At 39.5% G+C, this 57671-nt stretch carries 51 protein-coding genes, 1 rRNA gene and 1 other annotated feature (1 of these 53 running past the window's edge); of the genes, 33 read left to right on the top strand and 19 right to left on the bottom strand.

Annotation, left to right across the window (positions count from 1 at the left end; genetic code table 11):
- Positions 1-62 (bottom strand): 16S ribosomal RNA (locus tag FFR60_RS06460); the annotation flags it as partial.
- A 606-nt stretch (positions 63-668) separates the two neighbouring features.
- On the opposite strand from FFR60_RS06460, the gene croR reads away from it, so the two are divergent.
- The 3 genes from croR to serS all read left to right on the top strand — a co-directional run bounded on the left by croR (position 669) and on the right by serS (position 4094).
- Positions 669-1358 (top strand): response regulator transcription factor CroR, encoded by a 690-nt coding sequence (gene croR, locus FFR60_RS06465; protein WP_010742532.1) that lies wholly within the window; start codon positions 669-671, stop codon positions 1356-1358.
- A complete protein-coding gene (locus FFR60_RS06470) occupies positions 1348-2529 on the top strand; it encodes a sensor histidine kinase (protein WP_088933977.1) in 1182 nt (393 codons plus the stop codon). The genes croR and FFR60_RS06470 overlap by 11 nt, the downstream gene beginning before the upstream one ends.
- A 30-nt stretch (positions 2530-2559) precedes the next feature.
- Positions 2560-2769, top strand: a binding site (T-box leader).
- A gap of 44 nt (positions 2770-2813) precedes the next feature.
- On the top strand, positions 2814-4094 hold the full coding sequence (serS, locus tag FFR60_RS06475) for a serine--tRNA ligase (RefSeq protein WP_137663515.1): 1281 nt from the start codon (positions 2814-2816) through the stop codon (positions 4092-4094).
- A gap of 56 nt (positions 4095-4150) precedes the next feature.
- Here serS and guaB read toward each other — a convergent pair whose 3' ends face one another.
- Both guaB and FFR60_RS06485 read right to left on the bottom strand, forming a co-directional pair.
- Positions 4151-5635, bottom strand: coding sequence for an IMP dehydrogenase (guaB, locus tag FFR60_RS06480; protein WP_088933978.1), 1485 nt, complete (start codon positions 5633-5635; stop codon positions 4151-4153).
- A 95-nt stretch (positions 5636-5730) separates the two neighbouring features.
- The gene (locus FFR60_RS06485; RefSeq protein ID WP_137663516.1) at positions 5731-6213 is read right to left on the bottom strand and encodes a MerR family transcriptional regulator; all 483 of its coding nucleotides are present in this window, start codon (positions 6211-6213) and stop codon (positions 5731-5733) included.
- Positions 6214-6358: 145 nt separating this feature from the next.
- On the opposite strand from FFR60_RS06485, the gene FFR60_RS06490 reads away from it, so the two are divergent.
- Positions 6359-7825, top strand: coding sequence for an MDR family MFS transporter (locus FFR60_RS06490; protein WP_137663517.1), 1467 nt, complete (start codon positions 6359-6361; stop codon positions 7823-7825).
- The gene (locus FFR60_RS06495; protein ID WP_137663518.1) at positions 7822-8529 is read left to right on the top strand and encodes a DUF4811 domain-containing protein; all 708 of its coding nucleotides are present in this window, start codon (positions 7822-7824) and stop codon (positions 8527-8529) included. The genes FFR60_RS06490 and FFR60_RS06495 overlap by 4 nt, the downstream gene beginning before the upstream one ends.
- 47 nt (positions 8530-8576) lie before the next feature.
- On the opposite strand, the gene FFR60_RS06500 is transcribed toward FFR60_RS06495, so the two are convergent.
- From FFR60_RS06500 to FFR60_RS06530, 7 genes are all read right to left on the bottom strand, one after another.
- Positions 8577-9281: a DUF1129 domain-containing protein gene (locus tag FFR60_RS06500; protein WP_137663519.1), complete on the bottom strand. Its 705-nt coding sequence runs from the start codon at positions 9279-9281 to the stop codon at positions 8577-8579.
- A gap of 14 nt (positions 9282-9295) precedes the next feature.
- Positions 9296-10396: a redox-regulated ATPase YchF gene (ychF, locus tag FFR60_RS06505; protein ID WP_088933984.1), complete on the bottom strand. Its 1101-nt coding sequence runs from the start codon at positions 10394-10396 to the stop codon at positions 9296-9298.
- Positions 10397-10426: 30 nt separating this feature from the next.
- Complete coding sequence (locus FFR60_RS06510; RefSeq protein ID WP_137663520.1) at positions 10427-10624, bottom strand: DUF951 domain-containing protein; 198 nt, start codon at positions 10622-10624, stop codon at positions 10427-10429.
- Between the two features lie 41 nt (positions 10625-10665).
- Complete coding sequence (locus FFR60_RS06515) at positions 10666-11556, bottom strand: ParB/RepB/Spo0J family partition protein (RefSeq protein WP_088933986.1); 891 nt, start codon at positions 11554-11556, stop codon at positions 10666-10668.
- Positions 11543-12310: a ParA family protein gene (locus tag FFR60_RS06520; protein ID WP_010747430.1), complete on the bottom strand. Its 768-nt coding sequence runs from the start codon at positions 12308-12310 to the stop codon at positions 11543-11545. The genes FFR60_RS06515 and FFR60_RS06520 overlap by 14 nt, the downstream gene beginning before the upstream one ends.
- Positions 12311-12380: 70 nt before the next feature.
- On the bottom strand, positions 12381-13094 hold the full coding sequence (gene rsmG / locus FFR60_RS06525; RefSeq protein WP_088933987.1) for a 16S rRNA (guanine(527)-N(7))-methyltransferase RsmG: 714 nt from the start codon (positions 13092-13094) through the stop codon (positions 12381-12383).
- A 119-nt stretch (positions 13095-13213) separates the two neighbouring features.
- Positions 13214-14104: a LysR family transcriptional regulator gene (locus FFR60_RS06530; RefSeq protein WP_137663521.1), complete on the bottom strand. Its 891-nt coding sequence runs from the start codon at positions 14102-14104 to the stop codon at positions 13214-13216.
- Positions 14105-14251: 147 nt separating this feature from the next.
- On the opposite strand from FFR60_RS06530, the gene FFR60_RS06535 reads away from it, so the two are divergent.
- The 3 genes from FFR60_RS06535 to aroD all read left to right on the top strand — a co-directional run bounded on the left by FFR60_RS06535 (position 14252) and on the right by aroD (position 17276).
- On the top strand, positions 14252-15460 hold the full coding sequence (locus FFR60_RS06535) for an MFS transporter (protein ID WP_137663522.1): 1209 nt from the start codon (positions 14252-14254) through the stop codon (positions 15458-15460).
- A 171-nt stretch (positions 15461-15631) separates the two neighbouring features.
- The gene (locus FFR60_RS06540) at positions 15632-16510 is read left to right on the top strand and encodes a shikimate dehydrogenase (protein ID WP_137663523.1); all 879 of its coding nucleotides are present in this window, start codon (positions 15632-15634) and stop codon (positions 16508-16510) included.
- Between the two features lie 10 nt (positions 16511-16520).
- Positions 16521-17276, top strand: coding sequence for a type I 3-dehydroquinate dehydratase (aroD, locus tag FFR60_RS06545; RefSeq protein ID WP_137663524.1), 756 nt, complete (start codon positions 16521-16523; stop codon positions 17274-17276).
- 159 nt (positions 17277-17435) lie between these two features.
- Here aroD and mnmG read toward each other — a convergent pair whose 3' ends face one another.
- The 6 genes from mnmG to rpmH all read right to left on the bottom strand — a co-directional run bounded on the left by mnmG (position 17436) and on the right by rpmH (position 23266).
- On the bottom strand, positions 17436-19337 hold the full coding sequence (gene mnmG / locus FFR60_RS06550) for a tRNA uridine-5-carboxymethylaminomethyl(34) synthesis enzyme MnmG (RefSeq protein WP_137663525.1): 1902 nt from the start codon (positions 19335-19337) through the stop codon (positions 17436-17438).
- A 15-nt stretch (positions 19338-19352) separates the two neighbouring features.
- The gene (gene mnmE / locus FFR60_RS06555; RefSeq protein ID WP_137663526.1) at positions 19353-20750 is read right to left on the bottom strand and encodes a tRNA uridine-5-carboxymethylaminomethyl(34) synthesis GTPase MnmE; all 1398 of its coding nucleotides are present in this window, start codon (positions 20748-20750) and stop codon (positions 19353-19355) included.
- 218 nt (positions 20751-20968) lie between these two features.
- Positions 20969-21721 (bottom strand): RNA-binding cell elongation regulator Jag/EloR, encoded by a 753-nt coding sequence (gene jag, locus FFR60_RS06560; protein ID WP_137663527.1) that lies wholly within the window; start codon positions 21719-21721, stop codon positions 20969-20971.
- A gap of 98 nt (positions 21722-21819) precedes the next feature.
- On the bottom strand, positions 21820-22641 hold the full coding sequence (locus FFR60_RS06565; RefSeq protein ID WP_088933995.1) for a YidC/Oxa1 family membrane protein insertase: 822 nt from the start codon (positions 22639-22641) through the stop codon (positions 21820-21822).
- A gap of 17 nt (positions 22642-22658) precedes the next feature.
- Complete coding sequence (gene rnpA, locus FFR60_RS06570; protein WP_137663528.1) at positions 22659-22994, bottom strand: ribonuclease P protein component; 336 nt, start codon at positions 22992-22994, stop codon at positions 22659-22661.
- A 137-nt stretch (positions 22995-23131) separates the two neighbouring features.
- A complete protein-coding gene (gene rpmH, locus FFR60_RS06575) occupies positions 23132-23266 on the bottom strand; it encodes a 50S ribosomal protein L34 (RefSeq protein ID WP_006703104.1) in 135 nt (44 codons plus the stop codon).
- 621 nt (positions 23267-23887) lie between these two features.
- Between rpmH and dnaA the strand changes: the two genes are divergently transcribed.
- From dnaA to FFR60_RS06645, 14 genes are all read left to right on the top strand, one after another.
- Positions 23888-25213, top strand: a complete 1326-nt coding sequence (gene dnaA / locus FFR60_RS06580) for a chromosomal replication initiator protein DnaA (protein WP_088933998.1) — start codon at positions 23888-23890, stop codon at positions 25211-25213.
- Between the two features lie 266 nt (positions 25214-25479).
- Positions 25480-26610: a DNA polymerase III subunit beta gene (gene dnaN, locus FFR60_RS06585; protein ID WP_088933999.1), complete on the top strand. Its 1131-nt coding sequence runs from the start codon at positions 25480-25482 to the stop codon at positions 26608-26610.
- A 234-nt stretch (positions 26611-26844) separates the two neighbouring features.
- On the top strand, positions 26845-27087 hold the full coding sequence (gene yaaA, locus FFR60_RS06590) for a S4 domain-containing protein YaaA (protein WP_010747417.1): 243 nt from the start codon (positions 26845-26847) through the stop codon (positions 27085-27087).
- Positions 27074-28192, top strand: a complete 1119-nt coding sequence (recF, locus tag FFR60_RS06595; RefSeq protein WP_088934000.1) for a DNA replication/repair protein RecF — start codon at positions 27074-27076, stop codon at positions 28190-28192. The genes yaaA and recF overlap by 14 nt, the downstream gene beginning before the upstream one ends.
- Positions 28193-30142, top strand: coding sequence for a DNA topoisomerase (ATP-hydrolyzing) subunit B (gyrB, locus tag FFR60_RS06600; protein ID WP_088934001.1), 1950 nt, complete (start codon positions 28193-28195; stop codon positions 30140-30142).
- 88 nt (positions 30143-30230) lie between these two features.
- Positions 30231-32759, top strand: coding sequence for a DNA gyrase subunit A (gene gyrA / locus FFR60_RS06605; protein ID WP_137663529.1), 2529 nt, complete (start codon positions 30231-30233; stop codon positions 32757-32759).
- Between the two features lie 180 nt (positions 32760-32939).
- On the top strand, positions 32940-33242 hold the full coding sequence (rpsF, locus tag FFR60_RS06610) for a 30S ribosomal protein S6 (protein ID WP_137663530.1): 303 nt from the start codon (positions 32940-32942) through the stop codon (positions 33240-33242).
- A gap of 44 nt (positions 33243-33286) precedes the next feature.
- On the top strand, positions 33287-33796 hold the full coding sequence (gene ssb / locus FFR60_RS06615; RefSeq protein ID WP_137663531.1) for a single-stranded DNA-binding protein: 510 nt from the start codon (positions 33287-33289) through the stop codon (positions 33794-33796).
- Between the two features lie 23 nt (positions 33797-33819).
- Positions 33820-34053: a 30S ribosomal protein S18 gene (gene rpsR, locus FFR60_RS06620; RefSeq protein WP_010742563.1), complete on the top strand. Its 234-nt coding sequence runs from the start codon at positions 33820-33822 to the stop codon at positions 34051-34053.
- Positions 34054-34239: 186 nt separating this feature from the next.
- Entirely contained in the window at positions 34240-36204 is a 1965-nt protein-coding gene (locus tag FFR60_RS06625; RefSeq protein WP_137663532.1) for a DHH family phosphoesterase, read from the top strand.
- Positions 36201-36653, top strand: coding sequence for a 50S ribosomal protein L9 (gene rplI, locus FFR60_RS06630; protein ID WP_088934005.1), 453 nt, complete (start codon positions 36201-36203; stop codon positions 36651-36653). Before FFR60_RS06625 ends, rplI begins: the two co-directional genes overlap by 4 nt.
- A 127-nt stretch (positions 36654-36780) precedes the next feature.
- Positions 36781-38142 carry a replicative DNA helicase gene (gene dnaB, locus FFR60_RS06635; protein ID WP_088934006.1) on the top strand — a complete coding sequence of 454 codons (1362 nt, stop codon included), beginning with the start codon at positions 36781-36783 and terminating at the stop codon, positions 38140-38142.
- A 175-nt stretch (positions 38143-38317) separates the two neighbouring features.
- Positions 38318-39610 carry an adenylosuccinate synthase gene (locus FFR60_RS06640; RefSeq protein ID WP_137663533.1) on the top strand — a complete coding sequence of 431 codons (1293 nt, stop codon included), beginning with the start codon at positions 38318-38320 and terminating at the stop codon, positions 39608-39610.
- 74 nt (positions 39611-39684) lie between these two features.
- Complete coding sequence (locus FFR60_RS06645) at positions 39685-40551, top strand: DegV family protein (RefSeq protein WP_137663534.1); 867 nt, start codon at positions 39685-39687, stop codon at positions 40549-40551.
- A gap of 36 nt (positions 40552-40587) precedes the next feature.
- Here FFR60_RS06645 and FFR60_RS06650 read toward each other — a convergent pair whose 3' ends face one another.
- Positions 40588-41481: a LysR family transcriptional regulator gene (locus tag FFR60_RS06650; RefSeq protein WP_088934009.1), complete on the bottom strand. Its 894-nt coding sequence runs from the start codon at positions 41479-41481 to the stop codon at positions 40588-40590.
- 122 nt (positions 41482-41603) lie between these two features.
- On the opposite strand from FFR60_RS06650, the gene FFR60_RS06655 reads away from it, so the two are divergent.
- Positions 41604-43244 carry a malolactic enzyme gene (locus tag FFR60_RS06655; RefSeq protein ID WP_371852972.1) on the top strand — a complete coding sequence of 547 codons (1641 nt, stop codon included), beginning with the start codon at positions 41604-41606 and terminating at the stop codon, positions 43242-43244.
- 17 nt (positions 43245-43261) lie between these two features.
- Complete coding sequence (locus FFR60_RS06660) at positions 43262-44227, top strand: AEC family transporter (protein ID WP_137663536.1); 966 nt, start codon at positions 43262-43264, stop codon at positions 44225-44227.
- 56 nt (positions 44228-44283) lie between these two features.
- Here FFR60_RS06660 and FFR60_RS06665 read toward each other — a convergent pair whose 3' ends face one another.
- The gene (locus FFR60_RS06665; RefSeq protein WP_088934012.1) at positions 44284-45903 is read right to left on the bottom strand and encodes an ABC-F family ATP-binding cassette domain-containing protein; all 1620 of its coding nucleotides are present in this window, start codon (positions 45901-45903) and stop codon (positions 44284-44286) included.
- A 139-nt stretch (positions 45904-46042) separates the two neighbouring features.
- Here FFR60_RS06665 and FFR60_RS06670 point away from each other — a divergent pair, with 139 nt between their 5' ends.
- Positions 46043-46420 (top strand): PTS sugar transporter subunit IIA, encoded by a 378-nt coding sequence (locus tag FFR60_RS06670; protein ID WP_242550872.1) that lies wholly within the window; start codon positions 46043-46045, stop codon positions 46418-46420.
- A gap of 41 nt (positions 46421-46461) precedes the next feature.
- Here the strand turns inward: FFR60_RS06670 and spxB are convergent, their stop codons facing one another.
- Positions 46462-48183, bottom strand: a complete 1722-nt coding sequence (gene spxB, locus FFR60_RS06675) for a pyruvate oxidase (protein WP_137663537.1) — start codon at positions 48181-48183, stop codon at positions 46462-46464.
- Positions 48184-48432: 249 nt separating this feature from the next.
- On the opposite strand from spxB, the gene FFR60_RS06680 reads away from it, so the two are divergent.
- The 8 genes from FFR60_RS06680 to FFR60_RS06715 form a co-directional block, all read left to right on the top strand.
- Positions 48433-49251 carry a ZIP family metal transporter gene (locus FFR60_RS06680; protein ID WP_137663538.1) on the top strand — a complete coding sequence of 273 codons (819 nt, stop codon included), beginning with the start codon at positions 48433-48435 and terminating at the stop codon, positions 49249-49251.
- Between the two features lie 251 nt (positions 49252-49502).
- The gene (locus FFR60_RS06685; RefSeq protein WP_137663539.1) at positions 49503-50543 is read left to right on the top strand and encodes a zinc-binding dehydrogenase; all 1041 of its coding nucleotides are present in this window, start codon (positions 49503-49505) and stop codon (positions 50541-50543) included.
- Positions 50544-50581: 38 nt separating this feature from the next.
- Positions 50582-51079: a PTS sugar transporter subunit IIA gene (locus FFR60_RS06690; RefSeq protein ID WP_137663540.1), complete on the top strand. Its 498-nt coding sequence runs from the start codon at positions 50582-50584 to the stop codon at positions 51077-51079.
- Positions 51080-51108: 29 nt separating this feature from the next.
- On the top strand, positions 51109-51405 hold the full coding sequence (locus FFR60_RS06695; protein ID WP_137663541.1) for a PTS sugar transporter subunit IIB: 297 nt from the start codon (positions 51109-51111) through the stop codon (positions 51403-51405).
- A 45-nt stretch (positions 51406-51450) separates the two neighbouring features.
- On the top strand, positions 51451-52722 hold the full coding sequence (locus FFR60_RS06700) for a PTS transporter subunit IIC (protein WP_137663542.1): 1272 nt from the start codon (positions 51451-51453) through the stop codon (positions 52720-52722).
- 117 nt (positions 52723-52839) lie between these two features.
- A complete protein-coding gene (locus tag FFR60_RS06705) occupies positions 52840-55728 on the top strand; it encodes a sigma 54-interacting transcriptional regulator (protein ID WP_137663543.1) in 2889 nt (962 codons plus the stop codon).
- A gap of 66 nt (positions 55729-55794) precedes the next feature.
- Entirely contained in the window at positions 55795-57027 is a 1233-nt protein-coding gene (locus tag FFR60_RS06710; RefSeq protein ID WP_137663544.1) for a RuBisCO large subunit C-terminal-like domain-containing protein, read from the top strand.
- A gap of 17 nt (positions 57028-57044) precedes the next feature.
- On the top strand, positions 57045-57671 hold the 5' portion of the coding sequence (locus tag FFR60_RS06715) for a thiamine pyrophosphate-dependent dehydrogenase E1 component subunit alpha (RefSeq protein WP_206920914.1). It continues 381 nt past the right edge of the window; the window shows 627 of its 1008 coding nt (coding positions 1-627); the start codon lies at positions 57045-57047; the stop codon falls past the right edge of the window.

Raw genomic sequence — 57671 nt, forward strand, 5'->3', positions numbered from 1 at the left:
ACTTGCATGTATTAGGCACGCCGCCAGCGTTCGTCCTGAGCCAGGATCAAACTCTCATATAAAGTGTTTGAAACAGTCGTTAAACTGTTAAGCTCAATTTGTTAATTGACTTGCTAGCATATTGCTTGCTATGTTGTTTGTTTCTATTAATATAGAAACGCCCTACACATTTGGTTTGTTTTATTCGTTCAGTTTTCAAAGGTCTACATGGTTTGCCGCTTTGTTTCAGCAACTTTTATATCTTAACAGGTTGCCGAGCAATTGTCAACAACTTTCTTGAAGTTTTTTTCAAAGAAGTTGCCGTCATCGCTTTATGCGACTTTGATAGAATAACTGAAAGTCAGTTATCTGTCAACAATATTTTTAGTGTTTCGAAAGATTTTTTATCGTTTCAGAACATAAAATAATATAGCAGTTTTATAAGGTTTGGTCAACGAAAAAAATGCTATTTTATCCACTTTTTTCAATTCCGATGAATAATTGGAAACAGAGAGGTTTTGTTCGTTTTTTTTCTTTTGAAAGCATTTTTTTCGGTTATTAAAAAAATAATTTTCGTCATTCTATTTTTGATTTTTTCTTAACTCATAATGCTGTCTTTCGCCTTCCGTTGATTTCTTTGGTAAAATAAGGGTGTGTTTATTTATATATATGAACGGAGGAACATTTAAATGAAAGTATTAGTTGCAGATGATGATAAAGAAATTGTAGAACTATTAAGTATTTATTTGCATAATGAAGGCTATGAAGTCGTAAAAGCATACGATGGCAAAGAAGCCTTGAGTAAACTTCGAACCACAAATGATATTGATTTACTCCTATTAGATATTATGATGCCTGTTATGGATGGTATGCAAGTCGTAAAAGAGTTAAGAAAAGAATCGCAAATTCCAATTATTATGTTGACGGCTAAGACAACAGATATGGATAAAATCAAGGGATTAGTTGCTGGTGCGGATGATTATGTAACAAAACCATTCAATCCTTTAGAAGTCATGGCTAGAGTAAAGTCTTTATTACGCCGGACGAAGATGCATGTTGCTGAAGATCAACCAGATATTCTTGAGATTCAATCACTGATCATTAACAAAGATTCTCATGAAGTCAAAACAGTAGATGGAAAAGAAATTCAATTAACTGCTTTAGAGTTTGGCATTCTATACTTATTAGCTAGTCATCCGAATCGTGTTTTCAGCGCCGATGAAATTTTCGAACGAGTGTGGAAACAAGAAAGTATCGTCTCAGCGAAAACGGTCATGGTTCATGTCAGTCACTTGCGTGATAAGATCGAAGAAGCGACTGATGGTGAAAAAGTGATCCAAACCGTATGGGGTGTGGGTTATAAAATAGATGCAAAATAAACTAGAAAAGAAAAAACGTGTCACCCTTACTTCAAAAGAAGTCAGTGAGTTAATCGCTGAAGGAATCGTTACCGTAATCTTATTGCTTCTATTAAATGTTGCAATTATGGTGCTTTTTACTCAGATGTTAAATAATTCACCGGATCTAACTGATGCAATCTATCGTTCAAAAGATATTTTCGCTAATAATCTTGGTAGTGACATCTTTTGGAGTGGACGCAATTTTGTTATTCCTCTTTTCATCATCATTGATGTGCTGATTGTCTTTTGGCGATTGATTAGACGTTATCGTCAAATGCAGTTACGACACATCATTAATGAGCTACATTACATCGCTAATGGGAATTATGATTACCGAATCCCCTTTGAATTACGTGGGGATCTTAGCAAAGTTGTCGACAGTATAAATGGTTTAGTAGATAGTACGGTTGCAGCTATAGAAGATGAACGAGAAATTGAAAAGTCGAAAGATGAACTAATTACAAATGTCAGCCATGACATTCGCACACCGTTAACTTCTATTATTGGTTATCTCGGTTTGATCGAAGACGGTCAATATCAAAATAATGATGAGATTCTTAAATACACAAGTATCGCATACAAAAAAGCCAAACAAATGAAATCTTTAGTTGAGGACTTGTTTGAATATTCAAAGGTTCGACAACCTTCTGTTCCTGTTAATACCGTCTCTTTTGATATGGTACAATTATTGGAACAATTGGCTGCTGACTTTGAATTAGAAGCAAAAAAGAAAAACATTCAAATTCAAGTTGAAACAAAAGAAAACCAACTGATAATGGATGGCGATACAGAAAAGCTCGTTCGCGTCTTTAACAATTTAATTACAAATGCGTTAAAATACGGGACTGAGGCCAACAAGATTGTTATCGAGATTGAAAAGGCGAAAAATGAAGCAGTCGTTACTGTCAAAAATAATGGGATACCGATTCCTAGAGAAGCTCTGGATCAATTATTTGATCGTTTCTATCGTGTTGATGGCTCTCGTTCTCAGGAAATCAGCGGAACTGGATTAGGTTTGGCTATTGCCCAAAATATTGTTAATCTTCATGGTGGTTATATCTATGCGCAATCAAATGATGATTGGACTTCTTTTATCATTCACTTGCCGCTTTATAAGAACCAAGTGAAGCCTATTTCAGATAATCATTGACTTTAAAATTTTGATTGCTTATACTAATCTCAATAAGATATGCAGGAAACCAAGTACATGGGTTTGTTTTTTTAGAGAGTTGATGGCTGGTGAAAATCAACAAAACAACTTATGGAAATCCAGTTTCACGATCTGTGTTTTTTGAAAGAAAAACCGTGTGACGTCGATATCCGTCTTTCAAGTGCAGCGTATGCTGAATTTGGGTGGTACCGCGAAATTCAACACCTTTTCGTCCCTATTAAAGGGAGGAAAAGGTGTTTTTTTATTTTAAAGGAGGAAAAATAATGCTAGACGTAAAAATGATTCGAAACAACTTTGCAGAAGTAAATGAAAAATTAGCAACTCGAGGCGTAAAAGAGGAAGTATTGAAACGTTTCTTAGATTTGGATGAACAACGTAGACAACTACTAGTAAAAACAGAAGAATTAAAAAAATATCGAAATGACGTTTCAAATGAAATCGCAAAATTGAAACGCGAAAAAAATGATGCGGCTGATAAAATTGCAGAAATGAAAGAAGTTGGTGTAAAAATCAAAGATTTCGATACTCAAGTAGACAAGATTGATACACAATTAACAGAAATAACAACAACTTTACCTAATCTACCGCATGACTCTGTACCAATCGGTGAAGATGAAGATGACAACATAGAAGTTCGTCGTTGGAGTGCCCCTCGTCAATTCTCTTTTGAACCAAAACCTCATTGGGAGGTCGCAGAAAATCTGGATATCTTAGATTTTGAACGCGGCGCAAAAGTGTCAGGTAGCCGTTTTGTTTATTACAAAGGTTTAGGGGCAAGATTAGAACGTGCGGTTTACAATTTTATGTTAGATGAACATGTTTATGAACAAGGTTATACGGAAATGATTACGCCTTACCTGGTAAATAGCAAGTCAATGTTTGGTACGGGGCAATTCCCCAAATTCAAAGAAGATGTTTTTCAAGTTGAAGATCGTGACTTGACGTTGATTCCAACAGCAGAGGTCCCTCTAACGAACTATTATGCTGATGAAATTTTAGATGGTAAAGAGTTGCCGATCTACTTCACAGCCTTGTCTCCTTCTTTCCGTTCTGAAGCAGGGAGTGCTGGACGCGACACTCGCGGTTTGATTCGTTTACACCAATTCCACAAAGTAGAAATGGTAAAATTCAGCGACAAAGAAACTTCTTACGATGAACTAGAAAAGATGACTCAAAATGCAGAAATTCTCTTGCAAAAATTAAACTTGCCTTATCGCGTCATCACATTATGTACAGGCGACATGGGCTTCTCAGCTGCTAAAACTTATGATTTGGAAGTATGGGTTCCTGCTCAAGATACTTATCGTGAAATTAGTTCATGTTCAAATTGCGAAGACTTCCAAGCACGTCGCGCAATGATACGTTATCGCGATGAAGATAGCAAGGTTCAATATGCTCATACACTGAACGGTTCTGGCTTGGCCGTTGGCCGGACTGTGACCGCCATCTTAGAAAACTATCAAAACGAAGATGGATCAGTTACCGTCCCAGAAGTCCTAGTACCATATATGGGAAATGTGAAAGTCATAAAGAAAGAAAAATAATTCATAAAAATGGCGTCTTCGCATATGCGAAGACGCCATTTTTAAGTAATTAATTTTTATTGTTCAACTGAATAGTTCGGTGCTTCTTTAGTAATTTGAACATCATGAGGGTGCGATTCTTTTAATCCATTGCCGCTCATTTGAACAAATTGTGCATTTTCACGTAAATGTGCTAGATCACCTGCACCAACGTAACCCATTCCTGCCTTCAAACCGCCAATCATTTGGAAAATAATATCTGCGGCTGATCCTTTATAAGCTACACGACCTTCGATACCTTCAGGAACTAATTTATTGGCTTCATTAACGCCGCTTTGGAAATAACGATCGCTTGAACCTTTTTCCATCGCACCTAAAGAACCCATTCCGCGATATGTTTTGAATCGACGACCTTGATAAATTTCAAATTCACCAGGAGACTCGTCTGTTCCGGCTAGCATTGAACCAAGCATAACTGCGTGTCCGCCTGCTGCTAATGCCTTTACAATATCACCAGAATATTTGATTCCGCCATCAGCAATAATTGCCTTTCCGTACTGACGTGCCACTGATGCTGCATCATAAATTGCTGTTAATTGAGGTACTCCCACACCAGCAACCACTCGTGTTGTACAGATTGAACCAGGTCCAATACCCACTTTTACAACGTCTACGCCAGCGTCATATAAAGCTTTTGCACCTTCAGCTGTTGCGATATTGCCTGCAATTAAAGTAGCTTCTGGGAACGTTTCACGGATTTCGCGAATTTTGCGTAAAACACCAGCGCTATGACCATGAGCAGTATCGATCACAATACCATCAGCGCCCGCTTTTAACAAAGCCTCAGCTCGTTCAAAAGTATCACTAGTTACACCGACAGCCGCAGCAACTAATAAACGACCATGCTCATCTTTAGCAGCATTCGGGAATTCAATAACTTTTTCGATATCTTTAATTGTAATCAAGCCGCTTAAGCGACCTTCTTCATCAACTATCGGTAATTTTTCGATTTTGTGCTTTTGTAGTGTTTTTTCGGCATCTTGTAATTTAGTACCAACAGGCGCTGTTACTAAACCATCCTTAGTCATAACTTCGTGAATAGGGATATCATAATTTGTTACAAAACGCATATCTCTATTCGTAATAATTCCGACTAACTTGCGATTTTCCAATGTTTCTACGATTGGCACACCACTAATACGATAACGACTCATTAAATCTTCAGCATCTTGTACTTTGTGCTCTGGTGTTAAGAAAAACGGATCAATAATTACACCGCTTTCTGAACGTTTTACTTTACGAACCTCATCTGCTTGGGCAGCAACACTCATATTTTTATGGATGACTCCCAGACCACCTTGGCGGGCCATAGCAATTGCCATTTTACTATCTGTCACAGTATCCATACTTGCGCTCATTAATGGAATGTTCAATTTGATGTTTTTCGCCAACTGTACACTCATATCCACATCATTTGGCAATACATGACTCTCCGCTGGAATCAACAAAACATCATCAAACGTCAGACCTTTTTTTGCAAACTTCGTTTCCCAATTAGACATTGTTCGTTACCACTCCCCAGAATTATTTTTAATAAAAAAACTAACAGAATGAGCGAGTGAAGTCAATAACTTGTGTCGAAATCCTCATCTAACCTTTATTTTTCTATAGGCTCAAACCATTTCTCAAGTAACTCAGCAGTTATTTCACTGTTTTCCTCAAGTATTTGATAGGTTGCTTGATTTGTATCGCTGTCACGAATCAAATAGAAACCCTCTTTATTCGAAAAATTATCCAAGTGAATTACTGTAAAACGTTCATCGACTTGTTGAACTCCTTTAAATATTTCACGTAACAGTGTTTTTGCTTGATGAATATTTTCTTGATGTTCTTGTGCCTTATCTACAGCTGCAGTTAACGTATACCCTTCATCTAAAAAATGCTTAATAATCTCTACTTTAATCACCATCGGCAACTTAAATTTCCGATTACCGTTTTTTTCCCCGGTAGATTTAATATATCCTTTTTGTTCCCAATATCGAATTTGACGTGGTGAGACGTCAGTTACTTTACTTAATTCACTGATACCTACTAATAAGTCATCACTTTCTAGGAGCTGTTTGACCGTATTATTCTTCACAACGCATCCCTCTCTTCACCTTATGATTATACTTTCGCTAACAAGCGTGTCAAGTAAGTTGACAAAGAATTTGAATAGCAGTAAAGTAACAAACGGACATTTATTGTTTCTGAAAATTTACAAAAAAGAGAGAAGGCGTTAGATCGTGAGTAATAATCAAACGGTCGATATTTACGGGAAACCCTACAATCGTTCTTTATTAGTCGTTGTACTACTAATAGGGACATTTTGTACGGTGTTAAACCAAACTTTGTTAACAACAGCTTTTCCAGCACTAATGAAAGCTTTCGACATATCTGCTTCTAGTGTTCAATGGCTAACAACTGGCTTCTTGTTAGTTAACGGGATTATGATCCCTATCAGCGCATGGCTGATTAATAAATTTAGTTCAAAAAAATTGTATTTAACTGCAATGACAATCTTTTTGATTGGTACGATTACTTGTTTCATCGCACCAAATTTTTCGACTTTATTAATTGGACGATTAATACAAGCTGCTGGTGTTGGGATTTCAATGCCATTACTACAAAATATTATGCTTTCAATCTTCCCGCCAGAAAAACGCGGCTCTGCAATGGGAATGGCTGGAATCGTTATCGGACTTGCCCCAGCATTAGGACCTACCCTTTCTGGTTGGATTATTGATCATTATACTTGGCGCGATCTTTTCGGCATGGTGATCCCTATTGTCATTTTAGTTTTAGTACTAGCTACCTTTTTAATGAAAAGTGTTATTCAATTGTCTAACCCTAGTATTGATATCTTATCTGCTTTATTATCAACAATTGGTTTTGGCAGCTTGTTATATGGTTTCTCTTCTGTTGGTAATGACGGTTGGGGCAGTGCTAAAGTTATTGGATTTTTAGTCGTTGGTGTTGCCGTTATCGGCTTATTCGTATGGCGGCAGTTACATCTAGAGCATCCATTTTTAGAACTACGGGTATTTAAGTCACCAATTTTTACAATTGCGGCAATTTTAAGTGGTGTGGTTAATATGGCGATGGTTGGTGCCGAAATGGTTCTTCCTTTATACATTCAAAATATTCGTGGGGAATCAGCTTTCCACTCTGGTTTAATGTTATTACCAGGTGCCTTAATTATGGGGTTAATGATGCCTATTACGGGAGCAATCTTTGATAAGCATGGGGCAAAACGTTTAGCAATTAGTGGGATGTTAATCTTAACAGCGGCTACTTTACCTTTCGCATTTTTAACTTCTGAAACACCAATTGCTATGATCGTAATCTTATACGCAATGCGGATGTTCGGCATTTCAATGGTCATGATGCCTGTCACTACTTCAGGTATGAACGCCTTACCAATGAATTTGATCAGTCATGGTACGGCTGTAAACAACACCTTCCGTCAAGTTGCAAGCTCCATCGGAACAGCCATATTGATTAGCGTGCTTACTAATGTTACGAAAGATAATTTACCGGCAGCACATTTGCTAAAAACTTTACCACTATCATATAAGAATCAAGCAATCAGTGCTACATTGTCTGGTTATCATGCAGCCTTCTATGTTGCAGTAATATTTGGTGTCGTTGGCTTTATCATTACATTTTTCTTAAAAGCCAATCAAAAAGCTGAAGGAGGTATAGCAAAATGATTTTCGCTATCACAATTATCAGTGTATTAGCTTTTGCACTAACTAATATTTTTGCAAAAAAAACTTGGCAAACATTTCTTTCAGTAATTTTTGCAGCTATCTTCTTAATCAGCTTAGGTTTCATTACCGCTAATGATCACTATCACTACGGTATGAAAAAAGTTACCGAGACCACAACTCAGACACTGACTTCTACGACTGATAATAAAAACATGAATATGTTGCTCTATCAACCTCTTGGTGATGGCACAGAAAAGATTTACCTATACAAAACGAATGAATCACAGAAAAAACCAAAAACAACCGGAACAGATCATGTCACCAACACTGTAAAAAAAGATCAAACAAAAACACAGTTACGTACGGATAAAACATATTGGGTCTATAAAAATGATACTGCCAAATTCTGGTTTGGACTTTCTAGTAAAAATCATCAACTAATCAATGAAAAAAATACTTTCAATATTCAAAAAGATTGGCTCGTTTTAAGTACGGATCAAGCAAAAAAATTAGCTAAATTAGCAACTGAAAACAAAGCTACTATGGAAAGCGAAGCTAAAAACTTTGTTCAAGAAAAAGTTAAAGCTGCTATAATACAAAATCCATCAATGGATCAAACAACACAGCAAAAAATAATTCAACAGGCTACAAAAGAATATCAACAACAAGCAATGACAAAATTGATTGCTAAAGCAACAAAATAGCTAAAAAAAGGGAGACAAAGTTCAAATGAACCTTGTCTCCCTTTTTTCTATCTACGCGGTGCAGTTGCTAAGCTGCTGATAATTCCAAAACGTTTTTTCAAGTAATATCGTAACGCTAATGCAAGAGCTGATAAAACAACCATAAGCATCGGGTCAAGAACAGGATTCAATGCCGGCGGTAATAATGCTGCTCCATTGAATACTAAAAACCACACAATTGTAACTGAGACTAACATAAGAATCGTCTTCCAAGTTTTTGGTTTTTTCGATCTATCTGCCCCAGGTTGTTCAAACTGGTAGACAAATAGGTACATCATGTAAAACACTAGTCCACCCACAGCAGAGGCTACGAGTAATGTTGTTAGACCATAAGTAACAGTTGGTGTTCCACGTGAAACAAACAATCCCATAATCCCAGCAACAATTCCTAATAGACCAAATAACAATAAGCAGTTGTCTAACCACATCAATGAAGCAGTAGTTGATTTTTTCTGTTCAGCCGGCTTATTAACAATTGCATCCAACCGCTCTGAAACAGTACCAAATAATTGTCTTGCTGTTTTTCCGGATTTCTGTTCTTCAACTAAAATTGGCAGCATCTCATTTAAGGCTACGATGGTTTGTTCATCCGTCAAGTTCGCTGCTTTTAAAGATTTTTTCAAGTCAAAAATGTATTGCTCGTTACGCTTAGTCAGCTTCTCTTCAAGTTGAACATTTTCTGCTTGCAACGTTTGTAACTTTTCTGGTTCCATTGTTTCTTTCCTCCCTAAACGTTGAAACGGAACAACATTACATCGCCGTCTTGTACGACATAATCTTTTCCTTCTAATCTGACACGGCCAGCCTCTTTTGCTGCGTGCATACTGCCATATTTATTTAAATCTTCAAAAGATACTGTCTCAGCTCGAATAAATCCACGTTCAAAGTCTGTATGGATGATTCCAGCCGCTTGAGGTGCTTTCGTCCCCTTTCGGAACGTCCAAGCACGAACTTCTTGTTCGCCTGCAGTAAAGTAAGTCGCTAAACCTAACAAGTCATATGCTGTGCGAATTAACTGATCTAGCCCAGATTCTTCTATTCCCATAGCTTCTAGAAATTCTGCTTTGTCTTCATCTTCCAGTTCAGCAATTTCTTCTTCCGCTTCAGCACAAACAACGATTACTTCAGAATGTTCACTAGCTGCAAAATTACGCACAGTTTGCACGTATTCATTGTCATCTGGACTAGCAACTGTATCCTCATCGACATTTGCCACGTAAAGAACAGGTTTACTTGTTAGTAAGAACAATCCTCTTACGATTTTTTGTTCTTCTTCTGTAAATTCAATTGTTCTAGCGGATTGCCCTTCCTCTAAAACAGGTTTTAGTTTATCCAATACGGCTAATTCTGCAACTGCATTCTTTTCTTTCGTTTTCGCTACCTTTGCTACACGAGCATAGCGTTTATTAATCGAATCTAAGTCAGCTAAAACTAACTCTAAGTTAATCGTTTCTATGTCTTCTAATGGATCAACTCGGCCCTCAACATGCGTAATATTTTCATTATCAAAACACCGCACCACATGACAAATTGCATCAACTTGACGGATATGGCTCAAGAATTGGTTTCCTAATCCTTCTCCTTTGCTAGCACCTTTCACAATGCCCGCAATATCGGTAAATTCAAAGGTTGTTGGAACTGTCTTTTTAGGGTGGACCAACTCAGTTAGACGTTCTAAACGCCAATCAGGTACTTCTACCATTCCAACATTGGGATCAATTGTCGCGAAAGGATAGTTAGCAGCCTCTGCACCTGCTTTAGTAATTGCATTAAATAATGTAGATTTACCAACATTGGGCAATCCTACGATTCCGGCTGTTAAGGCCATGGTTTACTTCACTCTTTCTCTACTAAGGAATTATTCTTGAGTCGAATCTTTTTTCTTCTCAAGGATTTTTTTCATTTTCTTTTCAAAATCGCGGCGTGTCATCATAACGATATGTCCGCAATTTACACATTTGATTTTGATATCCGCACCCATACGAATGATCTCCCAGCGATTTGTCTGGCAGGCATGCGGTTTCTTCATCTCAACGATATCACCTAAATCATACATCTGGCAAACCCCCACATTCATTCTTTTTAGATACTATTCATCTATGATTCATCAAAATGTATATTCAAAATATCTAAGATACGAGTAAGGTCAGATGGAGAGAGGTATTCAATCGAAATTTTTCCTTTTCCGTCTTTTTCAACAATCTCAACACCTGTTCCGAATTTATCCATCAGACGATCTTCACTTTCCCGTAAATAATAAGGTTTTTCCTTGGTTAAACGAGGACCGTTTTTCTTGTCCTTTGCTTTACCTTCATTATATTCGTTAACAATCTGTTCTAATTGACGAACCGTCAAGCTTTCTTTTACCGCACGATTTGCTAATTTCAAGATTTGATCTTTTTTCTTCAATCCTAACAACGTACGAGCTTGTCCCATTGACAAACGCTCATCTTGCACCATTTCTTTAACTAATTTAGGCAAGGTCAATAGGCGTAAATAATTAGCGATGTATGGGCGGCTTTTTCCTAAACGATTGGCCACATCAGCTTGGGTTAGTTTTAGATTTTTCATTAACATCTCATAGGCTTCAGCTTCTTCCAACGGATTCAGATCTTCCCGTTGTAAGTTTTCCAATACTGCAATCTGCATCATCGCTTCCTCATCAAACTCACGAATGATGGCAGGAATTGTTTCTTTCCCTGCCAGTTTAGAAGCCCGGAAACGGCGTTCACCAGCTATTAACTCATACCCTTTAACCGCTGACTTTCTTACAATGATTGGTTGAAAAACTCCGGATTGTTCAATTGAATTAGCCAATTCTTGCAAAGTGGTTTCATCAAATGATTTCCGTGGTTGATAGGGATTGGGACGTAGATCACTTAAAGGAATCTCGACCACTTGATCCTTCTTCATATCCACTTCTTCTATCTCAGAAAGATCTTGAAATAGAGCATCGATACCGCGACCTAATCCTTTATTTTTGCTCACGAACTAACACTTCCTTTGCTAGAGCTTGATAGACTTCAGCACCTTTTGAGCGTGGATCATAATCAATGATTGGCTTCCCGTGACTAGGTGCTTCAGATAAACGGACATTTCTCGGAATAATCGTATCGTAAACTTTTTCTTGGAAATAGCGGCGGACTTCTTCTACAACTTCCGCACCCAAATTTGTGCGAGCGTCGTACATAGTTAACAGTACACCTTCGATTTCTAAGCCTGGATTGAAATGTTTTTGTACCAAACGAACAGTATTCAAAAGCTGACTCAATCCTTCCAATGCATAATACTCACATTGAACTGGAATCAAGATCGCATCGCTGGCAGTAAAAGCATTAATCGTTAAGTGGCCTAATGATGGCGGACAATCCACCAAAATAAAGTCATACTCATCACTGACTTCTGCTAAGGCACTCTTTAAACGTGATTCTCGTGCCATCATAGAAGTTAATTCGATTTCTGCACCAGCTAATTGCAAAGTAGCTGGGACAATTGATAAGTTTTCCCGTGAGGTTTTAATAATTGTCTCTTTAATTGGAACTTCATTGACTAAAACGTCGTAAATATCTTGTTTCACATCAGGCTTGCGTACACCTAAGCCGCTTGTAGCATTTCCCTGGGCATCGCTATCGATCAACAAGACTTTCTTACCATCATACGCTAAGCACGCACCCAAATTGACAGTCGTCGTCGTTTTACCAACACCGCCTTTTTGGTTTGCAACAGATATGATCCGTGCCATCTAATTTCCTCCTAGTTCCTACTAAAAAATTTATTTCCCTAAAGGAAAATAATTTATAATATCCATTTAATTATTTTAAAGGTTGCTTATTCGGCAGACCAGCTTTACGTGGATATTTTTTTGGTGTTTCTTTCTTCTTTTGCACTGTAATGATATGACGTGTATCTCCATTTGGCAATGAAACATCTTCGGCATTAATCAGCTTGCCGCCTAATAGTGCGATCGCTTGTTTTGCTTCAGCTAATTCTTCTTCACTTTTTGCTGCTTTTAGGGCAAAGAAATACCCTTCCTTTTCAACTAAAGGCAAACAAAGTTCCGTCAAAACATTCAATCGAGCTACTGCCCGAGCAGTCACAAAATTAAATGCTTGCCGAAATTCAGGGTTTTGTCCAAATGTTTCTGCTCTATCATGATAAAGATGCACACCATCTAGTTGCAATTCATTTACCAGTGTTGTTAAAAAAGTAATTCGTTTATTCAAAGAATCGACGATTGTAACCTCTAATTCTGGAAAAACGATTTTTAACGGCAAACTAGGAAAACCGGCACCTGATCCTACATCACACAGATTTCCTTCTGGTTTGAAGGTATCCGAGAAAGCTAATGTAATCGAATCATAAAAATGTTTCAAATAAACTTCCTTATGTTCTGTAATTGCAGTGAGATTCATCTTTTGGTTCCATTCAACCAATAAATGAAAGTACGTCGCAAATTGATCCATCTGTCTGGTTGACAGTTCAATCCCTTGCTTACCTAATTCCACTTGAAATTCTTCTGGTGTCATAAAAAATCCTTTCATTTTCGTGAAACAGCAAAATGTTTCACAGACTATCCTATACTTTAACGTATTATTGCCTTACATGCAATGGTTTACGTATGTTTCACACAGAGATTAAGAAAGGTTTAATCCCATTTTTTATTCGTGTTTTCCAGACAAAAATCATAGAACTTTTTCAAAACTGGAATTTCTAAATTATTTTTTTTCACAGCTAAATAAATATTTCGATCATCCAAGTCATCGGTAATAGTCAATTTCTTTACAGGAAAAGAACTGATTGATGGGATATTGGGCATGATCGCTATCCCATAATTTTGTCCGACAAAACCTAAAACACTATGATCTTCTTCTAGTTCACAGACAATCTCTAACTCTAGTTTCAGACTTTTTATTTGTTGATCTAAATAAGGACGCAGTCCACTTTGTTTACTATAGCAAACGTATGGATAGTTAGTCGTTTCTTGCAAAGAAATACTGTCATATTTTGCCAAGGGATGCGCCAATGGGACTACCACCACCATCTCTTCCTGTGTTAAAATTTGATAAATCAATTCAGAATCGTTACTCACTTTTGAGCAAATCCCAATATCTATTCGATCATCAAGCAACATTTGAATTATTTGGTTGGAGTTGCCTTGTTGAAATTCAAAATTAATTTTTTGATGACCTTTCTGATGGAAAGATTGTGTCAATTTTGGCGCTAGATTAGCTCCCATCGTAAAAATAAAACCAAATTGAATTTCACCAGAATCAGGATCAACCATCTCCTGTAATTTACGTTGGCCTTTTTCGATTTCAGCCAAAGCCGGAGAAACATATTCATAAAAAATCCGTCCGTGGCGAGTCAATTGAATATTTCGTCCTTTTTTTTCAAACAGCGTTACTCCAATTTCTTGTTCCAACATCGTCATTGCATGACTGATATTAGGCTGAGATGTATTGGATTCTTTCGCTGCTTGTGTCATATGTTCTGTTTGAGCTAATGTCACAAAAAATTCTAATTGTCGCAAATTCACTTTTTCACCCCATCACTAAAAAGTATCCATTTATTTGATAAATAGAGTTTATCAATTTTATTGATATAAATCATTAGTTTTCATAATAAATTTGCGTTATTATGTGGGTGACTTCAAGTGAAATAGATCACATGAAAGGAGTCTCTTATGAAGAAAGAAAACTATCGCCTTTTAATTTCTAGTTTATATTTTAATTATATTTTTCAAGGAATGGCTGCTATTATTTTATCTCAAAATATGGCAAATTTAAAAATACACTGGCAAGCCTCCACCGCTCAAGTCACGTTAGTCATGAGTGCTATCGGACTGGGAAGGATTTTAAGTTTATATTTTTCTGGTTACATTTCAGATAAATTCGGACGAAAAAAAACAGTCTTAATTGCTATCGCTTCTTATATGATTTTCTTTTGCGGCATGCTTCTTGGTCCTAACTATAAATTAGCGTTTTTTTTAGCTATGTTTGGTGGTGTCAGCAATGCCTTTCTTGATACTAGTACCTATCCGACATTAGTTGAAGCTTATCCTGATGAACGGGTAAATAGTTCTTTAAGTGTTTTAAACAAAGCTTTTATCTCTCTTGGCCAATTTCTATTACCCTTTATTACACGTTATTTACTGCAACATGATCTATTTTTTGGGTGGCCGTTTATCCTATGTGCATTGTGTTTATTCGCTAATATGTTTTACTTGCTTTTTGCTCGCTTCCCGAAGTCAGCAACGCTCATAAAAAAGGATGCGGATATTACAACAGCTCCTACGCCTAAAAATCGCGGAAAATTTAAAATAGACGGAATTGCATTATTGATTTTTTCTTTTGTTTCCGTCTCATTATTTAATATTTTTATTTTATGGATTCCTCAATATGCTGAAAGTATGCAGATAGTTTCTCATGAAAATAGTCTAATTTTCGTCAGCCTTTACAGCACGGGATCATTTATCTCGGTATTCTTTACTTCGGGCATAGTAAAAAAAGGGATCAATATTCCTAAGTTTATCAGTTTCTGTCTTTTGATCTCAGGGATATCGCTGCTCTTGATGCTAATTTATCCAAGTTTCGCTACAGTCATTGCAGCAGCTATCTGTATTGGAATTTTTGCTGCTGGCGGTATTTGGCAGTTGGGGTTAGCCTTGATGCTGGAACTGTTTCCTAAAAAGAAAGGCAAATGCACTAGTTATTATTCACTAGCGACTTCTGTCTCTATTATGGTTACACCCTACATTACAGGCATACTTAGTGAACAAGGTATCGCTTATGTTTTTTGGTTCGTTATTCTTTTAAACGTGATTGGGTTGATTGCTTCACTCGTTATCGTTCATCGTTACAATAAATTAGTAAAACGATTAGTCTTAAGCTAATCGTTTTATTTATTCGCTTTATTGATTTTATCAATATAAAGCATTAGTTTTTCATCGAATTAAATTCTAAAATGGGTATAATCAATTGTGATTTAATTCATAAGAAGAAAAAATAGAAAACGCTTTGATTGAGAATTGTTGAACAAATAAATTGAAAAGAGGAATTTACAAATGACTGAAAGACTTACTGGACACACTTTATTAATCAGCTTGATTGCAACACCCATCCGCCACAGCATGTCTCCTACAATGCATAACGAAGCTTTTGCTAAGTTAGGACTTGATTATGCCTATTTAGCATTTGAAGTTGGTAATAACGAGTTGAAAGATACGGTTCAAGGGATTCGTGCCTTGGGTATCCGTGGTTCAAATGTTTCAATGCCTAATAAACAGGCTATTATTCCTTATCTAGACGAAGTTTCTCCCGAAGCCTCTTTAATTGGTGCAGTTAATACTGTTACAAATATTGATGGCAAAGGACAATTGGTAGGGTACAATACAGATGGAATAGGTGCAATGGAGGCGCTAAAGGATGAGGGCGTCGAAGTGAAAGACCAAATCATTACCTTAACAGGTGCCGGCGGAGCTGGTACAGCTATCGCTATCCAAGCTGCTTTTGATGGCGCTAAAGAATTACGAATTTTCAATATTAATGACGCTGTTTTTGAAAACGCTAAAGACACGGCACGTAAAATCAACGAAAATACAGACTGTCGGGCAACTGTAACTGATCTAGCCGACCAAGAAAGTTTCAAAAAATCTATCGCAGAGAGTAGTATTTATATTGACGCGACTGGTGTCGGCATGAAACCATTGGAAGATATGAGCCTAATTACTGATCCATCTATGATTCGGTCAGACTTAGTTGTTTTTGATGTTGTTTACTCTCCTCGTGAAACAAAATTATTGAAATTCGCTAAAGAGCATGGTGCAAAAAAAGCGATCAATGGACTAGGTATGATGCTTTATCAAGGTGCTGCTGCGTTTAAACTATTTACTGGAGAAGATATGCCCGTCAACTATATTAAGGATCTTCTATTTAAAGACTAGGAGGAATAGAATGAAAACAGTAACTGTTGACCACGTTAAAATCGGGGAAGGTCTCCCAAAAATCATCGTACCAATAGTAGGTAAAACTACAGAGGACCTGTTATCAGAAGCAGAAACAGTCCATGCATTAGATTGTGACTTAGTAGAGTGGCGGATAGACTTTTTTGAACTCGTTCACGAGCCGCAAGCCGTCGCTAAACTTTCACATAATCTAAAAGCAATTTTAGAAAAACCGCTGCTGATTACTTTCCGTACGAAAAAAGAGGGCGGCGTTTGTGAGCTTTCAGATGATGATTATTTTAACCTTTACAAAGTAATTATTTTGGAAGGTGATTTAGATTTATTAGATGTGGAGTTGTTCATGCCAGAAAAAAAAGTTGCTGAAACAATCGATTTAGCACATCAAAATGGAATTAAAATTATCATGTGCAACCACGATTTTGATAAAACTCCAGAAAAAAATGAGATAATCACTCGCTTACGTTCTATGCAAGAAAAAGGAGCAGATATCTGTAAGATTGCAGTAATGCCGCAATCTTCTGCTGATGTATTAACCTTGTTAGACGCTACACGCGAAATGTATGAAGAGTATGCCAATGTCCCATTAATTACGATGTCAATGGGGGCACTAGGTATGGTAAGTCGCATTTCTGGTCAAGTTTTCGGTTCTGCCGCTACTTTCGGTTCTGCCGGAACAGCTTCTGCACCAGGACAGGTTCCGGTTGTTGAATTACGTAAAATGTTAACGACGCTGAAGTTAAGCTAAATGATTTTTCTATACAAAAAAACAGACACGAATGTAGGAACCTTCAGAAGTTAGATTTTGTATCTAGCTTCTGGGGGCGTACAAGCTGTCTGTTTTTTAGTATTACGGTTTTATCAAATAAAAAATTTTTATATGGCATTGAAATAGATCAATCTGATCTTATGCTGTTTCGCTACTTACCTTCGCTATTTTTCCTTGCTCTACATAAACCATTAGTATACTGATATCTGCGGGATTCACACCACTGATACGGCTGGCTTGAGCAATCGTTTCTGGTTGGATTTTTTGTAATTTTTGTTTTGCTTCTGTGGCTAGACCGTTAATAGCTTCGTAGTCAATTCGTTCAGGGATACGTTTTGTTTCCATTCGTTTTAATTTTTCTACTTTTTCCATCGCTTTTTTGATATAGCCTTCATATTTAACTTGGATCTCTACTTGTTCTACTTCTTTTTCTGACAGTTCATCATTCGTAGGAATAAATTGCAGCAATTCTTGATAAGAAATCTCTGGGCGTTTCAAAAAGTCGCTCGCTAAAACACCGTCCTTCAATTCTGCGCTATTTTTAGTTCGCAGGAAGCTTTGAACTTCCGCATTAGGTTTTATGCGAATAGACTGCAAACGAGCCATCTCCGCTTCAATATGCGCCTTCTTGATCAAATATGCTTGATAGTTCTCTTCTCCCACTAAGCCAATCTCATGTCCTATTTCTGTCAAACGTAAATCTGCATTATCGTGACGTAATATCAAGCGATATTCTGCTCTTGATGTCAATAGTCGATAAGGTTCATTGGTTCCTTTTGTAACCAAGTCATCAATCATAACCCCGATATATCCATCGCTGCGTTTCATAATAAAAGGTTCTTTGTCTTGAATCTTTAACGCTGCATTGATTCCCGCCATCAAACCTTGACCTGCAGCCTCTTCGTAGCCACTAGTTCCGTTCGTTTGGCCAGCTGTATAAAGATTTTCAATTACTTTTGTTTCAAGTGTTAGGCGTAATTGATGAGGAGCTACCATATCGTATTCGATTGCATAACCTGTTCGCATCATTTCCGCATTTTCCAAACCTTCAATTGAATGTAAAACCTCATTTTGTACATCTTCTGGTAATGACGTTGATAAACCTTGAACATAGACTTCTTCTGTGTGTCGTCCCTCTGGTTCTAAGAAGAGTTGATGCCGTTCTTTGTCAGCGAATCGGACAATCTTGTCTTCGATAGAAGGACAATAACGGGCCCCTACTCCATCAACAATACCAGTAAACATCGGCGCACGATGTAGATTATTTTGAATAATCTCATGACTTTTTGGATTCGTGTAGGTCAGCCAACAAGGAATTTGTTCTTGCAAGTATTGACTATCTGGTGTTTGATAACTAAAATGATTTGGTTTTTCATCACCAGGCTGAATTTCAGTTTTGCTATAGTCAATTGAGCCTGACTTCACTCGCGGCGGCGTTCCAGTTTTAAAACGGTGGATTTCCAAACCTAACTCTTGTAAATGATCCGCTAATTTAATCGATGGTTGTGAATTATTAGGTCCTGATGAATATTTTAATTCCCCGATTATGATTTCGCCGCGCAATGCTGTGCCCGCAGTAATAATTACTGCTTTTGCTGAATAAACGGCTCCAGTCGAAGTGACAACTCCCTTGCAGACACCGTCTTCAACAACTAAACGGTCAACGACTCCTTGTTTTAACGTAAGTTTTTCCTCTTTTTCGATTGTATGCTTCATTTCTTCTGCATAAGCATGTTTATCTGCTTGCGCTCTTAACGCTCTTACGGCAGGACCTTTACCTGTATTTAGCATCCGCATTTGTATATATGTTTTATCAATATTGCGTCCCATCTCACCGCCCAGTGCATCGATCTCTCGTACGACAACACCTTTAGCTGGACCGCCAATAGACGGGTTACATGGCATGAACGCCACCATATCTAAATTGATTGTGATTAATAATGTCTTTTGACCCATACGAGCTGTTGCTAGGGCTGCTTCAGAACCAGCATGTCCTGCACCAACAACGATTACATCATAATTTCCTGCTTGATATTCCATGTAGCAACTCCTTCTTTATTTTCCTAAACAAAATTGGCTGAATAATTGTGTAATCAGTTCATCTTGTACACTATCGCCAACAATTTCACCTAAATAGTCCCAGCAACGAGTCATATCTATCTGAACTAGATCCACTGGCATGCCTGCCATAATTCCATTGCGAACTTCATTCAATGATTGTCCTGCTTTTTCGAGCAATGCAATATGTCGAGTGTTTGATACATACGTTGCATCTTTTTCGCCTGTTTGACCTCCAAAGAAAAGTTTAGCAATTGCTTCTTCTAACTGATCCATGCCGGCTTTTTCTAAAACGGAAATTGCAAAAACTTCATCTTCATTTAGATACGTTGCGAGATTTTCACGCGACAATTGACTTGGCAAATCTGTTTTATTTAATAAAATAATCCGCTTTAATCCTTGCGTTGCTTCCAACAACTCTTTGTCTTCTGAAGTAAGAGGCTCACTTTGGTTCAATACCAATAAAATCAAATCAGCTTCACCTAAAGCTTTGCGACTGCGCTCCACACCAATTCGCTCCACTACATCATCTGTTTCTCGAATTCCTGCAGTGTCGATTAATTTTAATGGTACCCCACGGACATTCACATATTCTTCAATTACATCACGTGTTGTTCCAGCAATTTCTGTCACGATCGCTTTTTCTTCATGCAGCAAGTAATTCAATAAGCTTGATTTTCCAACATTAGGACGACCAATAATAGCCGTACTTAAACCTTCACGTAAGATTTTTCCTTGTTTGGCATTCAATAGCAATGCATCAATTTGCTGCCCCACTTGTTGCGCTTTTTCTAATAGTAATTGTGTGGTTAACTCTTCCACATCATCGTATTCCGGATAATCGATATTTACTTCCACTTGCGCTAATGTTTCTAAAATTTCTTGACGCAACTGCCGAATCAAATGAGATAAGTTCCCATCTAGTTGGTTAATGGCAATATTCATTGCGCGATCCGTTTTCGCTCGAATCAAATCCATGACAGCTTCTGCTTGAGATAAATCTACTCGGCCGTTTAAAAAAGCTCTTTTAGTAAATTCTCCCGGCTCAGCTAAACGTGCTCCTGAACGTAAAATAAGCTGTAATAATTGATTAACAACTACAATCCCGCCATGACAGTTTATTTCAACGATATCTTCGCGTGTAAATGTCTTCGGTGCCCGCATCACACTGACCATCACTTCATCGACCACTTGCTGATCAGCCGGGTCAATAATATGGCCATAATGAATCGTGTGTGTCGGTACATCTAACAAACACTTTTTCCCGCTGCTAAACACACTATCTGCTATTGTTACAGCCTGGTCGCCACTTAAGCGCACAATACTGATTGCTCCTTCACCTGGTGGGGTCGAAATTGCCGCAATCGTATCAAATTCTAAGGTGATCTCTGCCACTTTTTTTCCTCCTATTAATTAAGAACATAAAAAAAGTGCCTACTCCACCCCTTGTTAAAGGAGTAGATTGAGCACTTTGACTGCTTTTTCTACAAAATTCTGGTGTAAGATTAGCACATTTTTTTTGACAATTCAAGCATACGTGCTGAAATAGCGTCACTTTCTCAAATTTTGATAAAGAAAAAGCTGCACCGAATTATTCGGCACAACTCTCTAGTTTAAAAATATTTTTTCGCTGGTTCCACAACCAGATAGCGATAAGGGTCTTCACCTTCAGAATGAGTTTTAATATACTCATCTTTGCTTAACGCTGAATGAATCATTTTTCGTTCGAAAGCTGGCATTGGTTCCAAAAAGACTGGTCGCCCTGTTTCTTTTACTTTCTCTGCAGTTCGCTGAGCTAAACGCGTTAAGACTTCTTCGCGTTTTTGACGATAATTACCAACATTCACCACTACTGACAGTTTTTCTTTTGCTACACGATGCAGAAAAACTTGTGCTAAATATTGTAGAGCATTCAATATCTTACCATGTTTACCAATCAGCATCCCTTGTTTGCTAGTTTCTAAATTCATGATAATTAGGCCGCTAGCTTCATGTTGAATCTTAACTAACGCTGGCACGCCCATATCATTAGTAACATTTGTCAGGTAGATTGCCAATTCTTTAGTTGCTTCTTCTTCATCCAATTCGTTCAATTGATTAGTTGAAGAAGCTTCTTTTAGTACCATTTCTTCTGTTTCTGCTTCACTTGAGGAATTTTGCTCTTTTGTTGTTACATCAGGAGTAACCACGGGTTCTTCAACCTTGATCGCTTCAATTGAAACACGAGCATCCTTTTTCCCCATTCCTAAGAAACCCTTTTTTGCATCTGCTAAAATTTCAATATCAACGGCTTCTTTCTTCACCCCTAAAGCTTGCAATCCTTTTGAAATTGCTTCATCGATTGTTGGTCCTTCATAAACAGGCATTTTCTAAACCTCCTTATTTGTAATTAATGTAAATTATTTAACTTATAGCAATGAAACTAATTAAATCCACTTAAAAAGTAGCTAACATCTAAATAGCTTTATTTTTTACGTTTCTTCTTCGGATGCTTAGCCTTCTCCAGAGCTCGTTCTCTTGCTCGAAGCTGACGAGCGGCTTCTTCTCGTTCTCGACGGATTTTAAATGGGTTATTGATTAATAATGTTTGAACTACTTGGAATGCATTGGAGATAACCCAGTACAAGGATAATCCACTTGCTAAGTTCAAAGCCATAACAAAAATCATAACTGGCATTGCAAAGTTCATAATTTTTAGTGAAGCATTGGACTCAAGTTGACTCATACTTGATAAATAGCTACTTGCAAAAGTAAAGACTGCCGCAAGAATCGGTAAAATAAAGTAAGGATCAGATTGACTCAAGTTTAACCATAGAAAATGACCGGATCGTAACTCTGGAATTCGTAAAATAGCTTGATACAAAGCCATCATTACAGGCATTTGCACTAGAAGCGGCAAGCAGCCTGCGTAAGGGCTCACATTATTTTCTGCATATAACTTTTTGGTTTCCTCTTGCAGCTTTTGTTGTGTTTCTTGATCACGAGAACTATATTTTTCTTGCAACGCCTTGATTTTCGGTTGCAATTCTTGTGTTTTACGCATGCTTTTGGTCTGGAAATGCATTAATGGCATCAAAATGATTCGGATAATAATCGTAAATAAGATGATACCTATCCCAACATTGCCAAAAGCTAAGCCCTTAATAGCTTGACCGAAGTAATAAACCACATAGCGATCCCATACACCAGTACTGTGTGCACTGACTTCTCCTGTTCCACAGGCTGATAATAAGAAGACGAGGCTCAGCAATCCCGTCATCAATAATATTTTTTTATATTTCTTCACCTAAATCTGTTTCCTTCCTAACTTAATATTTTGGCTAATTTTAAAACATGTATAAGATTCGAACGCATTTCATCATGAGCTAAGTCTTTTGTGGTCGGACGTGCAATCACAATAAAATCTATTGCCGGCAACTCCAATTTTAACTCTTGCAAGATAGCACGGATCTGCCGTTTCACTCGATTTCGCGTTACAGCATTTCCAACTTTTTTACCGACTGACAAACCTACTCGAAAATGTTTTTGACCAGAAGGTTCTAGACGATATACTACGAATTTTCGATTCGCAAAAGAAACACCTTCTTGAAACACTTTTTGAAATTCTCGTTCTTTTTTGACCCGATATTTTTTCTTCATCTAGTTTCCTTCGTTTCTTTTAAATCTATACCTGACAATAATACCATACTTCAAAATAAGGATTCATCCTTATTTGTCAGAAAAATTCCTTAAGAATATCATTTTAGATACAAAAAAAACCACTGACCGGCAGTGGCTTAAGCAGCAAGTACTTTTCTTCCTTTACGACGACGGCTTGCTAATACGCGACGGCCGTTTTTAGTGCTCATGCGTTTACGGAATCCATGAACTTTTTGACGTTTACGTTTATTTGGTTGATAAGTTCTTTTCATTAAAATACACCTCCATAGCTAACATTACATAGACATACCCGAATATTATAACGACTCTCCCCCTACTTTGTCAATCATGAAATGAAAAAGACCATGCAAGATCATCAGTTTTTCGAATACAAATTGATCAAATGTTAAACGTCTTATTATCGAATCCACAACTTTTTCAAAAAGAAGAGCACCAAAATAGGACGATTTTCTCAAAATATGGAAGAAATTTTTTATCCACAAAAATTGGGGATAAATCTCTTTTTTCTGTGCAAAACATTTTAGCGAAAAAAAGTTGGATAGATTTTCCAAAAGTTTTTCCCACAAAAATTTAGCACTTGGAAAACTTGTCCACATGGTGGATAAGTTTTGTGCATAACTATCTTCCGTATTTATCTGTCAAGGTGCTTTTTTACTTAGTTTTGTGAATTTGTTAGTGGAAAAAGCAAGCTTTCCACAATTTTTCTACAAGCTGTGAATATATTTTTACGTCTATCTGAATATCTTTTTGTATTTTTATACATTTTGTGGAAAACCAAGAATTTAACTATATTTATTTCTGGTTGTGGAAAACTTTTATAAAAAATGATAAAGTAAGTCTATCTGAATTTTATTAATTAGGAGGCGACTTATTTGACCTCATTGGACAATTTCTGGCAGGAATTGAAGGACAGCTATAAAAATGACCTCAATCCTGCCAGTTATGATGCTTGGGTAGGGACAGCAAAACCCTTAACTTTATCAAATAATCAATTAACTATAGAAGTTACAAGTGATTTACATAAACGTTATTGGGAGAAACATTTAGCCGCAAAAATCGTAGAAATCGGTTTTAAAGTAACCGGAGACGAGATAATGCCATTATTTGTGACTCCAGATGAAGCACCACCTGTCAGCATCGTGGAAAAAGAGGAAACACCAAAATTAGATACAACGAAACGTGCGATGCTCAATCCTAAATACACATTTGATACCTTTGTAATTGGTAAAGGGAACCAGATGGCGCACGCTGCTGCATTAGTTGTTGCTGAAGAACCCGGATCAATTTACAACCCACTTTTTTTCTACGGTGGTGTTGGTCTAGGGAAAACGCACTTGATGCATGCTATTGGCCACCAAATGTTAGCGATCAATCCTAAAGCAAAAGTAAAATATGTTTCGAGCGAGACTTTTGCTAATGATTTCATCAATTCGATTAAAAACAAAACATCGGAAGAATTCAGACAAGAATATCGGAAAGTGGATTTGCTATTAGTTGACGATATTCAATTTTTTGCAGACAAAGAAGCAACTCAAGAGGAATTTTTCCATACTTTTGAAAACTTGTATAACGATAATAAACAGATCGTATTAACTAGTGACCGTCTTCCTAATGAAATTCCTAAACTACAAGAACGCTTAGTTTCCCGTTTTGCTTGGGGGCTGTCAGTTGATATCACTCCACCAGATTTAGAAACTCGAACAGCTATTTTACGGAAAAAGGCGCAAGCGGAAAATCTTGAGATTCCGGATGATACGTTAAGTTATATTGCGGGACAAATTGATTCAAATATCCGTGAACTTGAAGGTGCTTTGGTACGTGTTCAAGCATTCGCTACAATGAATAGTGCCGATATTACTACCAGTATCGCCGCAGATGCTTTAAAGAGTTTAAAAGGAACTAGCAATGCGCAACTTTCTATCAGTAAGATTCAAGATGAAGTCGCAAAATTCTATCATATTCAAGTAAAAGATTTAAAAGGGAAGAAACGTGTTAAAGCAATAGTCGTTCCACGCCAAATTGCTATGTACCTATCCCGTGAGATGACGGAAAGCTCCTTACCAAAAATTGGGGCTGAGTTTGGTGGGAAAGATCATACAACTGTTATTCACGCACACGAAAAAATTAGCCAATTAATGAAAAATGATAGCAGTATTCAACAAGAAATTGCAGAAATCAAAAACTTGTTACTTGGATAGCCTGTGGAAATAATGAAAAGAAAAGGTTTATTTATCCACACCTTTTCCACAAGCAATAAGATGATGGCATCAGTCTTTTGTTTCAGTTTTCCACATGATTAACAAGACCTACTACTTTTATTACTTAATTATCTTAAATAAATAAAAGAAATACCTGCGGCTTTCAATGCAACCAAAAAACAAAGCTCATAATCACTGTGATAAGTATCTATTTAAATTAATACGTGACTTGAAAATAATTAAATTAATTGAAAAGGAGTTCCATCATGAAATTTACAATTAATCGTTCTCGCTTCATTCAAGAATTACAAACTGTTCAACGTGCTATTTCAACTAAAACAACTATTCCAATCTTAACTGGGGTAAAAATCGAGTTAAGCAATGAAGGGCTGAACTTGACAGGAAGCAATGCAGATATCTCAATTGAAACTTTTTTAGCCGCTGACGATGAAAAAGCGGAATTACAAATCACAGATTTAGGTACAATTGTTTTGCAGGCGCGTTTTTTTAGTGAAATCATTCGCCGCTTACCAGAAACAACCTTTACATTGGAAGTGCAAGAAAATTACCAAGTGTTGATTACATCTGGTGCAGCTCATTTTACGGTCAATGGATTAGATGCAGACAATTATCCACATCTACCTGTCGTAGAAGAACAAAATCAATTAAAATTACCTGTCCACATGTTGACAAAATTAATTGGAGAAACTGTTTTTTCTGTCTCACAACACGAAAGTCGTCCAATTTTAACAGGGGTTCACTTAACAATGTCGGGCAGCCAGTTATTAGCTGTTGCTACTGACTCTCATCGATTGAGTCAACGAATTGTACCTGTGGAAAATGCAAATAAAGATTTTGATATCGTTATTCCAGGTAAAAGTTTAGTTGAACTTTCTCGTTCATTAACAGATGAAGAAGCAGAAGTTGAAATAAGCATTATGGAAAACCAAGTTCTATTCAAAACACCATCTATGTATTTCTATTCTCGTTTACTTGAAGGAAATTATCCTGATACTAACCGTTTAATTCCAACAAGCTTCAATACAGAGATCACTTTTTCTGTACCAACATTCTTAGCAGCGATCGAACGTGCTTCCTTACTTTCTCATGAAGGCCGTAATAATATTGTTCGTTTAGCTATTGCAGATAATTCAGTTATTCTTTACGGAAACTCACCTGAAATAGGTAAAGTTGAAGAAGAATTAGCTTATGAAAAAGTCAGCGGTGATCCGCTGGAAATTTCATTTAATCCTGATTATATGAAAGATGCTTTGCGCGCTTTTGGTGACATGAGTATCAAGATCCAATTTATTTCAGCGATTCGTCCGTTTACTCTAGAACCAAGTGAAGGGGAAGTATCCTTTATTCAATTGATTACACCAGTGCGGACAAACTAAAGAAATCAGTCGAGTTTCACAAGTTTTTTGAAAAATATGAAAAAAATGTGTAAAAACCGCAATTCCGGTAAAAGGTCTTAAAATCGATTTTAAGACCTTTTACTTTTTTTTGAGTGAAATAATTAAAACAGCTTAAAACTGCTTAAAACGAAAAATACAACGAATCAATTTGTTTTATCGATTAAAAAAGGGTATAATAAAATGGTGTTTCTAGCATGAAAATGAGGGATGAATGTGAAACAAAAAATTTTTTTAGAAACAGAGTTCATGACACTTGGTCAGTTATTGAAAGAGATCAATTTGATCTCTAGCGGAGGACAAGCTAAGTGGTTTCTAGCAGAAGAAACAGTATTTGTAGATGGCGAGTTGGAAAATCGCCGCGGCCGAAAGCTCTATCCGGGAATGATGATCGAGATTCCTGAGGTAGGAACTTTTTTTATGGTCAAAAATAAGGAAGAACAAGATGCGGCTGAATAAGCTTGAGTTAAGAAATTACAGAAACTATCAAGAACTTGTCTTGGAATTTCCTAACCGTCTGAATATTTTTCTAGGAGAGAATGCTCAAGGAAAAACCAATCTTTTAGAAAGTATTTACGTTTTAGCTTTAACTCGCAGTCACCGGACCAGCAGCGAACAAGAGTTAATTGGCTGGCAGGATGATTTTGCTCAAATTAAAGGGCGGATTGACCGGGGGACTAGTGAGTTGGAATTAGAGCTTTTGCTAACCAAAAAAGGTCGTAAATCTAAAGTTAATCATATCGAGCAGAAAAAATTGAGCAGTTATATAGGTCAATTAAATGTCATTTTATTTGCACCAGAAGATCTTTCGTTAGTGAAAGGTAGTCCGCAGATCAGACGACGATTCATTGATATGGAATTAGGTCAGATTAATCCAGTCTATCTTTATGATTTAGCTCAGTATCAGCAAACTCTAAAGCAGCGGAATCTTTATTTGAAGCAATTATCTGAAAAGAAGCAGACAGATGAAATATATCTGGATATTCTGACAGAACAGCTAGTAGATTTTGGCAGCAAAGTTTTAGCGAACCGTCTGCAATTTGTTAAAAAATTAGAATATTGGTCGAATGACCTTCATGGCAAGATTACGAACCAAAAAGAAGAATTGGCGATCGAATATGAAGCTAGTATTTCGTTAAAAAGTGAAAATGTCGAAGAAATACGTACGGGTTTTCTAAATGAGCTGCAGAAAAACCGCAAACGGGAGATTTTCAAAGGAAATACTTTTTTAGGACCTCATCGAGATGACTTGATATTTAAGGTTAATCAACAAAATGTGCAGACTTATGGATCACAAGGACAACAGCGCACTACAGCATTAAGTGTCAAATTAGCTGAAATCGATTTGATGAAAGAAGAAACAGGAGAATATCCGATTTTACTATTAGATGACGTCATGAGCGAGCTTGATGACAATCGCCAGATTCATTTATTGGAGACTATCGAAAACAAAGTACAGACGTTTTTGACAACGACGACATTGAATCATGTTAAAGGGAAAATGACGGTTCATCCGGATATTTTTTATGTCCATCAAGGACAGATAGAAAGGAAAGAAACGTAAATGACAGAAGAGGAAAAGAGTTTACTAGAACGTGCTCAAGAGTACGATGCCAGTCAGATCCAGGTGTTAGAGGGGTTAGAAGCCGTTCGGAAACGCCCAGGAATGTACATCGGTTCAACAAGCACGGAAGGATTACATCACCTTGTATGGGAAATTGTGGATAATTCTATTGACGAAGCGTTAGCAGGATTTGCATCACATATTCACGTGGTGATTGAAGAAGATAACAGCATTACTGTCAGTGATGACGGTCGTGGTATTCCAGTAGATATTCAAGCTAAAACTGGACGTCCAGCGGTTGAAACAGTTTATACTATTCTACACGCGGGCGGAAAATTTGGCGGCGGCGGATACAAAGTATCTGGTGGTCTTCACGGTGTGGGGGCTTCCGTTGTTAATGCCTTGTCAAAGACCTTAGATGTTCGTGTTTTCAAAAATGGTAAAATCTATTTCCAAGAATACCGTCGCGGCGCGGTCGTAGACGACTTAAAAGTGATTGGTGAAACAGAAAAACATGGGACAACTGTCCATTTTGTACCAGACACGGAGATTTTTACGGAATCAACGGTTTTCAATTTTGATAAGTTAGCGACTCGTGTACGAGAATTAGCCTTCTTAAACCGAGGCTTAAAAATTTCGATTGAAGATAAACGTGAAGAAAATCCTGTTTTACGTGAGTATCATTACGAAGGCGGGATCAAAAGTTATGTTGAACACTTAAATCATAGTAAAGCGGTCATCTTTGACGAACCTGTTTATGTAGAAGGCGAGCAGCAAGATATTACGGTTGAAGTTGCTATGCAGTATACAGATGGTTATCATACCAATATTTTAAGTTTTGCGAATAATATCCATACTTATGAAGGTGGTACCCATGAATTTGGGTTCAAAACTGCTTTGACGCGGGTAATTAATGATTATGCTCGTAAGCAAAAAATCATGAAAGATAATGATGAAAATCTTTCTGGTGAGGATGTACGTGAAGGTTTAACCGCAGTTATTTCGATCAAACATCCGGAACCACAGTTTGAAGGACAAACAAAAACAAAACTTGGAAATTCTGAAGTTCGAACTGTTACAGACCGGTTGTTTTCAGAGAATTTCTTGAAGTTCTTGATGGAAAACCCATCAGTTGGGCGTCGGATCGTTGAAAAAGGATTGCTGGCTGCTAAAGCACGATTAGCTGCTAAACGTGCTCGTGAAGTAACGCGTCGTAAAGGTGCATTAGAGATCAGTAATTTACCTGGTAAATTAGCCGATTGCTCAAGTAATGATCCAGAAAAATGCGAACTGTTTATCGTCGAAGGAGATTCTGCCGGCGGTTCAGCAAAACAAGGGCGCAGTCGAGAGTTCCAAGCAATTTTGCCGATCCGCGGGAAAATTTTGAACGTCGAAAAAGCATCTATGGATAAAATTTTAGCTAACGAAGAAATCCGTTCATTGTTTACAGCAATGGGAACTGGTTTTGGTGCAGATTTTGATGTGTCAAAAGCTCGTTATCATAAATTAGTTATTATGACGGATGCCGATGTCGATGGCGCTCATATTCGAACATTGCTACTAACTTTATTCTATCGTTATATGCGTCCAATTGTGGAAGCTGGATATGTTTATATCGCGCAACCGCCATTGTACGGGATAAAACAAGGAAAGAACATTACTTATATCCAACCAGGTAAGAACGCTGAAGAAGAATTGGCACAAAAAATGTCTGAATTACCTGCGACACCAAAACCAAATGTTCAACGTTACAAAGGTTTAGGTGAAATGGATGATCATCAATTGTGGGAAACTACGATGGATCCAGACAATCGTTTGATGTTAAGAGTCAGTGTCGATGACGCGATCGAAGCCGATCAAGTTTTTGAAATGCTGATGGGTGATCGAGTAGAACCACGCCGCGCATTTATTGAAGAAAATGCGCACTATGTTAAAAACTTGGATATTTAGTGAGGATGTCAGTTTCTCTTACTCGTTTACGTTTTTAGAGAAATGATATACGTGGCGAGAAACAGACTCATTTTTCGGTTTTTGAAAAATGAATACATTAATACGAGATAGGAGGATCAATTTGGAAGATCGAAGAGAGAATATACATGACGTCAATCTAACCAGTGAAATGCGAGAATCCTTCATTGATTATGCAATGAGCGTTATTGTGGCACGTGCTTTACCAGATGTACGAGACGGATTGAAGCCTGTTCACCGTCGAATTTTATATGGAATGAATGAATTAGGAGTTACTCCAGATAAACCACATAAAAAATCAGCACGTATCGTTGGGGATGTAATGGGTAAGTATCACCCCCACGGTGACAGCGCAATTTATGAATCAATGGTGCGGATGGCTCAATCATTTAGCTATCGCAACATGTTAGTAGATGGTCACGGGAACTTTGGTTCTGTCGATGGCGATGGAGCTGCGGCGATGCGTTATACCGAGGCTCGCTTAAGTAAGATCGCTATGGAAATGTTACGGGATATCAATAAAGATACCGTTGATTTTCAAGGAAACTATGATGACAGTGAATCAGAACCAGTAGTATTGCCAGCACGCTTTCCGAATTTATTAGTTAATGGGGCAACGGGTATCGCAGTTGGGATGGCCACTAATATCCCGCCTCATAACTTAAGAGAAGTGACAGCTGGGATTGAACTGTTAATGGAAAATCCTGAGGCGACAACTCAAGATTTAATGGAGTGCATCCCAGGTCCAGATTTCCCAACGGGCGGTTTAGTCATGGGGAAATCAGGTATCCGTCGGGCATATGAGACAGGTAAAGGTTCAATCACTGTTCGTGCGAAAATCGAAATTGAAGAGCAAAAGAACGGTAAAGAACGTATCCTCGTCAGTGAATTGCCATACATGGTCAACAAAGCAAAATTGATCGAACGTATTTCTGAATTGCATAGAGATAAAAGAATCGAGGGTATCACGGATCTGCGAGATGAATCTTCTCGTGAAGGTATGCGAATTGTTATAGAAGTTCGCCGCGATGTCAGTGCCTCAGTCATATTGAACAATTTATACAAAATGACATCCTTGCAAACTTCGTTTAGTTTCAATATGCTGGCGATTGAAAATGGTGTTCCTAAAATTTTAAACTTGAAGCAAATACTGGAAAACTATATTGAGCACCAGAAAATAGTTATTACTCGTCGAACAGTCTTTGATAAGAAAAAAGCTGAAGCACGTGCGCATATCTTAGAAGGTTTACGTATTGCTTTGGATCATATTGATGAGATTATTGCAACGATCCGAAATTCGGCTTCTGATGATATCGCAAAAGCTACATTGATCGAACGATTTGAATTATCTGATCGTCAAGCGCAAGCAATCTTAGATATGCGTCTGCGCCGTTTAACAGGCTTAGAGCGTGAGAAAATCGAGAATGAATACCAAGAGCTGTTGAAGACGATCAGTGACTTAGAAGATATTCTAGCGCGTCCTGAGCGTGTAGAAGAAATCATTCGGACTGAGTTAGCAGAAGTTGCCGGAAAATTCGGTGATGATCGCCGAACAGAATTGTTAATCGGTGAAGTATTAAGTCTTGAAGATGAGGACTTGATTGAAGAAGAAGATATCGTTATTACTCTAACAAATAATGGTTATATTAAACGAGTTGCCTCAACCGAATTCCGCGCACAACGTCGTGGCGGCCGCGGTGTTCAAGGTATGGGTATTCACGATGATGATTTCGTGAAAAACTTAATCTCTTGTTCGACTCATGATACACTGCTGTTCTTTACTAACAGCGGCCGAGTTTATCGAGCAAAAGGTTACGAAGTACCGGAATATGGTCGGACAGCCAAAGGGATTCCAATTATTAACTTGCTGGGGATTGACTCAAATGAAACAATCCAAGCTGTAATTTCAGTTAATGGACAGGCAGAAGATGGACATTTCCTATTCTTCGTTACGAAAAAAGGGACGGTCAAACGAACGACTGTTACAGCCTTTTCAAATATTCGTGCTAATGGTTTGATTGCAATCGGACTTCGCGAAGGCGATGAATTAGTTAACGTCATGTCAACGGAAGGCGACGAAACGATTATTATCGGTACTCACAATGGCTATTCGGTAACGTTTAAAGAAGAAGCTGTTCGTGATATGGGTCGTACAGCAAGCGGTGTTCGCGGAATTCGCTTGCGCGAAGAAGATTACGTTATCGGATCAGCCGTATTAAAAGAAGATCAAGAAGTTTTAGTCATTACCGAAAAAGGTTACGGTAAACGTACAAGAGCCACTGAGTACCCAATCAAAGGTCGGGGTGGTAAAGGTATCAAGACGGCTAATATCAAAGATAAGAACGGACCGTTAGCTGGTTTGACTACTGTTGACGGCGACGAAGACATTCTATTGATTACAAACAAAGGTGTTATTATCCGTTTCAATGTTGGTGGAGTTTCACAAACAGGACGCGCTACCTTAGGTGTTCGACTAATGAAAATGGAAGAAAACACAAAAGTCGTGACAATGGCGATTGTTGATAAAGAAGTCGAAGTTGCTGAAACAATTGAGACTGATGAAGTCGCTGAAGAAAAACCAAATGATACTGAAGAATAAAAAGTTTTGAAGGCTGGGAGCAATCCCAGTCTTTTTTCGTAACTTAGAGTAAAGAAACATTTGATTTTTGTAGGACGATTATGTATAATGAATATTTGTGAGTAGTCTATATTTTTTTAGATCGCTCTCCTTGCTCTTAAAAAATTAAGAGCCTTATAGTCCATAGGGAGGTGAAAATCAATGAGTCAAAACACGAAGTATGAAATCACATACATCATTCGTCCGAACATTGATGAAGAAGCAAAAACTGCTTTAGTAGAACGTTTCGATACAATCTTGAAAGATAATGGAGCAGAAATTATCGATACAAAAGATTGGGAAAAACGCCGTTTCGCTTACGAAATGAACGGATTCCGTGAAGGCATCTACCATATCGTCAATGCAACTGCGCCAACAACAGCTAGCGCAGTTAACGAATTCGATCGTCTTGCAAAAATCAACGACGATATTATTCGTCACATGATTGTTAAGATTGAAGAATAATTGTTTCACGTGAAACAATTGACGAGAAGGGAGCTGGCTTTACTTTGATTAATAATGTTGTACTAGTTGGTCGTTTAACAAAAGATCCTGATTTACGTTACACCGCAAATGGTACTGGGGTTGCAACGTTTACCTTGGCTGTGAATCGTAATTTTACGAATCAAAGCGGAAATCGCGAAGCAGACTTTATCAACTGTGTGATTTGGCGGAAATCAGCTGAGTCTTTAGCTAATTATGCACGTAAGGGAACTCTTTTAGGTGTGACTGGCCGTATCCAAACAAGAAATTATGAAAATCAGCAAGGACAACGTGTCTATGTGACAGAAGTTGTTGCTGAAAACTTCCAATTATTGGAATCTCGCACTGCAAGTGAGCAACGTCAACAGAACCCAGGTTCTACTGATAGCTTCCAAGGTAGCGGGGCAAATAATTTTAACAACAGTAATAATCAGTCCTCTCAGTCAGCAAAGAACACTATGCCTGACTTCGATCGAGATTCAGATCCATTTAGTGGGTCCTCAATCGACATTTCAGATGATGATTTACCATTCTAACAATTGAATAGGAGGGAAACGGAATGGCACAACAAAGAAGAGGTCGCAAACGTCGTAAAGTAGACTATATTGCTGCTAATCATATCGAATACATCGATTATAAAGATATCGAATTATTGAAACGTTTCATCAGCGAACGTGGTAAAATTTTACCTCGTCGTGTAACTGGAACAAGCGCTAAAAACCAACGTAAATTAACGATCGCTATCAAACGCGCACGTATTATGGGCTTATTAGCATTCGTTTCTGAAGAATAGAATGTAATTTTAAAAGAGACTTCATTTTTGAAGTCTCTTTTTTTGTTTCACGTGAAACATTCAAGAAAGTCGCTTGTAAAGACAGTGTGTGATAAAATTACACTGTTAGTCTATCTGATCTGTATGCTGAAATTAAAGTATATTTACTATAGAAAGGATAAGTAAAAAAGAATTAGGAGGTTATAAATGAAAAAGAATCTTCGGATTAAAGGGTCTTTTTTCTTTTTCTGTTTACTACTGATTCAATTAGCCGCAATATTCTTGTTGCCTTTCACCGCCGTAACAGCAGGAATTGTTATCTTAATCGACCTTTCATTATGGATGTATATGATTGTTTTGCGTAATCGTATTGAGATTAGTAATCAGCAAAAAATTCAATATGCTTCTCATCGTGCTCAAGAAGCCTTAGATTATGTATCCGTTGAAATGCCGGTGGGTATTATCACTTGGGATGATAAAAATACATTTACTTGGACTAATCCAGCAATAACAGAGAGCGTTCAACAATTGACGAAAGATGATCAACAAGACATGATCAATGAATTGCTGCAGCGAGCCGAAAAAGGTAAAAACATTTATAAAATAAACAACATTCTTTATCACTTTGATTTAAATCTTGAAAAACGGGTTGTTTATCTGATTGACGTTACTAAAGAATACACACTGGAAAATAAGGAAAAGCAGCAACAAGCAGTTGTCGGGATACTCTCCGTTGATAATTACGATGACGTAATTGATCGTCGAGACGATAAAGAAGTATCCAATCTAAATTCTTTTATTACTACGATCATCTCTGACTGGATGGATTCGTATCGGATATTTTATAAACGTGTGAATGCAGAGCGATTCTTTCTATTTGGCCGCTATGATGATTTGGAAAAAATGATTGAAAATAATTTTGATTTACTAGAACATATTCGAGTATCAGCTGAGAAGCAAGATATGCTAATCACTATAAGTATGGGAATTAGTTATGGTAGTGAATCCTTAGAAGTGATCGGAGATGAGGCGCAAAATAACTTAGATATTGCGCTGGTTCGCGGTGGAGATCAAGTCGTTGTAAAGAATGCAGCAGAGGGAAAGAAGCCGGTCTTCTATGGTGGTAATTCTGCGAGCGCTGCAAAGCGGACGAGAGTACGCTCGCGAGCGATGTCAACAGCTTTGAAAAATGTCTTTAATCAAACTGGTAATGTGTTTGTGATGGGGCATCGTTTTCCTGATATGGATGCGATTGGTTCGGCCTTTGGTGTTGCCTGTTTAGCCCGATACCATGATAAAAAAGTTCGAATTGTCATCAATGAAGAAGAGACTATTCCCGATGTGGAACGTTGTTTGGAAGAGATTCATCAAAATGGTGAGCTGGAAAATCTTTTGATTTCTCCTGAAGCGGCTAAGAAACAACGTAAAGCGGGAGATTTGTTAGTTATGGTTGATTACCATCGACCATCGTTATCGATTGACCAGGAATTATATGAGCAATTTGAAAATATTGTAATTATTGATCATCATCGAAGAGGGGATGAATTTCCGGATAATTCATTATTGACCTATATCGAGTCTTCCGCATCTTCAGCTTCGGAATTAGTAACTGAACTGATTCAATTTGAAAGCAACGAGCAACAAAAAATGAGTAAGATGGAAGCAACGCTGCTGTTAGCAGGAATTACTGTCGACACCAAGAATTTTGCAGTTCGGACGACTGCTCGAACATTCGATGTAGCTAGTTATTTAAAGACTTGTGGAGCAGATGCATCTTTAGTACAATACTTATTGAGTACCGATATTCAGTCTTATTTGGAAATCAGTAAATTAGTAGGCGAGAGTGATTATGTCAGAGACGATATCGTTATGGCTACTGGGACTGAGGATCAAAAGTATGACAGTGTAACAGCGGCTAAGACGGCCGATACATTGTTATCAATGGTGGATATCAATGCTGCTTTTGTAATCATAAAGCGAACTGATGGAGTAATAGCTATTAGTGCACGCAGTTCTGGGACTATTAATGTCCAACGGGTGATGGAAGTATTAGGCGGTGGCGGTCACTTTACGAATGCTGCGACCCAATTGGAGAATAGTACGATTGCTGAAGCAAAGCAACGGTTATTAGAGGCCATTAATAAACAGTTAACGGAGGGGACAGAAGAATGAAAGTAATTTTTTTACAAGATGTTAAAGGTAAAGGAAAAAAGGGCGATATCAAAGAAGTCCCAACAGGTTATGCACAAAATTATTTATTAAAGAACCATTTGGCGAAGGAAGCGACGAAAAGCAGTATCTCGGAATTGAGCGGACAAAAGAAAGCTCAAGATAAAAAGGCTGCTGAAGTTTTAGCGGAAGCCAAAAAATTAGCAGATTTCTTAGCAAAAGAAGAAACAGTTGTAGAAATCAAAGCCAAAGGCGGCGAAGATGGACGGTTGTTTGGTTCAATCCCATCTAAGCAAATTGCTGAAGGTTTGAAAAAACAGTATGATCTAAAAATCGATAAACGCAAAATTGAATTAGAAAATCCAATTCGCACACTTGGTTATACCAAGGTTCCCGTAAAACTTCATACAGAAGTTGAAGGAATCATTAAAGTGCACGTGGTGGAAGAATAATTTATTTAAGCGAATAATTACAAGAGAGTATGAGAGTTCTTGAAATTAAGAGAATTCCTCATACTCTTTGTTGTATTTAACAGGCAGATTTTGTAAAATAGATGGACGAAGAGGAGCGTAAAAAGACATGAGCGAAATGTTACAAGATCGTGTGCCACCCCAAAGTATTGAAGCCGAACAAGCGACCTTAGGCTCTATTTTTTTGGAGACTGATGCTTTGATTACGGCCATGGAGTACATAGTTCCAGAAGACTTTTATCGTCGTGGTCATCAACTGATTTTCCGTGGAATGATCCAATTAAATGATCGTAATGAAGCGATCGACGTAGTGACGGTTAAAGAGTTGCTGGAACAGCAAAATCAGCTGGAAGATGCTGGTGGTTTAAGCTATTTATCTGAGCTTGCTTTGAGCGTTCCGACAGCAGCTAATGTAGGTTATTATGCCAAAATCGTAGAAGAGAAATCGTTATTGCGAAATTTGATCCAAACGGCTACGAATATCGTAACCCAAGGTTTTGAGCAAGGAGACGACGTACAGACGATTTTAGATGCTGCCGAGCGGAATATCATGGAAGTATCAGAACGTCGCAATAAGAGCGGTTTTTTGACCATTAGTGAGGTATTAAATACCGCAATAGAAAATATTGACCAACTAGCAAGAAATGATGAAGAGATCACGGGCTTGCCGACAGGCTATGCGGCATTAGATAAAATGACTGCTGGGTTACAATCGGAGGAATTAATCATTTTAGCGGCTCGTCCGGCGGTAGGGAAAACAGCCTTTGCTTTGAATATTGCCCAAAACGTTGGAACGAAGACAGATAAAGCTGTCGCTATTTTCAGTTTGGAAATGGGTGCCGAATCATTGGTTAATCGGATGCTGTGTGCAGAAGGATCAATTGAAGCGAGTCATCTGCGAACAGGTCAGCTGTCTGAAGAAGAATGGCAAAACTTGATCGTAGCAATGGGGAGCTTATCGCGAGCAAATATTTATATTGACGACACGCCAGGGATCAAGGTGTCTGAGATTCGGGCAAAATGTCACAAGCTGGCAAAAGAAAAAGGCAATCTTGGGCTGATCCTGATCGACTATTTGCAATTGATTGAAGGAACCGGTCGAGAAAACCGCCAACAAGAAGTATCTGAAATTTCACGTCAATTGAAGAAATTAGCGAAGGAATTAAAAGTACCAATTATTGCATTGTCACAGCTTTCTCGTGGGGTTGAACAACGCCAGGACAAGCGTCCAGTTTTAAGTGATATTCGTGAATCGGGTTCCATCGAGCAAGATGCCGACATCGTAGCCTTTTTATATCGTGATGATTATTATGACCGTGAAGGCGAAGAAGAGGAAGAATCGATCGCAAACCGAAACATCATTGAAGTCATTATTGAGAAGAACCGGAGCGGGGCACGAGGCACGGTGGAGCTGCTCTTTATTAAGGAATACAATAAATTCTCTTCTTTATCACCCAGAGAGGATTTTTAGCGCAAGTCTTGAACTTGCGTCTTTTTTTGCAATTTTTTATCATTATAAAAAATAATGTTCGTGATTTACCCCGTTTTTATAATCTTTATATTTTAATATTCGAATTTTCATTGAAGTATAGCGTTATTCTTGATACAATGGTTCAGGATTAAATAAAAATAAATGAGGTGTTCAGATGTCATCTGTAGTAGTTGTAGGGACGCAGTGGGGCGATGAAGGTAAAGGAAAAATCACGGATTTTTTGAGTGAGAATGCAGAAGTCATTGCTCGTTACCAAGGTGGAGACAATGCAGGTCATACAATCAAATTTGACAATGAAACATATAAATTGCACTTGATTCCTTCTGGGATTTTCTACAAAGAAAAAACCAGTGTCATTGGAAACGGTGTCGTGGTCAATCCGAAATCATTAGTAACGGAATTAGCCTATTTACATGAACGCGGGATCACAACAGAGAACTTACGTATTTCTGATCGTGCGCATGTCATCTTGCCTTACCATATCAAATTGGATCAATTGCAAGAAGATGCAAAGGGCGAAAACAAAATCGGGACAACCATTAAAGGGATTGGACCAGCTTATATGGATAAAGCAGCTCGTGTCGGTATCCGGGTAGCTGATTTATTAGACAAAGAAATTTTTGAAGAACGCCTGAAGGTCAATCTAGAAGATAAAAATCGTCAATTCGTCAAAATGTTTGATGATGAAGCGATGGACTTTGATGATATTTTTGAAGAGTATTATGAGTACGGACAACAAATCAAACAATACGTGACGGATACTTCTGTTATCTTGAACGATGCGTTAGATCAAGGCAAACGTGTGCTGTTTGAAGGTGCTCAAGGGGTTATGCTGGATATCGACCAAGGAACGTATCCATTTGTTACCTCGTCTAACCCAGTTGCCGGCGGTGTTACTATCGGTAGTGGTGTAGGACCAGCGAAAATCGATAAAGTCGTGGGTGTATGTAAAGCTTATACATCACGTGTCGGCGATGGACCTTTCCCAACCGAACTATTTGATGAAGTAGGCGGTCAAATCCGTGAAGTGGGTCGTGAATATGGAACCACAACGGGACGTCCGCGTCGTGTGGGTTGGTTTGACTCTGTGGTAATGCGTCATTCAAAACGAGTATCGGGGATTACCAATCTTTCTCTAAATTCGATTGATGTTTTGAGCGGGTTAGAAACGGTCAAAATCTGTACTGCTTATGAATTAGATGGAGAATTGATCTATCATTACCCAGCAAGCTTGAAAGAATTGAATCGCTGCAAGCCTGTTTATGAAGAATTGCCTGGCTGGAGCGAAGATATTACGGGATGTCGTGATTTAGCAGATCTACCGGAAAATGCGCGGAATTATGTCCGTCGTGTTTCTGAGCTTGTAGGGGTGCGCATCTCAACCTTCTCCGTTGGACCAGATCGAACGCAAACTAACATTTTGGAAAGTGTTTGGGCGCAAATCTAACATATTATGGGACAAGCAACCAATTATCTAGTAAAATAGATTTACTATTAAGCGGGTATTTGGAGGATTTTAAAATGTATCAGATTCTGACAGATTCATGTTGCGATGTGCCTTATGAATTATTAGCTGAAAACAACGTTGATTTTATTTCGATGTACGTAACAGTAGATGGAACGGAATTCGCCGATGACTTGGGGCGCAGCTTTAAGATCGATGATTTTTATAAACAAATTAAAGAGGGCGCGATGCCAACAACATCACAGGTCAATGTTGGCCGATATGTGGAATTTTTCCGCAGCTATACCGAAAAGAATATTCCGATTTTGTATATTTGCTTCTCTTCTGGAATGAGCGGTTCTTATCAAAGTGCCCTGCAAGCAGTTGAGCTTTTGAAAGAGGACTTACCTGAGGCGGAAGTCTATGTGGTGGACTCTTTGGCTGCCAGCGGCGGTGAAGGGCTGATGGTCTATGAAGCAGCTCAGAAGCAGCAAGCAGGCATGTCCTTGACCGATCTTTATCAATGGCTAGAAGAAAACAAACTAACGTATCATCACTGGGTAACCGTTGATGATCTGAACCATCTGCAACGAGGCGGACGTATCTCTAAAACGAGTGCAGCGATTGGCGGCTTGATGAACATCAAACCAATCATTACTGTCGATGTTGAAGGGAAGCTGCAAAATGTTGAAAAAGTCCGCGGACGCAAAAAAGCGTTGCAGCTCGTCGCTGACAAAATCAGTGAAGCGACAACCGATCCGACAAATCAAACGATTTTTATCACAACGAGTGCCGATCAAGAAGGTGCTGAAGAAGTGAAGCGCCATTTAGAAGAGAGCATCCAACCAAAAGAGATTCGGATTTTTCCATTGGGAACAACGATCTCGAGCCATACTGGTTTAGGGTGTATCGCAGTCTTTACTCGCGGTGAAAAACGAGATTAATAAAAAACGAGGAAATCAATTTGATTTCCTCGTTTTTTATTGCTCTTTTTGCTGACTAAAGCCGCGAATCAACTCGATCAATTGACCGCGAAGCGTTGAATCTAGAACTTGTTCACGTTGAACCAGTGAAATCATAAAAGTAGGCTGCGGCTGATCCGTAATCGGGATCATGACCAAATTATCTTCTGGCGAGATCGCAAGCTCTGTTAAAAAACCGATGCCGATCTGCTCGCGAATCATCCCTTTTAAAATATTCAAATTACTATTTTGATAAATAATTTGCGGTTCGAAATGGGCTTGCTGCGCCATTTTTTTAAAGGCGGTCGGGTGAACGTAGTGTTCATTCAATAAGACGAAGGGTTCGTCTTTTAATTCGGAAAAGGAGATCTCTTTGCGTTTGGCCAACGGATGATTGGGACTAACGACGATCATAAATCTTTTTTCGATCAAAATTTCACTAGTCAAATCATCATCGCGAATAGGCTGCGTCGAACCAAGCAAGGCAAGATCTATTTTCCCACGGCGCAAAAGTCCGTAAAGGTCCCTTGATCCGCCATCTACTAAGTGAATATGGCTCATCAAATCATTTTTAAAAAGATAGGAAGAAAGTTTGGGAAAGTAAAAGTTTCCAATAATAGGCGGCAATCCGAAGTCTAACGTGTCTTCTTTTAAGCGATCGATCTCAGTGACCGCAATCGTTACCTCTTTCAAAATATTCGAGATGTGGCGGGAAAGAACGATCCCGGCTTGTGTAATAATCAATTGTTTGTGTGATTGATCGCGATAAACGAGTTCTGCTCCCAGTTCGTCCTCTAGTCGTTTTACTGCGTAGGTGATCGTGGGCTGGCTGACGTGAAAGGCATTTGCTACCTTGGTAAAACTCTTTTCGCGCACCAAACGTTGGAAGTATTCTAAGTCTTTAAAGTTCATAATCGTCTCCTCATGTGAAAACAGATTATCATATAAATAAAATTTATCCTAAGCTTTTGTTTTGACTATAGTTTGCGAAAGCGCGTATTCTCCTAGTTGTACTCAATAAGGAGGAGAACATTATGAAAGGAATCGAAATTTTAAATAATCCATTTTTAAATAAAGGAACCGCATTTACAAAAGAAGAACGGAAGCACTATGGTTTGACCGGTATGCTGCCAGCTAAAGTTCAAACCTTGGAAGAGCAGGCTGAACAAACGTATGGACAATATCAAAGTAAAACCAGCAATTTGGAAAAGCGTTTATTCTTAATGGAAATCTTTAACACGAATCGCACCTTGTTTTATAAATTAATGGGTCAGCACGTCGTAGAATTTATGCCGATCGTTTATGATCCAACGGTAGCAGATTCAATTGAACAATATAATGAATTATTCGTTGAACCGCAGGATGCCGCATTTATTTCAATCGATGATCCGGAAAGTATCAAGGAAAGCTTGCAGAATGCTGCTGCTGGGCGTGACATCCGATTGATCGTTGTGACGGATGCAGAAGGTATCTTAGGGATCGGCGACTGGGGTGTCAACGGAGTCGATATCGCGATCGGTAAATTGATGGTCTACACTGCAGCTGCAGGTATCAACCCAGCTCAAGTTTTGCCAGTGTCGATCGATGCCGGTACAAACAATCAAGAATTATTGAGTGATCCATTATATTTAGGAAACAAACATGAACGTATCTACGGCGATAAGTATTACGAAGTGATCGATCAATTTGTGGAAGCTGTAGAAGAATTATTCCCTGAAGTATTGCTGCACTGGGAAGACTTCGGCCGTTCCAACGCAGCGAATATCTTAGAAAAATATCAAGACAAGATCACAACTTTTAATGATGACATCCAAGGAACTGGGATCGTTGTTTTAGCAGGGGTCTTAGGTGCCTTGAACATCTCACAAGAAGACTTGACGAAACAAACAGTGATGACCTTTGGTGCCGGAACTGCAGGCGTTGGGATCGCCAACCAATTGTTAGATGAAATGAAACGCCAAGGGCTATCTGAAGAGGAAGCTCGCAAACATTTCTACATGGTAGATAAGCAAGGAGTTTTGTTTGAAGATACAGAGGACTTAACTTCTGGTCAAAAAGCTTTCGTCCGTCAACGCAGCGAGTTTTCAAATGCGGATGAATTGACGAACTTAACTGCCGCAGTCAAAGCGATCCACCCTACGATTATTATTGGTACTTCGACTCAGCCAGGGGCCTTTACCGAAGAGATCATACGCGAATTAGCTGCTAATACAGAACGTCCAATTATTTTCCCATTGTCGAATCCAACGAAATTAGCAGAAGCAACCGCAGAAGACCTAATTAAATGGACAGACGGAAAAGCATTGATTGGAACAGGAATTCCTGCTGATGACGTAAAATACAACGGTGTCACTTACCAAATCGGCCAAGCCAACAATGCGTTAATGTATCCCGGTTTAGGACTTGGCATCATCGCTTCAACCGCAACCCGCGTCAATGGTGAAATGCTGTCGCAGGCTAGTCATGCGCTAGGCGGCATCGTTGATACAAGCAAACCAGGTGCCGCAGTCTTGCCGCCAGTATCGAAATTGACAGAATTCTCTCAAACGATCGCGGAAGTTGTTGTGAAGAGCGTTGTTGATCAAAAATTAAACAAAGAAGAAATCAAGGACATCAAACAGGCTGTAGAACATATGAAATGGTATCCAGAATATCAACCGCTTGATGCTGATTAAAAGGGGAGGAATAAAAGATGATTTTCTTTCAATCGATCCAAAGTGTTTTAAGCATCATTATTATGATTGCTTTAGGTTATATCTTGAAAAGACAAGGTTGGTTTGATGAAAGCTTTGGCAAAAGTATTTCGTCATTGATGACACGTGTGGCGCTGCCAGCCTCCATCTTTGTATCAGTCCTAAAGAACTTAACGAAAGAAAGCTTGTTCCAGCTATCGGGCAGCCTGATCTACCCGGTTGGGGCGGTTATTATCTCTTATATTTTGGCCTACGCACTAGTCAAAATTTTGAAGATTCGTCCAGGACGCCGCGGAATATTCATGAACGCGGTAGTTAATGCCAATACGATCTTCATCGGTTTGCCTTTAAACATCGCCTTGTTCGGTGAGAAATCCTTGCCATACTTCTTGGTTTATTATGTGACGAACACCGTTTCTACTTGGGCTTTTGGGGTATTCTTAATCTCGAATGATGATCCGACCAAAGTCAAAGGTGAAAGCAAAGCCAAATTGAACTGGAAGAAATTACTGCCACCACCATTATTAGGATTTATCGTAGCGATCATCTTCTTATTGGTAGGGATTCCTGTGCCAAGCTTTATCAATGCTACGCTTGGTTATGTAGGCAGCATCGTTACACCATTATCGCTGCTTTATATCGGGATCGTTTTATACGATGCTGGGTTGAAGAGCATTCGCTTTGACCGTGATGCGGTCGTCGCTTTGCTGGGACGTTTCGTCTTGGCACCAGCTGTTTTGATCGCATTAATCGCGCTTGGTTCAAATGCCTTTGGAGCAAGCCTCGCACCGCTGTTGAAACAAACCTTGATCGTACAATCGGCGACACCAATGCTGGCAGTATTGCCAATTTTAGCTAATGAGGCGCATGGTGACGTTAAATACGCGACGAACTTGGTGACAACGAGTACCGTTTTGTTCGTGATCGTTGTACCGATCTTGATGGAACTTGTTCAATTCATTTAATTTGCTTCCCCAATAGAAAAAGCATCCGCGATTTTTTCTCTCGCGAATGCTTTTTTTTAATACAATTTACTTAATTGCTTTTGCACTTCTGGATTTTCTAAGAATTCATCGTAGGTTGTTTCTGCACGGTCAACCACGCCATTTTCAGAAATAGCGATGATGCGGTTAGCGATCGTTTGGATGAATTGGTGGTCATGAGAGGCGAATAAAAGCGAACCTTTATAGGCGATCAGACCATCATTCAACGCGGAGATCGATTCTAAGTCTAAGTGATTGGTTGGATCATCCAACACTAAGACGTTTGATTTTGACAGCATCAGTTTTGACAGCATGCAACGAACTTTTTCGCCACCGGATAAGACATTGACGGGCTTCATTACTTCGTCGCCAGAAAACAGCATCCGACCTAAGAAGCTGCGTAAGAAGGTGTTGTCATCTTCTTCCTTGCTGGCATATTGACGCAGCCAGTCAAGGATCGGCATTTTGCTATCGAATTCTTTGGTTGTATCTTTTGGCAAGTAAGCCTGACTCGTCGTTACTCCCCAACGAATCGTTCCTGTATCAGGCTTAAGATCACCCATGATGACTTTGAATAAGGTTGTTGTTACTAAGTCGCTTTCGGCAATGAAGGCCACTTTGTCGTCACGATTCAAGGTGAAAGAGATATTGTCTAAAATCTTCTTGCCGTCGATCGTCACACTGACATTATCGACTTGCAGTAAATCGTTCCCGATTTCCCGTTCTGGTTTAAACTGAACAAATGGGTAGCGGCGTGAAGATGGCTGGATATCATCTAATGTAATCTTATCCAACATTTTCTTACGAGAAGTCGCTTGTTTTGATTTCGACGCGTTGGCACTGAAACGAGCGATAAATTCTTGCAGCTCTTTGATTTGTTCTTCTTTTTTAGCATTTTGCTGTGATTGCAATTTTGTTGCTAACTGGCTTGATTCCAACCAGAAGTCGTAGTTTCCGACGTATAATTTGATTTTCCCGAAATCGAGGTCAGCCATGTGGGTACACACTTTGTTTAAGAAGTGGCGGTCATGGGATACGACGATGACGGTATTTTCAAAGTTGATCAAGAATTCTTCCAACCAGTTGATTGATTGGATATCTAGTCCGTTTGTTGGTTCGTCTAATAAGAGTACGTCTGGTTTGCCGAAAAGTGATTGTGCTAGCAAGACTTTCACTTTTTGACCAGCTGTCAGTTCGCTCATTTTTACTTGGTGCAGGTCTTCAGGAATATTCAACCCCTGCAACAATACCGCTGCTTCAGGTTCGGCTTCCCAACCATCAAGTTCGGCGAATTCGCCTTCTAGTTCTGCTGCGCGAATACCGTCTTCGTCAGAAAAATCTTCCTTCATATAAATGGCGTCTTTTTCCTGCATGACTTGGTATAAGCGTTCGTGGCCCATGATGACTGTTTCAAGAACGGTATATTCTTCAAAGTCAAAATGGTTTTGTTTTAACACGGCCATCCGTTCGTTTGGTCCTAAAGTAACCGAACCGGTAGAAGGTTGGATATCGCCTGCTAAAATCTTAATAAAGGTTGATTTACCGGCGCCATTTGCACCGATCAACCCGTAACAATTGCCGGGAGTGAATTTAATATTTACGTCATCAAATAATTTACGGTCAGGAAACTGTAAACTAACGTCACTTACTGTAATCAATGATTTTCCTCACTTTATCAATATTGGCTCAGAGCCTCTCTGCATTATATCGGGGAACATCTGAAGTTTCAAGTCAACCGTTAAGAATTTACTTGGGAATTAAAATAGGATAGACTTGGCATTGAAGGGATGTGCCAGTATGATCGGGATAATTATCGCGACCCATGACCATTTAGCGGACAGTCTGTTAGACACGGCTGAGTCCATCTTAGGTGAGCAAAGCTGTGTGGAAACATTAAACATCGAGCCGGGAGCTACAGGTCTGCAGGAAAAAATTGAGGATTTCGCCAAAGAGTTGTTAACAAAAGTTGATGAGCTTGTTTGGCTGGTAGATATGTTTGGCGGTACACCATTTCGCTACGCCAGCTTTTGTGTAGTGAATGATTCGCGTCAGTCTTTAGTAACAGGCGTGAATTTGCCGATGCTCTTGCAGGCTTTAGTCAATCGCGAGCTGCCGGCGGAGGATTTAACGAAACAATTGGAACTAGAAGCGAAACAGACGATTCGGAGAATGTAAAAAGGTTGCGCCAAAATTATTTGGCACAACCTTTTTTCGATCTATTTTAGTAGTTCACGCAAAGTAGGCATGTCGTGGACTTGATATTTTTCTTTGAAGGCCTTGATTTGTTCTGCTGAGAATTTTTCTGGTTCTAATTCTAGCGCTTCAACAGGTAAAGGTCGTTCGTCCTTGATCTTAACATCGATCACGACAGGTCGTTTGCTGGCTTTGGCCGCTGTGAAAGCGGGTTCTAATTGATTGTACTCAGTGATCGTGAAGCCATCAGCTCCTAGCGCTTCGCCAACTTTGCCGAAGTCGGCACCTTCAAGGAAAACACCGAATTTTTGTTGTTCAGTATCTTCTTGTTCGGCTTCGATGAACCCAAAGGCCTCATTTGAGAAGACCACGTTGATGATCGGCAAGTTGTATTTTACTTGAGTGATGATGTCTTGCATCTGCATGGCAAAGCCACCATCTCCGCTGAAGGTAAAGACTTGTTTCTCTGGATAGGTCAATTGGGCGGCAATTCCGCCTGGCACACCATTTCCCATGGTTGCGAACCAGCCAGAGGTCGTGAATTGCTGCTCGCCGTTCATTTCCAGATGACGAATGGCATTCAAGGTAACATTACCAACATCGGCAACATACACCGCATCGTTTTCTGCGATCCGATTGATTTCCTTAAAGACCGGCTCTGCTCGTAGCGGTGTTGAATCATCATTATAGAAGCTCTTGCGCCAAGCATGCCAGTTCCGAATATTTTCTTGATTAGCTTTCAACCAAGCATCCGCAGGACGTGCTTGTCCAAGTTCGACCCAGCGGCGCAGTGCAGTCGCACCATCACCTAATACAGAATGATCGACATTGTGCCGACGACCGAATTTAGCAGCGTCGATATCGACTTGGATAAATTTTGCATCCGGATTGAAGAAATAGCGGCCAAATGGGAAGTCGCTGCCGACGAATACGATCAAATCAGCATCGGCTAAAGCTTCATTAGCTGGTTTGGTAGCGACACGAGCGGCAAAGCCCAAGAAATTCTCATATAGATCAGGGATGATTCCTTTGGCTAAGACAGCTGCTGCGACTGGCATTGAGAAATGCTCAGCAAATGCTTTGATCGCATCAAAGCCGCCCCGCACACCTTGACCGATATAAAGCACGGGCTGTTTCGCCGCTTCAATCAAAGGCAGTGCCGCCTTCAGATCCGCTTCATCAGGAAGCAGGACACCGGTTTTATGATTTTTCGCCGTTGCGATCTCTTCTTCTTCGATTTCGGCAAAACCAAGATCAACTGGGATCGTAACAACGGCAACACCTTTTTGCTGGTAAGCCGCTTTAATGGCTTCGTCAATCACGTGAGGCAAGCTTTCAGGTGTCATCACTGTTCGATTATAAACACTGACATCGGCAAACATCGGATTTTCATTTAATTCTTGGAACGCGTCATAGTTCATGGCAGTAGAAGCAACTTGACCTAGTAAAGCTAAAACAGGGACGTGGTCCATTTGCGCATCGTAAAGACCGTTGATCAAATGGCTGGCACCAGGACCCGCGGAACCAAAGACCGCACCGACTTTACCAGTAAGTTTTGCGTCAGCCGCAGCTGCTAAAGCACCCGCTTCTTCATGACGCACTTGGATATATTTAACGGCTTCACGTTCGTGATACAAGGCATCCATCGTGGAGTTGAATGATCCGCCGGGAATTCCATAGATATGATCGATTCCCCAAGCTTCCAAAACGTTGACCATTGCAACACCTGCATTAATTTTTGACATCTTCTTCACTCACTTTCTTTTTGTAAGTTCCTACTCAAAAAGTATAACGCGTCTTAAAAAAACCAGCAAAGAAAGTGTCTTCAAAAGAAGTTTACAGGTATACCTAAAACGTGATAAAGTTAAAGCAAATAAACGTTTTCAGTATACCAGTTCAAATTTATCGGTTCTGCTAAGTAACTTCAAATTACTTATGGCGAAACGGTAATTCTTCTGAGAAAAAAATAGATTAATAGGAAGTAGGAGGTTCTTATGGTTGGATGGCTACTTGATTTAGCGGCTTGGCAGCAAGCATTGGTAGGAACACTGTTTACCTGGGGAATGACCGCGTTAGGTGCTGCATTAGTTTTCTTCTTTAAAAATATCAATCGTAATGTACTGAACCTAATGTTGGGCTTTGCCTCTGGTGTGATGATCGCAGCGAGTTTTTGGTCGCTGTTAGATCCGGCGATCGAAGCGGCAGAGGAGAACGGATCGATTCCTTGGCTGGTGGTTAGTCTCGGGTTTGGTTTAGGCGGATTGTTTCTTTATATCGCAGATAAAACAATCCCCCATATGCACTTTGGACCGAACAAAGAAAAAGAAGGACTGCCCAGTCATTTGAAGCGGACGATTTTGCTGGTATTTTCGATTACCTTGCACAATATTCCGGAAGGATTGGCCGTCGGTGTCGCTTTCGGTGCCGCAAACGAAGCAGCGAATCCAACCGCCGCAGTTCTAGCGGCGATCTCCGTATCATTAGGGATCGGTATCCAAAACTTCCCAGAAGGCGCTGCAGTATCGATTCCTTTGCGTCAGGAGGGTCTGAGCCGGACGAAGTCATTCCTTTACGGACAAGCGTCAGGTCTGGTAGAACCGATCGCAGCTGTCGTAGGAGCGATTCTGGTAACAAGTGTTAATCCCTTGCTGCCATACGCCCTTTCCTTTGCAGCTGGAGCCATGATTTATGTGGTGGTGGAAGAATTGATCCCGGAAGCACAGGCAACAACGGATAGTAAGCATCACTTTGGTGTATTTGGCGCGATGACAGGCTTTATTATCATGATGATTTTGGATGTAGCGTTGGGATAGAACAGAATGTATTTTTTTGTGAGCTATGGAGAACTTTCTCCATGGCTCTTTTTGTTTAGCAAAACAAGAATGAATAAAACGCTGACGACAAACTTGAAACTAGCCTATTCTTCAAGTTTGACAAAAAAAGATCAAATGGGAAAGTAAAATATGTTGATAGCGCTTTCTTTAGCTGGCGTATTACCTTTATTGAAATTTGTTGGCACAGTTCTTGCGTAATAGTTAAGTGAAGAATAAAAAGGAGTGATCAAATGAAAGCAGAAGTTTTATATGGACCAGATGATGTCCGATATGAAGAGGTTGAGGAACCGTCATGTCCAACAGATGGAATTAAAGTAAAAGTGATTGGCTGCGGAATCTGCGGTTCAGATTTAAGGACGTATGGTGGGGGATCAAAGAATTCAATTTTACCGGCAATTTCAGGACATGAGATTGTTGCCGAAGTAATAGAGAGTCATTACCCTAAGTTTCCAGCAGGTACGAGGTTATCAATCGCTCCTGTGATCGTCTGTGGGGAATGTTGGTACTGTAAAAATGGGATTCAAAACCTCTGTGACAATATTCGAATGATTGGGACGGCAGAAGGAATAGCCGGCGGATTTGCTGAATATATTGCTTTTCCGAAAGAAATCATCGATAACGGATGCTTTAATGCGATCCCTAATGACATTGATCCAATCGACACAGTGATCGCTGAAACGGCTTCCTCGGTTTTATGTGCGCAGATCAATACCAATATCGTCATGGATGATTTAGTAGTAGTGATTGGGGCCGGAACGATCGGTTGTTTGCATAGCGAGATTGCGAAGATACGCGGTGTGAAAGAAGTCATCATTGTTGAAATGAATCAGGATAAAGCGGAATTAGCCAGAAGCCAAGGTTTTGATAACGTGGTCACTATGAGCAGTTCTGATCCTAAATTAAAGGAGTTGGTTTTGGAAAAAACAGATGGTAAAGGAGCTGATGTAGTGATCAGTGCTTGTCCAGCAGGCCAAGCACAAGCAGACGCAGTTGATTTGGCTCGTAAACGCGGAAAAGTTATCTTATTCGGCGGTATTCATCCATCTAGTGCCAAGCTGCTAGATACGAATGCGATCCATTATAAGGAGATCATGGTATACGGGGCTTCTGCTTATTCGCCGGAGATCAATCGAAAAGCATTGAATCTGGTCCTGAATCGGCAGCTGGATTCAAAAAAATTTATTACTCATAAATATGAGTTAAAAGATTTGGCTCAAGGTTTTGCGGATATGCGAGCTGGAAAAATGATTAAAGGTGTCATCATCCCATAAATAACTAAGTAGTTATCGATAAAAAGGAGGTGTAGGCTTTGGATAAAGCAACTACTGAAAATCAGGTTTTTAGTAAAAATGAAATTCACGCAATGATCTCCGATGAAACCGATCGAGATCAACTCATTCATTTACTAGCCGCTGAGATGGCAAAATATGGGATGGTCGAACCTTGTTATGGTGCTTCTGTGTTAGAAAGAGAAAAAGACTTTCCGACGGGCGTTCCTACTATGCCGGTGCCGATAGCCATTCCTCATAGCGAACGCTCGCATGTCTATAAGCCGGGAATTGGTGTGGCAGTTTTGCGAAACAGTGTCAAATTTTCAAGTATGGAAGATCCCGAGTGTCTATTAGATGTCAAAGTTGTTTTTATGCTTGCTGCTAGTCTTAATGATGAACATTTGCATATGATCAAAGATGTAATGGAAATTATCCAAGATTCAGAATTAGTAAATACATTATTAGTTGCGGAAACAACCGAGAAAATTGAGGGAATTCTGCACAAGGAATTCTCAAAGCGCGAACAAAAAAGATAAAACTAAAGATGAGGAAGGAGTTTTTAGAAATGGCTGATGAAAAAATTGTTGTAGTGGTGTGCGGGGCAGGTTTTGCGACGTCAACTGCAGGAGAAAATGAGGTGAAGAAATTAGCTCGAGAGTTGGGGATTAATGTCAAATTGAATAAACGGAGAGCAACGGAATTAAAAACGGTTTTGAGTACGATGAAGCCTGATATGTATTTGTTGATGACACCTGTAACGGTTGAATTGAATGCGCCAAAAGTAAACGGGGTACCTTTTATTTCGGGAATTGGAAAAGACGAAGCCTTAGAAGAAATGCGGCAGATTCTTACGGCTGAGTAAGAGGAGTAAAAAATGAGGGAAATTATTTAGAATGGAGGGAAATCGATGTTTGATGCAATTAATAAGGGATTTCAATGGTTTACAGGACTCGGCAGTAACGGGATTCTCTGTGTGGCACTTTTAATTATCGGATTAGTTTTAGGATTGAAAATCGGTGATGCGGTTCGTTCAGCGTTAACAGCGACGGTTGGTTTTATTGGATTGAATTTAATTGTAGATATGCTGATCGCACAGATGTCACCGGCAACGATGGCGATGGTCGAGCGGATGCACTGGAACCTCGATGTTGTGGACGTTGGCTGGGGACTCATGGGAATGGCGTGGGGGCAGCCAGCTTCCGGAATGGTCATTATTGCCTTGATTGCGACGAATATTGCTTTGATATTCTTACGCTTCACCAAGACACTCATGGTAGATTTTTGGAATTATTGGTCATTTGCGGCTTGTGCGGCGTTGATTTACGGAGCGACTGGTAATGTCGTATTTACTGTTTTAGCAGCCTGCATTTATATGGCCGTTTCGTTGAAGTGGGCGGATACTGTGGCTCCGAAGTATCAAGAATTTTATGGAATCCCTGGTTGTTCTTGGCCGACAGGAGCTATTATCGCGCCAGCAATGATTGGTATTCCAGTGGTGAAATTATTACAAAAAATTCCAGTCATTAAAGATATTAAGGCAGACCCAGAAACCATGCAGCGCCGGATGGGAATATTTGGTGAACCAATTGTGATTGGTGCGGTTTTAGGGATGTTAATTGGAGTGATCGCTGGATACGATGTACGGAAGGTATTACTACTTGGTTTTAATATGGCAGCTGTAATGATTCTATTGCCGCGAATGATTCAGATCATGATGGAAGGCTTAATTACAATTTCTGATCAGGCGAAAGAATTTACCGCGAAATACATGAAGGGTCGAGAAGTTTGGATTGGGATTGATGCATCAACGATCATGGGAAATCCTGCAACTATGTCGGCGATTTTAATTATGACGCCAATCGTAACGTTCATGTCCATCATTCCAGGAAATCGGATGCTTGCGACAGCTTCTTTGGTGGCAGTACCGTGGTTCATTATTGGGATTACGGCTTATGCTAAGGAAAATATTCTGCATATTTGTTTAGCCGCAATGGTTGTTTTTGCGATTTATTTCTGGTGTGCAACAGCGATGGCCGGCGCGCATACAGAGATTGCTAAAATCGTTGGGTCTGAATTGCCAGAGGGGACATCGTTAATCAGTAGTTTGTCTGAAGGAGGGAATCCTATCACCTTCATATTGTATAAGATCCTAGACCTCTTGGGCTTCGTGAAGTTCTAAAATCACAATGTTTATACTGAAATAGAACTTTATTCAGCAGGGTACTTCATAGTACGATGAAATAAACTACAACGTTTATTTTATCGTTGTTGAAATCTGTTTAAGGAGGGAAAACGGATGAAATCAGCGGAATTGACACACATGCTTCGTCTCTTGGAAGCAGAAGACCCTAAAAATCCATTGACAGATCAGGAACTTGCTGAATTATTAGAGACTTCTCGAAGCAAAGTGACTTCGTTACGTAAGAATGAAGGAATAGAGAATTCTAGAGAACGCCGCGAAAGTGTTCTATTAAAAGATATTCAGACTATTTTGAAAGCGGATTCTGAATTAAATATGACACAGCTAACAAAAGAGTTAGTGCAAAAAGGCTATCGAATCACGTTAAACAGCACGATCAATTTCATGGAACAAAATGACCTATTAGCAAATACTAAGAAAACGGCTGTTCAAGAAGAAAAAGAAGATGCGTTTACGGGAATCATCGGTTCGCAACGAAGTTTGAGTATGCAAGTGGAACAAGCAAAAGCAGCTGCGATGTATCCGCCAATTGGACTACATACTTTGATTGTGGGAGAAACAGGTGTTGGGAAAAGTATCTTAGCGGAAGCTATGTACAAATTTATGGTGAACAATAAAGAAAGTGAGAAGATTCCATTCGTGGAGTTGAACTGTGCGGATTATGCAGAAAATCCTCAGTTGTTGACGGCACAGCTATTCGGCTACAAAAAAGGTGCGTTTACAGGTGCGGAAGCTAACCGAGAAGGATTGATTGATCAAGCGAACCAAGGAATTCTCTTTCTAGATGAGGTTCATCGCATGCCGCCGGATGGACAAGAAATGCTGTTTCAATTAATCGATAAGGGGGTCTATCGGCGTCTGGGAGATCGGGATTTGCGAAAAGCTCAAGTCATGATCATTGCTGCTACAACAGAAGATATCGAGACCAGTTTATTAGATACTTTTCGCCGCAGAATTCCGATGGTAATCACAGTCCCCCCCTTATCTGCGCGGGGAATCGATGAAAAATATGATATTATCACAACCTTTTTCCGTCAAGAATCGATTCGAGTCAAACGGGAGATCATAATTAAAGCAGAGGCCGTCAGAAGCTTATTGCTCTTACGTTATCCAGGGAATATCGGAGAACTTCGCAGCAAGATTCAAGTAGCTTGTGCGAAGGGATATTTAGCCTGTATGCACCAAACTGACAGCGGCTCACGAATTATCATTGACAATGAAACACTCGTATTGAATGCATTACCCGAGGATCAAGAAATATCGCGGGAGCTAAAACATTTTTCAGCAAAGGACCTGATCGTTTATCCAACCGATAAGATCAATGTACCAACCCAGCCGGTTAATGATCCGTATGAGTTTTCCGAAGGCTTGTATCGGATTATTGATACAGAATATGTAAAATTGCAGGGAAATTATTTAACTGAAAAAGAAATCGATTCAACGATTTGGAAATTGATTGAAAAGAAAATTTCACGGTATATCACGACGATTCAAAATGGAAAACAGGTTCAACAGTTGAAAGAAAACATTCAAACGATTGTAGAGCAAGATTTGGTTCAAATGGCTGAAGAGATGCTAAAGATTGCAGAAAAGGAATTAGGAGAAATGGACCCGACTCTGCTGTTTTGCTTGGCGACCCACTTTAATGCTTCGATCCAACGTATTCGCAGCGGTGAAGGAATCATGAATCCCAATTTGGCGAATGTTAAAAAGCATTATCCGAAACAATTTAAGATCGCCAATCAAATGGCCGAGCTGGCGCCGCAGTATATCGGGATGCCGCTGCCTGATGAAGAAATTGGCTTTATCGCGATGTATTTATCCGCAACAACAGATGCAAAGGTCAAAATGGGAAAGAATATTGGGACGATCGTTGTCACACATGGAAAGGTAGCTGCAGAGATGGTCGCTGTTGCCAATGAACTGATGGGGAATTCACACTTAGCAGCGCTATGCATTAGTTTGGATGAAAGCCCGCGTTTTATCTATAGCCGGCTATTGGAGCTGGTGAAGCAGAATAATCAGGGCCGCGGGGTATTGATCTTAGTAGACATGGGGTCGCCGGAAACATTTGGTGATCAGATCGCGGAAGAGCTGGGAATCAATGTTCGAACCGTGACTAGAGTCGATACGCTGATGGTGCTTGATGCGATCCGCAAAACCCAATTGATCGATATGAACCTAGATGAAGTAGCAGATTCCTTAGTAGAACAAAAGAAAAGTGTGGTTCTTAGGAAGCGAAGTCATTCACCTAAACCTGAGGCGTTTATCTGCTTTTGTTTAACTGGGCAAGGCTGTGCCCAATATCTCTTTGAGCATTTGGAGGAAGCCATACTGGAAATATCGGCGAATGTAAAATTTGTCTTTTTAAGCTTGCTGAGTGAACAAAGCATGGAAGAACAGATTAAAGCGACGGCACAACAGTACGACATTATCGGTATCGCGGGTTCATTTAAAGTACAGATACAGGATATCCCCATTATCCTAATGAATGATATTCAATCAAAATCGGCGATCAATCAATTTTTAAAACAAGTGAAGAATCGTCAAAAACAATTGAGCAGTGATTCTCCTCAATTATTTCAGCCGTCGCTGGTTTTTTTACAAGAAGCGCTAACGACAAAAGAAGAAGCAATTCAATTTCTATGTGAAAAATTACAGACGGCTGATTTTGTGAAGGAGAGCTTTCAGCAGACCGTGATGGAACGTGAAGCAATGGTGCCAACTGTTTTAGAGATGGGAGTAGCTATTCCACATGGGTATTTTTCCGAGGTGAAGCGACCGCAAATAGCTGTATTGATTCCTAAGTCTCCGATACCTTGGGGAAATGGCCTTGAAGCTAAAGTGGTTTTGATGCTGGCCTTTACAGAAGAAACGAGTCATTTATTCGGCAACATCTACAATGTTGTCGCGAATCCACAAATGGTTGAAAATTTGGCAGCATGCACAGAAAGAAACCAAGTCATTGAATACTTAGACAATTAGTAGAAGACGGTTTCGATTCGGAACCGTCTTTGATCTATAAATTTTTGAAAAGAGATGAGGAGAAGAATGAAATTTGAAACTTTGAAGATGGCGGAAGGGTTAGGGCAGGATTTTTTGATTGCGACGTATTATATGCGTTCGGAAAACGAACCGGATCTTTATGATTGGGTGAAATTAGTTGCTGGCGATCAAAGTGCAGGGACGTGGACTCATGTAGAGGGCGAAACACCAGAAGTGATTGAAAAATACGGCGCGAAGGTGTTAGGTATCTATCCTATGTCTGATGGGATCTCCTGTGTTGCTCGGATCGCTTTTCCAATCACGAATTTTCAGCCTTACATGGCAATGGTGATCAGTACCGTAGCTGGTAACGTTTTGGGACAAGCCGGGATTCGGTTAGTCGATGTGGAATTTCCAGAAACGCTGTTAAAAGAATTTACTGGACCTTTATTGGGTGTCAGCGGAATCCGTAAGAAATTAGGCGTCACAGATCGTCCATTGGTTGGCGCGATCTTAAAGCCTTGTATCGGTGTACCGCCAGAAGCTAGTGCACAAGGCGCAGCAAACGCAGCTTTAGGCGGAGCAGATGTCATTAAGGACGATGAATTATTAAGTGATCCAGAATACTCACCGATGGTCGATCGAGTGAAGACGGTCATGAACTATTTAAAAGATGTCGGCAAAGACAAATCGACTCTATATGCAGTCAATATCACCGGACAAAATATTATTGAGCGTGCACAAATGGCTATCGAAGCAGGTGCCAATTCATTGATGGTTAATTACAACGCATTAGGCTGGGGGGCAACAGAAGACTTGGTGCGTTATCTGAAAGCTCAGAAAATCGAGATCCCGATCTTTGGACACTGTGCTGGTGCCGGTGCTTATTATAAAGCGGAAAACAATGGAATGTCAGCAGCATTAGCTTGCGGGAAGCTGCCGCGGTTGATCGGTATGGATATGCCGTTGGTTTATCCAGACAGCGGTCGTTTCGGGCTTGCAACAAATGAATTTGTGGAAACACATAGTGCATTGTCAACACCAATGAAAGGCATCGAGACAGCTTTCACAACTGTTGCTGGCGGCGTTCATCCAGGAACGATCGAATATTTGATGGATTTACTAGGTAATGAAACGATATTGATGGCAGGCGGCGGAATCTATGGACATCCAGCAGGCGCTGTTTCAGGAGCGAAGGCCTTGCTTCAAGCGATTGAAGCGGTGATGCAAGATGTTCCAGTGACTGAGGCAGCCAATTCTTATGAAGAGCTGCAGCAGGCATTGGATTTCTGGTCATAAAATGAGGGGGGATATTTTTGGAAACGACGATTTCAAAAGCAACAATGCTAGATATGTATCGGATAATGATTCGCATTCGCGAGTTTGAAGCAGAAGCGATCGAATTAGCCAAAGCAAATATCACACGGGCGGCGGTCCATACCTATAACGGAGAAGAAGCGATTGCTACAGGTGTTTGTGTTCATTTAAGCAATGACGATTATATTACTTCTACTCATCGCGGACACGGACATTGTATTGCCAAAGGTGCTGATTTGCGCCGGATGTTTGCTGAATTGATGGGACGAGAAACAGGCTATTGTAAAGGCAAGGGCGGTTCAATGCATATCGCTGATATGAAAACGGGAAATCTTGGTGCCAATGGAATCGTTGGCGGCGGTATTCCGATGGCGATGGGTGCGGGCCTAGGTCTGCAGGTAGCAAAAGAAAAGCACGTAGCGGTTTCTTTTTTTGGTGATGGTGCTTCAAATGAGGGATCATTCCATGAGGCCTTGAATATGGCTTCAATCTGGAAGTTGCCAGTCATTTTCATCTGCGAGAATAATAAGTACGGTATCTCGACATCTACTGCTAAATCAATGAATATCGAACACATTGCAGATCGCGCTGTTGCGTATGGGATTAAAGGTCTGACGGTTAATGGG

Source organism: Enterococcus hulanensis, from assembly GCF_005405485.1.
Taxonomy (GTDB): Bacteria; Bacillota; Bacilli; order Lactobacillales; family Enterococcaceae; genus Enterococcus_A; species Enterococcus_A hulanensis.

Coding starts and splice junctions, on each gene's coding strand:
- croR (WP_010742532.1), top strand. CDS start 669: ATGAAAGTATTAGTTGCAGATGATGATAAAGAAATTGTAGAACTATTA.
- FFR60_RS06470 (WP_088933977.1), top strand. CDS start 1,348: ATGCAAAATAAACTAGAAAAGAAAAAACGTGTCACCCTTACTTCAAAA.
- serS (WP_137663515.1), top strand. CDS start 2,814: ATGCTAGACGTAAAAATGATTCGAAACAACTTTGCAGAAGTAAATGAA.
- guaB (WP_088933978.1), bottom strand. CDS start 5,635: ATGTCTAATTGGGAAACGAAGTTTGCAAAAAAAGGTCTGACGTTTGAT.
- FFR60_RS06495 (WP_137663518.1), top strand. CDS start 7,822: ATGATTTTCGCTATCACAATTATCAGTGTATTAGCTTTTGCACTAACT.
- FFR60_RS06500 (WP_137663519.1), bottom strand. CDS start 9,281: ATGGAACCAGAAAAGTTACAAACGTTGCAAGCAGAAAATGTTCAACTT.
- ychF (WP_088933984.1), bottom strand. CDS start 10,396: ATGGCCTTAACAGCCGGAATCGTAGGATTGCCCAATGTTGGTAAATCT.
- FFR60_RS06510 (WP_137663520.1), bottom strand. CDS start 10,624: ATGTATGATTTAGGTGATATCGTTGAGATGAAGAAACCGCATGCCTGC.
- FFR60_RS06520 (WP_010747430.1), bottom strand. CDS start 12,310: ATGGCACGGATCATATCTGTTGCAAACCAAAAAGGCGGTGTTGGTAAA.
- rsmG (WP_088933987.1), bottom strand. CDS start 13,094: ATGACACCAGAAGAATTTCAAGTGGAATTAGGTAAGCAAGGGATTGAA.
- FFR60_RS06535 (WP_137663522.1), top strand. CDS start 14,252: ATGAAGAAAGAAAACTATCGCCTTTTAATTTCTAGTTTATATTTTAAT.
- FFR60_RS06540 (WP_137663523.1), top strand. CDS start 15,632: ATGACTGAAAGACTTACTGGACACACTTTATTAATCAGCTTGATTGCA.
- aroD (WP_137663524.1), top strand. CDS start 16,521: ATGAAAACAGTAACTGTTGACCACGTTAAAATCGGGGAAGGTCTCCCA.
- mnmG (WP_137663525.1), bottom strand. CDS start 19,337: ATGGAATATCAAGCAGGAAATTATGATGTAATCGTTGTTGGTGCAGGA.
- jag (WP_137663527.1), bottom strand. CDS start 21,721: ATGCCTGTTTATGAAGGACCAACAATCGATGAAGCAATTTCAAAAGGA.
- rnpA (WP_137663528.1), bottom strand. CDS start 22,994: ATGAAGAAAAAATATCGGGTCAAAAAAGAACGAGAATTTCAAAAAGTG.
- rpmH (WP_006703104.1), bottom strand. CDS start 23,266: ATGAAAAGAACTTATCAACCAAATAAACGTAAACGTCAAAAAGTTCAT.
- dnaN (WP_088933999.1), top strand. CDS start 25,480: ATGAAATTTACAATTAATCGTTCTCGCTTCATTCAAGAATTACAAACT.
- recF (WP_088934000.1), top strand. CDS start 27,074: ATGCGGCTGAATAAGCTTGAGTTAAGAAATTACAGAAACTATCAAGAA.
- gyrB (WP_088934001.1), top strand. CDS start 28,193: ATGACAGAAGAGGAAAAGAGTTTACTAGAACGTGCTCAAGAGTACGAT.
- gyrA (WP_137663529.1), top strand. CDS start 30,231: ATGAATACATTAATACGAGATAGGAGGATCAATTTGGAAGATCGAAGA.
- rpsF (WP_137663530.1), top strand. CDS start 32,940: ATGAGTCAAAACACGAAGTATGAAATCACATACATCATTCGTCCGAAC.
- rpsR (WP_010742563.1), top strand. CDS start 33,820: ATGGCACAACAAAGAAGAGGTCGCAAACGTCGTAAAGTAGACTATATT.
- FFR60_RS06625 (WP_137663532.1), top strand. CDS start 34,240: ATGAAAAAGAATCTTCGGATTAAAGGGTCTTTTTTCTTTTTCTGTTTA.
- rplI (WP_088934005.1), top strand. CDS start 36,201: ATGAAAGTAATTTTTTTACAAGATGTTAAAGGTAAAGGAAAAAAGGGC.
- dnaB (WP_088934006.1), top strand. CDS start 36,781: ATGAGCGAAATGTTACAAGATCGTGTGCCACCCCAAAGTATTGAAGCC.
- FFR60_RS06640 (WP_137663533.1), top strand. CDS start 38,318: ATGTCATCTGTAGTAGTTGTAGGGACGCAGTGGGGCGATGAAGGTAAA.
- FFR60_RS06645 (WP_137663534.1), top strand. CDS start 39,685: ATGTATCAGATTCTGACAGATTCATGTTGCGATGTGCCTTATGAATTA.
- FFR60_RS06650 (WP_088934009.1), bottom strand. CDS start 41,481: ATGAACTTTAAAGACTTAGAATACTTCCAACGTTTGGTGCGCGAAAAG.
- FFR60_RS06655 (WP_371852972.1), top strand. CDS start 41,604: ATGAAAGGAATCGAAATTTTAAATAATCCATTTTTAAATAAAGGAACC.
- FFR60_RS06660 (WP_137663536.1), top strand. CDS start 43,262: ATGATTTTCTTTCAATCGATCCAAAGTGTTTTAAGCATCATTATTATG.
- FFR60_RS06670 (WP_242550872.1), top strand. CDS start 46,043: ATGATCGGGATAATTATCGCGACCCATGACCATTTAGCGGACAGTCTG.
- spxB (WP_137663537.1), bottom strand. CDS start 48,183: ATGTCAAAAATTAATGCAGGTGTTGCAATGGTCAACGTTTTGGAAGCT.
- FFR60_RS06680 (WP_137663538.1), top strand. CDS start 48,433: ATGGTTGGATGGCTACTTGATTTAGCGGCTTGGCAGCAAGCATTGGTA.
- FFR60_RS06685 (WP_137663539.1), top strand. CDS start 49,503: ATGAAAGCAGAAGTTTTATATGGACCAGATGATGTCCGATATGAAGAG.
- FFR60_RS06695 (WP_137663541.1), top strand. CDS start 51,109: ATGGCTGATGAAAAAATTGTTGTAGTGGTGTGCGGGGCAGGTTTTGCG.
- FFR60_RS06700 (WP_137663542.1), top strand. CDS start 51,451: ATGTTTGATGCAATTAATAAGGGATTTCAATGGTTTACAGGACTCGGC.
- FFR60_RS06705 (WP_137663543.1), top strand. CDS start 52,840: ATGAAATCAGCGGAATTGACACACATGCTTCGTCTCTTGGAAGCAGAA.
- FFR60_RS06710 (WP_137663544.1), top strand. CDS start 55,795: ATGAAATTTGAAACTTTGAAGATGGCGGAAGGGTTAGGGCAGGATTTT.